The sequence below is a fragment of the Henriciella sp. genome (assembly GCF_029937755.1).
In the GTDB taxonomy this organism is placed as follows: domain Bacteria; phylum Pseudomonadota; class Alphaproteobacteria; order Caulobacterales; family Hyphomonadaceae; genus Henriciella.
On sequence record NZ_JAPYPG010000005.1, the window covers coordinates 169,497 to 227,167 of the forward strand.

45 protein-coding genes and 1 pseudogene (2 of these 46 cut by a window edge) are annotated in these 57,671 nt (G+C 61.2%); 18 read left to right on the forward strand and 28 right to left on the reverse strand.

Going from position 1 to position 57,671, the window contains the following annotated elements; translation table 11 throughout:
• Together dusA and Q1K29_RS12655 are read right to left on the reverse strand one after the other, a co-directional pair.
• Positions 1-387: the beginning of a tRNA dihydrouridine(20/20a) synthase DusA gene (dusA, locus tag Q1K29_RS12650; protein ID WP_300395365.1), read on the reverse strand. 621 nt of this gene lie to the left of the window's left edge; 387 of the gene's 1,008 nt are visible here — the first part of the coding sequence; it begins with the start codon at positions 385-387; its stop codon lies off the left edge, out of view.
• A 242-nt stretch (positions 388-629) separates the two neighbouring features.
• Positions 630-2,780: an alpha-glucuronidase family glycosyl hydrolase gene (locus Q1K29_RS12655; RefSeq protein WP_300395367.1), complete on the reverse strand. Its 2,151-nt coding sequence runs from the start codon at positions 2,778-2,780 to the stop codon at positions 630-632.
• A gap of 172 nt (positions 2,781-2,952) precedes the next feature.
• Here Q1K29_RS12655 and Q1K29_RS12660 point away from each other — a divergent pair, with 172 nt between their 5' ends.
• A complete protein-coding gene (locus Q1K29_RS12660) occupies positions 2,953-5,673 on the forward strand; it encodes a glycoside hydrolase family 3 C-terminal domain-containing protein (RefSeq protein ID WP_300395369.1) in 2,721 nt (906 codons plus the stop codon).
• Positions 5,674-5,725: 52 nt separating this feature from the next.
• Here Q1K29_RS12660 and Q1K29_RS12665 read toward each other — a convergent pair whose 3' ends face one another.
• The 6 genes from Q1K29_RS12665 to Q1K29_RS12690 all read right to left on the reverse strand — a co-directional run bounded on the left by Q1K29_RS12665 (position 5,726) and on the right by Q1K29_RS12690 (position 15,976).
• Complete coding sequence (locus Q1K29_RS12665) at positions 5,726-7,228, reverse strand: tryptophan halogenase family protein (RefSeq protein ID WP_300395371.1); 1,503 nt, start codon at positions 7,226-7,228, stop codon at positions 5,726-5,728.
• Positions 7,229-7,235: 7 nt separating this feature from the next.
• Positions 7,236-8,285, reverse strand: a complete 1,050-nt coding sequence (locus Q1K29_RS12670; protein ID WP_300395373.1) for a cupin-like domain-containing protein — start codon at positions 8,283-8,285, stop codon at positions 7,236-7,238.
• The gene (locus Q1K29_RS12675) at positions 8,282-9,022 is read right to left on the reverse strand and encodes a SapC family protein (protein ID WP_300395375.1); all 741 of its coding nucleotides are present in this window, start codon (positions 9,020-9,022) and stop codon (positions 8,282-8,284) included. Before Q1K29_RS12675 ends, Q1K29_RS12670 begins: the two co-directional genes overlap by 4 nt.
• A 177-nt stretch (positions 9,023-9,199) precedes the next feature.
• Positions 9,200-12,313: a TonB-dependent receptor gene (locus Q1K29_RS12680; RefSeq protein WP_300395376.1), complete on the reverse strand. Its 3,114-nt coding sequence runs from the start codon at positions 12,311-12,313 to the stop codon at positions 9,200-9,202.
• Positions 12,314-12,581: 268 nt separating this feature from the next.
• Positions 12,582-13,598 carry an SMP-30/gluconolactonase/LRE family protein gene (locus Q1K29_RS12685; RefSeq protein ID WP_300395377.1) on the reverse strand — a complete coding sequence of 339 codons (1,017 nt, stop codon included), beginning with the start codon at positions 13,596-13,598 and terminating at the stop codon, positions 12,582-12,584.
• Entirely contained in the window at positions 13,595-15,976 is a 2,382-nt protein-coding gene (locus tag Q1K29_RS12690; RefSeq protein ID WP_300395379.1) for a glycoside hydrolase family 3 N-terminal domain-containing protein, read from the reverse strand. The genes Q1K29_RS12685 and Q1K29_RS12690 overlap by 4 nt, the downstream gene beginning before the upstream one ends.
• A 246-nt stretch (positions 15,977-16,222) precedes the next feature.
• On the opposite strand from Q1K29_RS12690, the gene Q1K29_RS12695 reads away from it, so the two are divergent.
• The 4 genes from Q1K29_RS12695 (at position 16,223) to Q1K29_RS12710 (ending at position 22,144) form a co-directional block, all read left to right on the forward strand.
• Positions 16,223-17,590, forward strand: a complete 1,368-nt coding sequence (locus Q1K29_RS12695; protein ID WP_300395381.1) for a gluconate:H+ symporter — start codon at positions 16,223-16,225, stop codon at positions 17,588-17,590.
• Positions 17,591-17,653: 63 nt separating this feature from the next.
• On the forward strand, positions 17,654-18,814 hold the full coding sequence (locus Q1K29_RS12700; protein WP_300395383.1) for a fumarylacetoacetate hydrolase family protein: 1,161 nt from the start codon (positions 17,654-17,656) through the stop codon (positions 18,812-18,814).
• Positions 18,815-20,599 carry an IlvD/Edd family dehydratase gene (locus Q1K29_RS12705; protein ID WP_300395384.1) on the forward strand — a complete coding sequence of 595 codons (1,785 nt, stop codon included), beginning with the start codon at positions 18,815-18,817 and terminating at the stop codon, positions 20,597-20,599.
• 27 nt (positions 20,600-20,626) lie between these two features.
• Positions 20,627-22,144 (forward strand): aldehyde dehydrogenase (NADP(+)), encoded by a 1,518-nt coding sequence (locus Q1K29_RS12710; protein ID WP_300395386.1) that lies wholly within the window; start codon positions 20,627-20,629, stop codon positions 22,142-22,144.
• 67 nt (positions 22,145-22,211) lie between these two features.
• Here Q1K29_RS12710 and Q1K29_RS12715 read toward each other — a convergent pair whose 3' ends face one another.
• Genes Q1K29_RS12715 through xylB form a run of 4 tightly spaced genes read right to left on the reverse strand, consistent with a single transcriptional unit; the run spans position 22,212 to position 27,632 of the window.
• Complete coding sequence (locus tag Q1K29_RS12715; RefSeq protein ID WP_300395388.1) at positions 22,212-24,155, reverse strand: sialate O-acetylesterase; 1,944 nt, start codon at positions 24,153-24,155, stop codon at positions 22,212-22,214.
• A 15-nt stretch (positions 24,156-24,170) separates the two neighbouring features.
• Positions 24,171-24,821, reverse strand: coding sequence for a fructose-6-phosphate aldolase (gene fsa, locus Q1K29_RS12720; protein ID WP_300395389.1), 651 nt, complete (start codon positions 24,819-24,821; stop codon positions 24,171-24,173).
• Between the two features lie 10 nt (positions 24,822-24,831).
• On the reverse strand, positions 24,832-26,175 hold the full coding sequence (gene xylA, locus Q1K29_RS12725; RefSeq protein ID WP_366524205.1) for a xylose isomerase: 1,344 nt from the start codon (positions 26,173-26,175) through the stop codon (positions 24,832-24,834).
• A gap of 2 nt (positions 26,176-26,177) precedes the next feature.
• On the reverse strand, positions 26,178-27,632 hold the full coding sequence (gene xylB / locus Q1K29_RS12730; protein ID WP_300395391.1) for a xylulokinase: 1,455 nt from the start codon (positions 27,630-27,632) through the stop codon (positions 26,178-26,180).
• Between the two features lie 92 nt (positions 27,633-27,724).
• On the opposite strand from xylB, the gene Q1K29_RS12735 reads away from it, so the two are divergent.
• From Q1K29_RS12735 to Q1K29_RS12745, 3 genes are all read left to right on the forward strand, one after another.
• Complete coding sequence (locus Q1K29_RS12735; RefSeq protein ID WP_300395393.1) at positions 27,725-27,967, forward strand: hypothetical protein; 243 nt, start codon at positions 27,725-27,727, stop codon at positions 27,965-27,967.
• Between the two features lies 1 nt (position 27,968).
• Positions 27,969-28,925, forward strand: a complete 957-nt coding sequence (locus tag Q1K29_RS12740; protein WP_300395395.1) for a sugar kinase — start codon at positions 27,969-27,971, stop codon at positions 28,923-28,925.
• A gap of 99 nt (positions 28,926-29,024) precedes the next feature.
• Entirely contained in the window at positions 29,025-30,446 is a 1,422-nt protein-coding gene (locus tag Q1K29_RS12745) for a sugar porter family MFS transporter (protein ID WP_300395397.1), read from the forward strand.
• Positions 30,447-30,508: 62 nt separating this feature from the next.
• Here the strand turns inward: Q1K29_RS12745 and Q1K29_RS18500 are convergent.
• The 3 genes and pseudogenes from Q1K29_RS18500 to Q1K29_RS12755 all read right to left on the reverse strand — a co-directional run.
• Positions 30,509-30,610 (reverse strand): annotated as a pseudogene (locus tag Q1K29_RS18500) (hypothetical protein); the annotation flags it as partial.
• A 12-nt stretch (positions 30,611-30,622) separates the two neighbouring features.
• On the reverse strand, positions 30,623-31,654 hold the full coding sequence (locus tag Q1K29_RS12750) for a LacI family DNA-binding transcriptional regulator (protein WP_300395399.1): 1,032 nt from the start codon (positions 31,652-31,654) through the stop codon (positions 30,623-30,625).
• Positions 31,655-31,816: 162 nt separating this feature from the next.
• Positions 31,817-32,950, reverse strand: a complete 1,134-nt coding sequence (locus Q1K29_RS12755; RefSeq protein WP_300395401.1) for an endo-1,4-beta-xylanase — start codon at positions 32,948-32,950, stop codon at positions 31,817-31,819.
• Between the two features lie 138 nt (positions 32,951-33,088).
• Between Q1K29_RS12755 and Q1K29_RS12760 the strand changes: the two genes are divergently transcribed.
• From Q1K29_RS12760 to Q1K29_RS12775, 4 genes are all read left to right on the forward strand, one after another.
• Positions 33,089-34,804 carry a glycoside hydrolase family 43 protein gene (locus Q1K29_RS12760; protein WP_300395403.1) on the forward strand — a complete coding sequence of 572 codons (1,716 nt, stop codon included), beginning with the start codon at positions 33,089-33,091 and terminating at the stop codon, positions 34,802-34,804.
• A gap of 216 nt (positions 34,805-35,020) precedes the next feature.
• A complete protein-coding gene (locus Q1K29_RS12765) occupies positions 35,021-37,495 on the forward strand; it encodes a glycoside hydrolase family 3 protein (RefSeq protein WP_300395405.1) in 2,475 nt (824 codons plus the stop codon).
• Between the two features lie 7 nt (positions 37,496-37,502).
• Positions 37,503-38,420 (forward strand): aldose 1-epimerase, encoded by a 918-nt coding sequence (locus tag Q1K29_RS12770; RefSeq protein ID WP_300395406.1) that lies wholly within the window; start codon positions 37,503-37,505, stop codon positions 38,418-38,420.
• A 5-nt stretch (positions 38,421-38,425) separates the two neighbouring features.
• Positions 38,426-39,643: a Gfo/Idh/MocA family oxidoreductase gene (locus Q1K29_RS12775; protein ID WP_300395407.1), complete on the forward strand. Its 1,218-nt coding sequence runs from the start codon at positions 38,426-38,428 to the stop codon at positions 39,641-39,643.
• Positions 39,644-39,782: 139 nt separating this feature from the next.
• On the opposite strand, the gene ccoS is transcribed toward Q1K29_RS12775, so the two are convergent.
• Genes ccoS through ccoN form a run of 8 tightly spaced genes read right to left on the reverse strand, consistent with a single transcriptional unit; the run spans position 39,783 to position 47,630 of the window.
• The gene (ccoS, locus tag Q1K29_RS12780) at positions 39,783-39,953 is read right to left on the reverse strand and encodes a cbb3-type cytochrome oxidase assembly protein CcoS (protein ID WP_300395409.1); all 171 of its coding nucleotides are present in this window, start codon (positions 39,951-39,953) and stop codon (positions 39,783-39,785) included.
• Positions 39,950-42,175, reverse strand: a complete 2,226-nt coding sequence (locus Q1K29_RS12785; RefSeq protein WP_300395411.1) for a heavy metal translocating P-type ATPase — start codon at positions 42,173-42,175, stop codon at positions 39,950-39,952. Before Q1K29_RS12785 ends, ccoS begins: the two co-directional genes overlap by 4 nt.
• The gene (locus Q1K29_RS12790) at positions 42,172-42,678 is read right to left on the reverse strand and encodes a FixH family protein (protein ID WP_300395413.1); all 507 of its coding nucleotides are present in this window, start codon (positions 42,676-42,678) and stop codon (positions 42,172-42,174) included. Before Q1K29_RS12790 ends, Q1K29_RS12785 begins: the two co-directional genes overlap by 4 nt.
• Positions 42,679-42,680: 2 nt before the next feature.
• The gene (gene ccoG, locus Q1K29_RS12795) at positions 42,681-44,138 is read right to left on the reverse strand and encodes a cytochrome c oxidase accessory protein CcoG (protein ID WP_300395415.1); all 1,458 of its coding nucleotides are present in this window, start codon (positions 44,136-44,138) and stop codon (positions 42,681-42,683) included.
• A 12-nt stretch (positions 44,139-44,150) separates the two neighbouring features.
• Entirely contained in the window at positions 44,151-45,038 is an 888-nt protein-coding gene (gene ccoP / locus Q1K29_RS12800) for a cytochrome-c oxidase, cbb3-type subunit III (protein WP_300395416.1), read from the reverse strand.
• Complete coding sequence (locus Q1K29_RS12805) at positions 45,031-45,192, reverse strand: cbb3-type cytochrome c oxidase subunit 3 (protein ID WP_300395418.1); 162 nt, start codon at positions 45,190-45,192, stop codon at positions 45,031-45,033. Before Q1K29_RS12805 ends, ccoP begins: the two co-directional genes overlap by 8 nt.
• A gap of 9 nt (positions 45,193-45,201) precedes the next feature.
• On the reverse strand, positions 45,202-45,969 hold the full coding sequence (gene ccoO / locus Q1K29_RS12810; RefSeq protein WP_300395420.1) for a cytochrome-c oxidase, cbb3-type subunit II: 768 nt from the start codon (positions 45,967-45,969) through the stop codon (positions 45,202-45,204).
• An 11-nt stretch (positions 45,970-45,980) separates the two neighbouring features.
• Positions 45,981-47,630, reverse strand: a complete 1,650-nt coding sequence (gene ccoN, locus Q1K29_RS12815; RefSeq protein WP_350209131.1) for a cytochrome-c oxidase, cbb3-type subunit I — start codon at positions 47,628-47,630, stop codon at positions 45,981-45,983.
• A gap of 193 nt (positions 47,631-47,823) precedes the next feature.
• On the opposite strand from ccoN, the gene Q1K29_RS12820 reads away from it, so the two are divergent.
• From Q1K29_RS12820 to Q1K29_RS12835, 4 genes are all read left to right on the forward strand, one after another.
• Positions 47,824-48,084, forward strand: a complete 261-nt coding sequence (locus Q1K29_RS12820; protein ID WP_300395423.1) for a hypothetical protein — start codon at positions 47,824-47,826, stop codon at positions 48,082-48,084.
• A 114-nt stretch (positions 48,085-48,198) separates the two neighbouring features.
• On the forward strand, positions 48,199-49,326 hold the full coding sequence (locus Q1K29_RS12825; RefSeq protein WP_300395424.1) for a PAS domain-containing sensor histidine kinase: 1,128 nt from the start codon (positions 48,199-48,201) through the stop codon (positions 49,324-49,326).
• On the forward strand, positions 49,319-49,939 hold the full coding sequence (locus tag Q1K29_RS12830) for a response regulator (protein WP_300395426.1): 621 nt from the start codon (positions 49,319-49,321) through the stop codon (positions 49,937-49,939). The genes Q1K29_RS12825 and Q1K29_RS12830 overlap by 8 nt, the downstream gene beginning before the upstream one ends.
• A gap of 103 nt (positions 49,940-50,042) precedes the next feature.
• Positions 50,043-50,780 carry an SDR family oxidoreductase gene (locus tag Q1K29_RS12835; protein WP_300395428.1) on the forward strand — a complete coding sequence of 246 codons (738 nt, stop codon included), beginning with the start codon at positions 50,043-50,045 and terminating at the stop codon, positions 50,778-50,780.
• A 152-nt stretch (positions 50,781-50,932) separates the two neighbouring features.
• Here the strand turns inward: Q1K29_RS12835 and mmsB are convergent, their stop codons facing one another.
• Genes mmsB through Q1K29_RS12850 form a run of 3 tightly spaced genes read right to left on the reverse strand, consistent with a single transcriptional unit; the run spans position 50,933 to position 54,364 of the window.
• Complete coding sequence (gene mmsB / locus Q1K29_RS12840; RefSeq protein WP_300395430.1) at positions 50,933-51,823, reverse strand: 3-hydroxyisobutyrate dehydrogenase; 891 nt, start codon at positions 51,821-51,823, stop codon at positions 50,933-50,935.
• Entirely contained in the window at positions 51,823-52,857 is a 1,035-nt protein-coding gene (locus tag Q1K29_RS12845) for an enoyl-CoA hydratase/isomerase family protein (RefSeq protein WP_300395432.1), read from the reverse strand. The genes mmsB and Q1K29_RS12845 overlap by 1 nt, the downstream gene beginning before the upstream one ends.
• A gap of 10 nt (positions 52,858-52,867) precedes the next feature.
• Entirely contained in the window at positions 52,868-54,364 is a 1,497-nt protein-coding gene (locus Q1K29_RS12850; protein ID WP_300395433.1) for a CoA-acylating methylmalonate-semialdehyde dehydrogenase, read from the reverse strand.
• A gap of 111 nt (positions 54,365-54,475) precedes the next feature.
• On the opposite strand from Q1K29_RS12850, the gene Q1K29_RS12855 reads away from it, so the two are divergent.
• Positions 54,476-55,345 carry a LysR family transcriptional regulator gene (locus Q1K29_RS12855; RefSeq protein WP_300395434.1) on the forward strand — a complete coding sequence of 290 codons (870 nt, stop codon included), beginning with the start codon at positions 54,476-54,478 and terminating at the stop codon, positions 55,343-55,345.
• A gap of 4 nt (positions 55,346-55,349) precedes the next feature.
• On the opposite strand, the gene Q1K29_RS12860 is transcribed toward Q1K29_RS12855, so the two are convergent.
• Both Q1K29_RS12860 and Q1K29_RS12865 read right to left on the reverse strand, forming a co-directional pair.
• Positions 55,350-55,889 (reverse strand): VOC family protein, encoded by a 540-nt coding sequence (locus Q1K29_RS12860; protein ID WP_300395436.1) that lies wholly within the window; start codon positions 55,887-55,889, stop codon positions 55,350-55,352.
• A 2-nt stretch (positions 55,890-55,891) separates the two neighbouring features.
• Positions 55,892-56,542, reverse strand: a complete 651-nt coding sequence (locus Q1K29_RS12865; protein ID WP_300395437.1) for a carboxymuconolactone decarboxylase family protein — start codon at positions 56,540-56,542, stop codon at positions 55,892-55,894.
• Between the two features lie 243 nt (positions 56,543-56,785).
• On the opposite strand from Q1K29_RS12865, the gene Q1K29_RS12870 reads away from it, so the two are divergent.
• Positions 56,786-57,671, forward strand: partial view of a phosphoenolpyruvate carboxylase gene (locus Q1K29_RS12870; protein WP_300395439.1) — the start only. 1,952 nt of this gene lie beyond the right edge of the window; 886 of the gene's 2,838 nt are visible here — the first part of the coding sequence; the start codon lies at positions 56,786-56,788; its stop codon lies beyond the right edge, outside the window.

Consider the following 57,671-nt stretch of genomic DNA (forward strand, 5'->3'; position numbering starts at 1 on the left):
GGCCTTGCGCATGGCAGCGACACCGGCCGCCACAGTCGCTGGTTCCTGCATCAGGCAGGCTCCGAAGCGCCCGGACTGAACCCGGTCGGACGGGCAACCGCAATTGATGTTGACCTCGTCATAGCCAAACCCTTCCGCGATCCGGGCCGCCTCCACCAGCTTCTCCGGATCCGATCCGCCAAGCTGGAGGACGAGCGGATGTTCCGCCTCGCTGAAGCCGATCAACCGATCGCGGTCGCCATGGATGACGGCATCGGCGGTAACCATTTCGGTCCAGAGCAGCGCCTGCTTCGACAAGGAACGGTGGAACATCCGGCAATGCCGGTCGGTCCAGTCCATCATGGGCGCGACGGAAAATCTGTAATCGAGCAAGGTGTCCTTGACCATTCCGACCTGCAAGGTGCCAATTGGGGCTCGTCCAAGCACACATTGCCTCACCAGTAAATCAGCGAGGTGTTCGCTCGCTACTCCTCGGAACCGGCTTCAAGGAAGCCGTTTACGTCCAGCCAGCGGATGAAGGCATCGAGCCATTTGTTGCTGGTGCAGACCTATATCTGCCTTCAACGGATCGCTGAACAGCTGGTGAACCAGGATCGTCATCGGCATTCTGGTGCTGGCCTTCGATCATTCTAATCGCCCTGCCCCGGCGCATTGGGAAATTCGAGACTCTTGTAATAGTCGAGGTTATGCGTCGGCGGCGCGGCCCCTTCCGGCAGCGCCAGGCCGTTGACGCTCTGCCAATAGGCAATCGAGGCATCGCGCCACCAGCGGGCTTCCTGCTTCTGGATCTCCAGATAGTCCGCGACATGGGCGAAGCGGTCAGGGTCGATCTGACCTTCGAGGCCCTGCCACTGCTCGGCGAGGTCTTCGGCCTGCTGGACGCCGAGATCGTAGTGCCGGACCAACTCCTCCCAGAGCGAGCGCCCGGAGGTCATCTCATAGTCCCAGGGCAGCCGGTGGAACCAGAGTAGCAGTTCGTCCGGCGTCGTCGCCACATCGGCCCACTTTTCCCGCAACGGCTCTGCATACTGCGCGACAGCGTTGGACCCGGTCTCCGTCCGGTCGAAGCCGATCGCATCCTCCGTGGCGCGGTGATAGTAATACGGCGTCCAGTCAGCGCGGTCGAGATCATCGACCCAGAGCGCAGGGCCGTAATGATGGCCGGTACCCATCAGATGGGTGAGACCTAGCGGGGTCATGTAGTTCACCACCGCCTCGCGGGACTGCATCATCATCGCAACGATCGTGTCGAGCACATCAGGATCGGTGGTGAAGGTCAGCGCCGCCCAGTCGCGCGCAATGGCGTTCGCGGACGCATCTGGATCCCAGGCGAGTCGGCCAAAAGCGTACCAGTTCGCCTGGTCGAAATGAGAGCCGGTCCAGTTACGGTCCACGCCGACATTCGAGACACCCGCCATCGCTGTGAGCGCCTCATTGGTGAGCTCTCCATCGACGACTTTCGCAACCGTCGAGCCCGGCCCGGCCGCGTAAGTGTCGGCGGAGAGAACCTCCTTCCACAGCGTGCCGAGATAGGCGAGATGGGTGGAAAAGCCGAGATATTCCTTGGTGATCTGTAGCTCAAGCGCGAGTGGCGTCTCCTCCATGGCGCCGAACAGCGGATGGAACGGTTCGCGCGGCTGGAAGTCGAGCGGGCCGTTCTTGACCTGCACAATGACATTGTCGCGGAACTGCCCATCCAGCGGTTTGAACTCGGTATAGGCCTGTTTCACCCGGTCTTCCGGCTCCTCGGCGGAATAGACGAAGGCGCGCCACATCACGACACCGCCATGGGGGGCGAGCGCGTCGGCCAGCATGTTGGCCCCTTCAGCGTGGCTGCGGCCATAATCCTGCGGGCCGGGCTGGCCTTCGGAGTTCGCCTTGACCAAGAAGCCGCCGAAATCGGGGATCTCGGCATAGATCTCATCTGCCTTGGCTTGCCACCACTCGTGCACGTCTTCGTCCAGCGGATCGGCTGTGGCGAGCCCGCCGAGTTCCATTGGTGCTGAGAAGCGCGCCGTCAGATACACCTTGATGCCATAGGGCCGGAAGACATCGGCCAGCGCCGTAACCTTTTCGAGGTATTGCGGTGTCAGCACGGTCGCGTCCGCATTTACATTGGTCAGCGAGACGCCATTGATGCCGATTGAAGCATTGGCATGGGCATAGTCCTCGTAGCGCGGATCGACACGGCCCGGCAGCAGGTGCCAGTTCCAGATCGATTGGCCCGCATAGCCGCGCTCCACATGGCGGTCGAGATTGTCCCAATGATTGAGCAGGCGGAGTTTGACGGCGGGCGTTTGTTCGACTGAGAGACCGCGCACGTCCTCGCCGCGCGAAAGCCGCATCAGGAAATCGAACACACCGTACAGAAGACCAACATCGGACTCGCCGGCGATCAGAATGGCCTTGCCGCCGCCGCTCGAAACACCGCGGATGGCATAGCCATCCTCTCCAAGCCCGGTGACATCAGGCTGAAGGCTCTGCGGGAGACTGCTGAGACAATCGGCACTCGCGAGAATGAGCGATCCTTGCCCTGCTGTCCGGCTTTGCGGCAGCTTTTCACCAGCGAGGGAGGTGAAAGCGATATCCAGCTCATCCAGCGATTTGCGGATGGTTTCTGAGGGGGCCGTGCACCCGGTCACCACATCAGCCGGGAGATAGGGAATGCCCGCCTCTGGCGCGTCATAGCGCAGCCAGAGCTCGTAGCCGTCCTCCGCCATGGCCGGTGGCACAAGGATCGCTGCGGCGAGCGCAACGAGGATCAGCGCCTGTTTGCGCATCGCAAGTCTCCCATTGTTATTTTTTATCTCCCCAAGGCCCAGAATCGACGCCTTGCGGGTTGTGATCGTCCCGAATGTTAGCGTACAACATTTTCAACAACAAGCGGTGCTTGCCCTTCATAAACTTTGGAAGGCGAGACGCCCAGAACCATCCCCGGGAGGATCAATATCCATGACGAAGACCCCTGTTAAAGCCATCTGGCTCGCCTCTGCGTGCGCCATCGCCCTGCTTACAGGCTGCAACGGAAACGAGCCCGTGGCCGTCAGCGCTGGCGACAGTTCAGCGAACAGCACGCAGACGGCGGAGACGCCGGCCGACCTGCCCTATATGGACGCCTCCCTCTCGCCGGAAGAGCGCGCCACCGACCTCGTCTCGCGCATGACGCTCGAGGAGAAGGCTTCGCAGATGTATGATAAGGCCGCGGCCATCCCGCGCCTCGGCATCCATGAGTATAACTGGTGGAATGAGGCCTTGCACGGCGTTGCCCGCGCCGGACACGCGACGGTCTTCCCGCAGGCCATCGGGCTTGCCGCGACCTGGGACGAGGACCTGATGCTTGAGGTGGCGACAACCATCTCCGATGAAGGCCGTGCGAAGCATCATTATTACGCAGCTGAAGATGTCTACGCCATGTATGGCGGCCTCACCTTCTGGTCGCCGAACATCAACATCTTCCGCGACCCGCGCTGGGGGCGTGGACAGGAAACCTATGGCGAGGACCCGTTCCTGACGGGCCGCATGGCCGTCAATTTCGTCAACGGCATCCAGGGCGATGACGACAAATACCTGAAGGCCGTCGCCACAGTGAAACACTATGCGGTCCACTCAGGCCCGGAGCCTTCGCGCCACCGGGATGACTATATCGCGACCGACGCAGATCTTTGGGAGACCTATCTTCCCGCCTTCGAGATGGCGATGGATGAGGCAGACGTGGAATCTGTAATGTGCGCCTATAATGCCGTCTGGGGTGCGCCTGCCTGTGCCTCCGAACGCCTGATGGTCGACCTGCTGCGTGGCGATCTCGGCTTTGATGGCTATGTCGTCTCCGACTGCGGCGCGATCGGCGATTTCTATTACGACCAGGAAAAGGTCGATGCGGGCGAAGCGCCCTATGTCGCGCACGACTATGTCGACACGCGCGCCGAAGCGGCCGCCATGGCTGTGAAGATGGGAACCGACCTCAATTGCGGGGACGGCGAAGGCAACAAGATGGACGCGCTGCCGCAAGCTGTCGCGCAGGGACTGATCGATGAGGAGACGATCGATCAATCCGTCATCCGTCTTTACACCGCCCTCTTCCGGCTTGGCCTGTATGATGATCCGGACCTCGTTCCCTATGCCGACACGTCGATCGATATCGTCGCGAGCGACGACCATATTGCGCTGTCGGAAGAGACGGCCCGCAAGTCGCTGGTCCTCCTGAAGAATGACGGTATCCTGCCCCTCGCAGCCGACACGAAAGTCGCCGTCATCGGACCGAATGCCGACAATTGGTGGACCCTCGTCGCGAACTATTACGGTCGCCCGACCCAGCCGGTCACAGCGCTCGAAGGCATCAAGGCAAAAGTCGGCGAAGAGAATGTAACCTATGCGCTCGGCTCGACCATCGCGGGCGACATCTATTCCGATTACAAGCCGGTGCCAGCAAATGTCCTCTTCCATGAAGGGGAGAATGGCGACCTCGTCTCAGGCGTTGAGGCAGCCTATTATGAGGACAAATTCATTTCAGGCGATCCGCTGCTTGAGCAGGTCGAGGAGAATATCGATTTCTACTGGGAACGCACGCCGGGCACCAACGGCCTCAACGATGAGTTCGGCGCTGTCTGGGAAGGCGTAATCGTTCCTGAAGACGATGGGGTCTACCGCTTCCAGCCTTCTCGCTGGTCAAAGGTCGAAATCGATGACCGTGAAGTCGGCGAGACCGACGATGTCGAGATGAAAGCGGGCGAGCGCTATCCGTTCACCATGACGCTCAATTTCGATAGCGGCTGGCCGCGCGACCAGCTCGACAAGTACGCCTATCTGAACTGGACAGAGGTCTCCCGGGACCTCGAAGCCGAAGCCATGGCGGCAGTCGAGGACGCGGATGTCATCCTCTATTTCGGCGGCATCGACGCCAATCTCGAAGGCGAGGAAATGGGCGTCGAGCTTGACGGCTTCCTTGGCGGGGACCGCACGCATCTGAAGCTGCCTGCCCCGCAGGAAGCGCTCGTCAAAAAGCTTCACGAGACAGGCAAACCGGTCGTGATGGTCAACTTCTCCGGCAGCGCGATGGCCCTCTACTGGGAAGATGAAAACCTGCCCGCCATCGTGCAGGCCTTCTACCCCGGTGAAAAGGCCGGCGAAGCGATCGCGGACCTGCTCTGGGGCGAGTTCAGCCCATCCGGCCGGCTCCCGGTCACCTTTTACAAGTCGGTCGATGACCTGCCGGATTTCCTCGACTATTCAATGGAAAACCGGACCTACAAGTATTTCGGCGGCGAGCCGCTATACCCGTTCGGTCACGGGCTGAGCTACACAGACTTCAGCTATTCCGGACTCGATATCGCCGACGCCTACACTGCCGGTGAAGACCTTACCGTCTCTGTCGATGTGACTAATTCCGGTGACATGGCAGGCCGGGAAGTGGTCCAGTTTTACGTAACGCGGAACGACCGTCCGAACCGGTCTGTACCGAAAGTCGAGCTGGTCGGCTTCGATGTGGTCGATCTTCAGCCCGGCGAAACGGCGAGCGTCGAAGTGACTGTCCCGGCAAGCCAGATCGGCTATCATGACGAAAGCGGCAATCTCACCTTCCCCGAGACCGGAAGCTTTACCGTGTCGGCTGGCGGCGGCCAGCCGGGCTATGCCGAAGGCCTCTCGTTAGCAGAGGTCTCGGTCGCCGGCGACTAGCGCACAATGACCTAAGCAGGGAACGGCGGGCACCAACGTGTCCGCCGTTTTTCTATGTGGGCGTCACTGGACAGTATTGCCGGACAAAGTCGTCATGTGCGGGCAGGCGCGACACGGCATTCTCGATCTGAGCCCGCTGCGCGTCGAGCGCCCCCTTGAGCTTGTCATCGGGGAACATGTGTCCCACCGCATGCCACCCGGTCGGGGCAAGCCCCTGCCCCATCATGACCTGGACCCAGGAGTCGGTCAGGAACAGCTCGTCGCAATTGTGATAGGCATAGGCGCTGTCCCGGAACAACGCGATCCGCTCCGCGAGCGTATCCGGGATGTCCATCGCCTTCCGCCCCCGCCAGAAATCGGAATCCTCGCGCTCATTGAGCTTGTAGTGCAGGATCAGGAAATCGCGCACCTGTTCCAGTTCGCGATTCATCTTGCGGCTGAACAGATCTGAGAGTTCCTGCGTCACGCCGTGATAGGGGAAAAGCGCGACAAGGTCGGCGACGCCGCGCTGGATGAGATGGATACTGGTCGATTCCAGTGGCTCCAAAAAGCCGCCCGATAGGCCCAGCGCGACACAGTTCTTGTTCCAGGCACGCTTGCGGCGCCCTGTCCGGAAGCGGATGAGACGTGGATCAGTGCGCAGGGGCCCGTCTATGGCGTCGCGCAGCTTCTTCTCGGCTTCATCCGGATCGAGATGATTGCTATCGAAAACGATGCCATTGCCAACCCGGTGCTGAAGCGGAATCCGCCAGCGCCAACCGCCTTCATGGGCGATCGAGCGCGTATACGGGATGGCCGGCCCGGTCGCCTCGGACTGCGCAGCAACCGCGGCATTCATCGGAAGCCAGTCGCTCCAGTCGTCGAAACCGGTCTCCAGCGCCTGCTCGATCAGCAATCCGCGAAAGCCCGTGCAGTCGATGAAGAGATCGCCTTCAATGCGCTCACCCGATTGCAGCTTCAGCGCTTCGATGAAGCCGGTCTCACCCGATTGCTCGACATGCTCGATCAGCCCTTCGACGCGCCGGACGCCCTTCTGCTCGCTGAAGGTGCGCAGAAATCGCGCATAGGCCGTCGCATCGAGATGGTAGGCATAATTGAGCACCGACTTGTCTGGCGCGGTGTAAAACTTGTGGGCACGCGCGGCTTTCAATTCGAGGCAGTAATCGTCGAGCGAGCCACCATACCCACGGCTCTTCGCATGCAGCCAGAGATGATGGAACGGCGCCACCCAGGTATGGCGGCCCAGCGTTCCGAATGAGTGGATATAGCGATGGCCTGGCCGCAGCCAGCCCTCAAACTCGATACCAAGCTTGAAGGTTGCGCCGGTGGCCTTCATGAAATCTGCTTCGTTCAGGCCGAGATGCGCATGGAAAGTGCGCTGCGTCGGGATCGTCGCTTCGCCAACACCGACCGTGCCGATCGTATCGGACTCGACAAGCGTGATCTCAAGCGCGGGGCCGAGATGGTGCGACAGTCCCGCCGCCGCGACCCAGCCAGCCGTACCGCCTCCGGCAATCACAACGCGCTTCACCAGATTTGTTTGCGTGTCACTCATAAGGCTCTCAACGGTTCAGTTTGCGCAGCACTTCCGCGCGAAGACGGCGGGCCATCATCTCATCCATTTCACCCAGCGGACCGCGCGCAGCCGCTGGCAGATGCGCCCCGGCCTGGCCGGCGTCGCCGAAGACGTAATAGTCGAACATCTCGCGCCAGGCGGCCTTCTCGGAAGCAGGCCGGTCGCGCAAACTCAGCAGCCCGTGCAGCAAGGTGTTCATCGGCGAGTCCGCATAGGCCGGCACCGCATTCCACCAGTAATTCAGAAGGATATTGAACGGGTCCCTGGCTTCAACCTGGTGCCACCAGAGCGCGGGATACATCAGCATGTCACCCGGCTCGAGATCGGCAATCTGCGCGGCTTGCGCAGCCACCTCGAATTTTGGATGCGCGTCGAGATCGGGATTGTGGATGTCGACCATGCTGATGACCTGCCCGCCCGGCGTTGGCGCCAGGGGACCGGGATAGAGATTGTGAACCTGGTCCGGCGGAAACAGGATGAACCGCCGGCGCCCCACAAGGCACACCGCGATATTGTGCGACATGTCGTAATGCGCCCGGGCCGTGGTCTTGCCGCCGAACCAAAGCGAAACGACAGGCGGCGCTTTTGCGAAGGGCGCAAGGGGCGAGAGATCGATGCCGTTTTCGGCCTCAAAGCCGGGGAAGAACAGCTTCTGATCGGTAGACTGAACATAATATCCGGGCGGGTTCGGCTGCCCGAAGGTTTGTTTGACGGCGGAGAAAAATGCTTCGAGCGAAACCTGCGACCGCTGAAAGTTCATCGCGGTAACGGTCTCGTCGTAAAAGGGCTGGCCTTCGGCTTCCGGGGCAAGTGAGTAGAGGACCAGCGGCCGGTCACTGTAAAACTGGGCGAGATAGTCCATCGCGACGTGCGGCCCGTCGAGCCCGGCCTTCACGATCGGCCATTGCCGACCGACACCGCGGACAATGACAGGCCTGTCAGCCTCGATAATTCTCTCAAACGGTATCTTGCCCGAGCCGGAAACATCCAGGATTTCGGTGCGACTTGCGTTCTCGAGAAAGCTGGCCGTGCTCAACCTGAGCTCCCACTCGACTGCGCGGTGATCTTCCTTGCCTTCATCTGGATGAGGCGGCTGATATTGCTCAGCGAAGCGACCATCATGTAAGCCGCGTAGAGATATCCTGCCCGGTTCAGCTCATGCAGGGCCTGGGCATCAAGCTCGTTCAGCCGTTCGATACTGACAGCCGAAAACCCCGGTATGCTGAAGGTCATACCCTCACCGAATTCGCCTTCGATGTTGACCGGCTCGATGAGGTTGAATTTCTCAAGAGCAGCGAATAGCGGTTTGCGGACTTCGACCCCGGCATGCAGTCGCCGGAGGACGCCTGCCACGTGCTCGAGGTAGGGTGAATTGCCGCCATGCTTGAGAAACAGGGGCACGCCATTCTCATCGCCGACCGCAGGATGATCGAGGTCGATATTGATCATGGGCTCAGACTGGGCCTGATCCCCCTGGGAGCTCGTCCGGATCGTGAAAGGTCCGCGCGCCAGGATAGCCGGAATATATACCGAGACCCATCGGTCGCCATCGAGAAACAGGTTTTCCCCGCTGTCAAAGCCAAGCAGCGCGATGGCCTGATACGCGCCCGACTGATCCTTCTTCAGCAGGATTGGGAATTCACGCTGTAGCTCCAGAAATTCTGTCGGGACGACCACGGCCTGATTGACGCCATCCCCGAACGCTTCTCCGCGCGCGGTGCTGACCTTGAGGTCTGCGTGGTCGACATTGTTCAGAAGGACGTTATTCGTCACGCGTAGCTCCGTTCTTTGATGCCCATCAGATAGGCGGACACGCAAATTCACTCACAACCGCAAGCTCTCACACTCTGCGTAATTGGCGTGCAACTCAATAGCGGAAAGGCCGCCGGGGGAGGACACCGGCGGCCTTTCTTTTCACCGCCAACGGACACGATGCCGAAGGCGACTCCTCTAGAATCTGTAGCGCGCTGACAGAATGTAACGCGGCGACAGTTCGTAGGCGTAGTAGACCTGCTCAGGCACGCGGTGGTAGGTCCGCTGATCTTCGCCTGTCAGGTTGATGGCCTCGAAGGCCACGGCAATCTGATCCGTGATGTCGTAGCTGACATTCAGATCCCACTGGCCGTAATCCTCGACATACACACCCGAACGGTCGCCCGTCTGGTTTGTCGACGCAAGGAAGGTGTCCCGCCAGTTATAGGCAAGACGCGCCGAGAAACCGTATTTCTCGTATATGCCGGTGATGTTGTAGGTGTCCGACAGGCCGGTGAGGGCAAACTGTTCCTCACCCGGATCAGCCCCCGGATCCAGCTCCACATCGCCGTTGACCAGCGTGTAGCTGCCCGCGATGCCGAAGCCGGTATCGCCGAAGAAGTGCTGGCCGGCAAATTCGAAGCCGTCAATGTTGCCTTCGCGGTTGTTGATCGGCTGGCCGACCGCAAATGTCAGCAATGGATCATTGGCATCCGCCACGACATCGTACTCGCCGAGGATAAAGTCGACATAGCTCTGCGGCAGGGCGTTTGCAGCAGCCCCATCCGTGCCCAATTGCGCCTCGAATTCAGCCTGTGCGGCAGCAACATTGCCGCCATTGGCATCGATGAGGGCCACCAGGGTGAAGAGGTTGGCTTCCGACTCATCGACCCCAAGCTCGCTGATGATATCGAGGGCGTCGCCGGACCGCGATCCCGCCACACCCGAGGTCGGGTCGCGAAGATCGAACAGGCTGCGGTCAACGACACCATTACCGATGAAATTCTTCACCCGTTTATCGAAGTAGCCGGCCGACACATAGCTCGACTCGTCGAAGTACCACTCAAGCGAGATATCGAAGTTATCCGATTCCAGTGGCAGCAGGCCCGGGTTCTGGGATGAACCCGTAACCTGGCCGCCGAGTGCCGTCGGCCTGTTCGGCGCATCGGCTGTTGTCGATGCGAACAGGTTCGAGAACGCCACCCGGCCGATCGTCTTCGAGTACGAGGCCCGGGCAACGATGTCGTCGGTAATGTCCACCTGCAAGTCGAGGTTCGGAAGCAGATAGTCATAGCTTGCCGAGCCGCTGACAGCTTCACGATCGTCACCGTTGAAAACCAGGAAGTCATTGTCAGATTGCCAGATGATGTTCAACGGTACCGTCTGAAGCGTATCAGAACTGACCTCTGTTTCTTCGTACCGCAAGCCTGCATTCACACGGGCAGGACGGTTGAAGAATTCACTTTCCATCTCGAACTGCGCGTACAGTGACGTGATTTCCTCATTCACCGTGTCGCGTGAGCCGCCCGGGACGATGGCGTTCTCCGAATAAGCCTCCTGGAAGATCGGGAACAATTGGGTCGGGCTCGAACGGAAGGCGGTATCAGCCTTTCCGACCGGCAGATCGTCAAATTCGCATTCGAGGCAGTAGGTCGTGACGAGCCCTGGTGCGAATTGCTCGACATCTCCAGGATTGCCGATGCCCCAGGACCCTAGATCCTGCTGCGTCGTCGCCGTGGCGCGATCAAAGGTGCTGTCACGGTAATTGCCGCCCACGATAAGGCGGGAATTGTCGAGCTCCCATTCGAAACGCAGGTCGAGTTCATCAATGCTGTTCTTCGCGGACGCGGTGCTGGAGCGCTGTACCTGTGTCCCCAGATCGCCAGCGTCGAGAACACCATTGCCGTTTCCGCGCACGCTGTCATCGATGGTGTAGTCCTGGACCGGATACCCGGACCGGTAATCGACCGAGTGGCTCAGGATCACCGGTGCCCCGAAGGTCACGAAGGTTGCGCTGTGCCCCAGCGGATTGTTGCCGCGGGACTTGGAGATCGAGCTGTGAGCGTCAAAAATGATCGACATGTCGTCGTTCAGTTCCCAATCGGCATTGAAGCCCAGTGAGCTCAGCGTATCGCGTGTCGCACGATCGGTTTGCTCAAAGCCGATATCCTTTGAGCCGTTATTGTTCTCCTGCATGAACGCTGCAGAGGCAACCGGACCATTATTGTTGAAGATGATCTGATCGAACGGCGTGGCGAACCAGTTGGTCTGTTCGAAGCGGAGCTCTTCTGAGTCATTGCGGGCGAAGGTGTAGTCACCCGTCAGGGTGAGGTTGTCCATCGGCCGGAACTGCAGGACCAGCTGACCGTTGATGCGCTCCCGCGAGAGTTCGGACAGGTCATAGCGACTGTCCTGCGGAATGGCGTAAAGCTGACCTTCCTTCGGTGCGTTCGTGATCTCCGTGCTGCCATCGCCGCGCACATAGCTGCTGTCCTCGAATGCCCCATCAACTGCTGGATCGAAGACGAGCCAGTCGTTGATCTGCTGTGTCGGAGCGCCGGAATCCCGCTTTGCGTAGGAACCGAAGAGGCTGACACCGATACGGTTCTCTGCATCCGACCAGCTCGCAATACCGGAAAGCTCCGGGGTGACATCGTCGCCGCTGACGACGCTGTCATCCATCACGCCCTTGATCTGGCCGGATCCGACAAAGCCGGACTGTCCATTGTCCAGCGGGCGCTGTGTCACGATATTCACGGTGGCACCGATACCGCCAGTCGGCAGGGTGGCCTGACCCGTCTTGTAGACTTCCAGCGCGCTGACACCCTCGGATGCGAGATTCGAAAAGTCGAATGCCCGATCACCGCCGGCGCCAAAGTTGCCGCGCTGGCCAATCAGCCGCGTTTCCGCGGTTGGCATGGTACGCCCGTTCAGGGTGACCAGGTTGAAGTCCGGACCAAAGCCGCGAACGGTGATTTCCGAGCCTTCACCATTCGTCCGGTTGATCGACACACCCGTAATTCGCTGAAGCGATTCAGCCAGGTTGGTGTCGGGAAACTTGCCGATGTCTTCGGCGGAAATCGCGTCAACAACACCGTTGGCGTTGCGCTTGATCTCCATAGCCTCTTCAAGCGCTGAGCGGATGCCCGTAACAACGACAACTTCCTGACGAGATTCTTCCACCTGATCGGCATCCTGCGCAAATGCAGGCATGGCCGCTGAGATTGAAATGGCCGAAGCCCCGCCGAGGACACTCCTCAGGGCCAGCGACCTGGAGCGCTGGGCATAGCTCCGCTGTTGATGTGAACGCATTAGTACCTCCCTCTGGTCACCCGTTGGTCCGGGCAATTTTCGCGATGCGCTTTATGTTAGCGCTATCGTGTTTAACTCAGCATTGTTTTTGAACTCTGGCAATAGATACAATTGGATTTTTTTGATAGCGCTAACCTAAGTTGTTGTTGTCAATGAAAATTCCAGCGGTTCACGCAGGAGCGGATTCCCCAAATCGATATTGAGCGCGGCATTTTCGCCACACGTCTGACAACACCAGACCGCCGAACCAAATTCATCAGTTTACGGATTAAATGCCACGGGTCTTGGTTTGCAGCTCATACAGGGCATCAGATGATGTGATGAACAAGCGCGTGCCATCGCCACCGAACGCGCAATTCGCTGTCGCTTTCTCCATTCTGATCCGTCCGAGAACGCTCCCATCCGGCGAAAGTACGAATATCCCTCCGGGGCCGGTCAGGAAGATGCGGCCACCCGCATCGACCGCCATACCATCCGGCAGACCAGGGCTGTCATCAGCGGCAAAATCGGATGCGTCAAACAGGGTCGTGTCGGCGACGATTGCACCTCTGCTGTCCAGAACCAGTTCACGGAGGATTGGAGCGTCGGGGTTCGACTGGCTGACATAAAGCCGTTGGCCATCCGGCGAAAGCGCGACACCGTTTGGAAACGTCATGTCATCCAGGAGCAGTTCCACCGCGCCGCCCGGCCGCAACCTGTAGACACCATTGAACGGCAAAGCCTTCAGCGGCGACTCATTCATCCCTTCGAGCCCATAGGGCGGATCCGTAAAGTAGATCGTGCCGTCAGATGACTCGACAACATCGTTGGGGCTGTTGAACGGCTTGCCATCAAACTGCGCCGCCACAACCAAGCGCTCGCGGGTCTCGATGTTCAAACGCTCCACGCGCCGGGCGCCATGATTGCAGACAAGCAGCGATCCGTCGTTAGCATACCAAAGGCCATTCGAGCCCGGTTCCCTGAAGCCCTCTACGTCTTCTGCTCCGGAGGGCGAGAGGAAGAGTTCCTTGCCGCCCGCCTCGCTCCACATCCACGCCTTGTTCTGAGGGACATCCGAGAAATAAAGCCGCGACCGAACAGGATCCCACGCCGGACCTTCACTCCAAGTGAACCCCTCTGCCCGCTTTATCAGTCTCGCGCCCGGAGCAATGACCTCATGCAGGCGGTCATCGAAGACGTCCAGTATGTCGTTTGCTTCTTCACCAGAGCCGAGCTGGGCGGGGGCCTGGCAGGCCGCTGCAACACTCGCAAGGCCGATAAGAACTTGCCGTCTCTGCAACGTCATTGGACCGAAACCTCCGTTTCAATCGCAGCCGCGGGAACACGCGTCTGCGCGCCTCCGGTCACATCGACTGAAACCTCACCCGAAATATCCTCTGACGACGACCCGATCATGAAATCGAGACGGCCCGGCTCGATAAGCCAGCTGCCCTCACCGTCATAAGTAGCCGACTGCGCCGGCGAGAGGGTGAACGTGACCGTCACCGACTGTCCGGCCGGGATGCTGACCCGCTTGAAACCACGGAGTTCCTTTTTCGGCCGCGCGGTTCGTGAAACAGGGTCACGCATATAGAGTTGCACAACATCTTCCCCGTCGCGTTCACCCGTATTGGTGACCTCCACTGAGATGTCGAACGCTTCCATCGGCCCGACAGCGCTCTTGCTCAGCTGCGGCTCGCCGTAGGTGAATTTCGTATAGGTCAGCCCATGGCCGAAAGGGAATTGCGGCGTGATCGGCAGGTCCATGTAGCGATTGGAATCGACCGACAGATCGGCATTGGCGGGGCGTCCGCTTGGTGGCTCGGAATAAGTCAGAGGGAGCTGTCCAGTGGCCCGCGGAAAATCGACAGGCAGGCGGCCGGCAGGCATGCGCGCACCGTAAACGACATCTGCGACGGCAGGTCCGGCCTCAACGCCGAGCATCCATGTTAACAGGATAGCGTCAGCCTTTTCCACGACATCGGGAATGGCCATGGCCCGGCCAGTGACCAGAAGCACGACCGCATCGGGCCTGGCCGCCAGCACCGCATTTGCCAGCGCTTTCTGTCCGGCTGGCAGCTCGACCGATGAGCGGCTGCGTGCCTCGCCCGACAGGTCAAAATCCTCGCCGATGACGAGTATGACTTCACCAGCTCTTTCCGCTGCCTCAACCGCCGCCGCGATTGCCGCTTCCTCGACAGTCTGGATACCGCCTCCGGGTTCGTACCGCACATTGACCCCGTCCGGCGCGCCATCGGTCAGGCCATCGAGGATCGAGACGACATCATCCGCCTCGCCGCGTGCGCGCCAGGAGCCGAGTTGCGTCATCCGGTCTTCGGCCAGGGCACCAATGACCAGGATGTCGTCTTCCGGCTCGCTCAGCGGCAGCGTCTGATTGTCATTCTTTAAAAGAACCATGCTGCGAACGGCGATTTCGCGCGCGGCCGCCCTGTGCCCGGGGGTCAGAAGACTCTCCTTTTCGCGAGCCTTGTCATGATAGGCCAGCGGATTGTCGAAAAGGCCAAGGCGCTCCTTGACCGTCAGGATGTGGCCGACTGCCAGGTCCAGGTCTGCCTGCAGCGCCGGATCGTCCTCCAGCATTGCAGCCAGATCCTCCCCGAACACGCCGCTCGTCATGTCCATGTCGACGCCCGCCCGAAGTGCGAGTGCGCCTGATTCGCCGCGCGTTTCGGCGACACCATGGTTGAGAAGCTCGGCGATGGCATTCCAGTCGGACACCACAAGACCGTCAAACCCCCATTGATCGCGCAGGATGCCATCGACCAGCGCCTCGGTTCCGGTGACGGGTTCACCCCCGATATCGTTGAACGCCGTCATGTAGGAGCCAACGCCCGCTTCCTCTGCGGCATAGAATGGCGGCAGGTAGACCTCATGGAAGGTGCGCTCTGAAATATCGGCAGAGCCATAGTCGCGCCCGCCCAATGCTGCGCCGTAGGCACCAAAATGCTTGGCGGTCGCCAGCATTGTGTCGGCGTCGGCAAGCGAGGTCCCCTGATAGCCGCGCACCTGCGCAACGGCCATCTGGCTTGAAAGATAGGGGTCCGACCCGGCGCCCTCGACGATCCGGCCCCAGCGCGGATCGCGCGCAACGTCAATCATGGGACCGAACGTCCAGTGCAGGCCGGCCGATGTGGCCTCGACAGCAGAAATGCGTGCGGCCTCTTCCCATGCAGAAGGGTCGAACGAACTGGCAATCGCGATCGGAACGGGGAAGACGGTGCGGTATCCGTGCACGACATCCATCGCGAAAAGGAGCGGGATGCCGTGCTCGCTTTCCTCGACCGCTACACGCTGCAACTCGCCAAGCGGCTCAGCTCCAGCGACATGGAGATAGGATCCCACTTTGCCGGCGCGCACCCGGTCCAGCTCGGCATCGCTGAGCCGTGAATTCAGGGATTTGCTGCGCCCGCCAGCCGCCTGGACGAGTTGGCCGATCTTCTGGTCGACCGTCATGACATCGAGGAGCGCTTCGACCCGCGGACTGAATTCGGACGCTGGTTCAGCCTCGGAAGCAGACGGCGCCGGCTCGGGAATCTGAGCTGGGGCTGCGGCGACACAGGACGCCGCTGCGAACGCAACGACCGCAGCACCTGCAGCCCCACCGCGCTTTCCTCGTTGCGCCCGTAAATCCCCGATAATTCGTGCGAAAATCTGCACTATCACCTTGCCGTCCTCCCATTGTCTGGCCCGTTCGCCATATTCTTGTTAGCGTTCCCACTTCCAAAATTGCAAGGCGCTGTCAAACTGCTTTTGGAACTCGAAGACCAAGAAGCTGGAGCCACCAGCCAATTAAAAAAGACCGAGGGACCGGGGAGGATTCACCAATGAAACGCCGTCAAGCGATCCGTCGCGATCGCCAAGTTTTCCTGAAATCTGGCTTACAGACAGACGCCAGGGCTACGGGCTGTCATGGATAGTTCACTCATTGGCCTGCTGATCATCATCGGAGGCATCGCGGCGCTGCTGGCGATGATCATCCTCGCGCGTATTCCAGCTTTCATTGCGCTACTCATGACCTCGATTGGCGTTGCGCTGGCAGCCGGCATGCCGGCTGACGCAATTATGGGCTCAATCCGCGATGGCATGGGCGGGACGCTCGGCTTCGTTGCGGTGGTTGTCGGCCTCGGTGCGATGCTCGGCGCCATTCTCGAGCATTCCGGGGGCATTCAGTCACTTTCACGCGCAGCGCTTTCAACGGCCGGACCAAGAGGCGCTCAGTGGGCCTTGGCCGGTGTCGGCGTCGCCGTGTCGATTCCCGTCTTCTTTGATGTTGCGTTCATCATCCTTGCCCCAATGCTGTTCGGTCTGGCGCGACGCTCCGGCCGTCCGGTTCTCTGGTTCGCGATCCCGGCGCTTGCGGGCATGGGGATGGCACATACATTCCTGCCGCCGACGCCAGGGCCGATTGCTGTCGCCGACCTGATCGGCGCCAATCTAGGCTGGGTCTTCCTTACCGGTCTTGCAACGGGCGTCCCGGCCGTCTTGCTGGGCGGCATCCTGTTTGCCCCGATGGCATCGAGACTGGCAGGACCGGTGCTGGATGCTGGACCTGCCTCCTTGCCTGAAGCGCTCGGCGAGGCCGCTCCGGAAACGGATGGCGCGAAACAGCCATCAGCCCTCTCCGTCCTCCTGATCATTCTCGCTCCGCTTGCGCTGATTGTCCTCGGCGCCTTCGCAGAAATGATGCCTGTTCCAGAGGGGGGTCAGGTTGTCCTGACGTTCATCGGACATCCTTTTGCGGCCCTGCTGATCGCCTGCAGCATCGCCTATGTCGTGCTTGGCCTGAGCCATGATTTTAAACCGGAAGCCCTGAACAAGGTGATGGCAAAGTCGCTTGAGCCGGCAGGCGTAATCGTTCTCATCACGGGCGCGGGCGGCGCATTCAAGCAAGTTCTGGTCGATTCCCAACTAGGCACCCAGATCGCCGATCTCATGGTGTCCGCCAGTCTCGCACCCATCGTCATGGCCTTCGCTATTGCGGCCATACTGAGGGTCGCCCAAGGGTCTGCCACGGTCGCCATGATCACCAGCGGCACGCTCGTCTCAGCCATGATTGATACGTCGGCGGCATCGCCTGTCGGCCTCGCCCTGATCGTCTCCAGCATCGCATCCGGTGCAATCGTCTGCAGCCACGTCAACGACTCGGGCTTCTGGCTCGTCAGCCGCTATCTTGGCCTGACCGAGACACAGACGCTCAAAACCTGGACGGTGATGACAACCATCATTGGTCTGTCTGGTTTTGTCATCGCCTGCCTGATTGCGCTCGCCGTGACCTGACGGCCAACCATCTTTGCGACCTCGAACGTTTAATGTTAACGCTATCTTTCAGAAAGTAGCCCCATGGATCTGCCACTCCGTTCAGAACAGATTTTGCCAGATGACGCAGACGCCTTGCTGATTGGCCGGGTCTGGTCGCGTGAAGAGCGGGGGCCCTGCCCCGTGCTTATCAGCAGCGGCCGCGTGATCAACCTGATCTCCATCGCGCCGACTGTGTCTGCCCTCCTGGAATCAGCCCTGCCCGACCGGACCAATCTGTCCGCACTGCCGGATCTCGGACCACTCGACGCATTCCTGTTGCCGGACGATGATGAACGCTGCCGCGGCAGCTTGCTCGCGCCGTGCGACCTTCAGGCCATCAAGGCCGCCGGGGTGACCTTTGCGGCCAGCCTGCTCGAGCGCGTCGTGGAAGAACGCGCTGGCGGCGACCCGGCACGCGCAGTACAATTACGGGCTGAACTGTCAGCGACCATCGCGGGCGATTTCGCGTTAATCCGGCCAGGATCTGCAGAAGCAGACGCGCTGCGTACCCGCCTGAAGGCAGAAGGGCTTTGGTCGCAATACCTGGAAGTCGGCTTCGGCGAGTATGCGGAGATCTTCACAAAGGCCCAGCCCATGTCGGCGGTGGGCTGCGGCGCCGAGATCGGCGTCCTGTCGGCATCCGACTGGAACAATCCTGAGCCCGAAGTCGCCCTTATCGTCACCTCGCAGGGCAACATCATCGGTGCGACTCTTGCCAATGACGTGAACCTCCGGGACATGGAAGGCCGCTCGGCATTGCTGCTCGGCAAGGCGAAGGACAACAATGCGTCCTGCGCAATCGGGCCTTTCATTCGTCTGTTCGATGAGGATTTCAGCCTGGCGCACGTGGCGCACGCCGAGATCAGCCTGGACGTTCTCGGCACGGACGGATTCCATCTGCAGGGCACGAGCGACATGTCGAAGATTTCCAGAAAGCCGGAAGATATCGTCTCGCAGGCGATCGGCCCTCATCATCAATATCCGGATGGTCTGGCAGTCCTGCTCGGCACGATGTTCGCCCCGGTGGAGGACAGGCGCGCACCGGGTCAGGGCTTCACGCACGAAGCCGGCGATTGCGTAAAGATATCAACACGCTCTCTCGGCACCCTGATCAACTGGACGACCACGTCGGAAACGGCTGCGCCATGGACGTTCGGAATGGGCGCCCTGATGACCAACCTTGCAAGGCGGGGAGTACTCTAGATGACAGGATCGAAGAAACGCGACTTTCGGCTGCGCTCGCAGGACTGGTTCGACAATGTCGAGCATGCTGACATGGCCGCGATCTATCTGGAACGTTTCACCAATTATGGCCTGACCCTGGAGGAACTGCGCGAGGGCCGGCCGATCATTGGGATTGCGCAGTCCGGCTCCGACCTTGCGCCCTGCAACCGGATTCATGTCGACCTTGCACGCCGGGTGAAGGACGGCATCCGGGATGCAGGCGGCATCCCCATCGAATTCCCGATGCATCCGATCTTCGAGAACGGACGACGCCCTACCGCCGCCCTCGACCGCAATCTCGCCTATCTCGGCCTCGTCGAAATTCTGCACGGTTACCCGCTCGACGGCGTCGTGCTGACTACCGGCTGCGACAAGACTACACCCTCTGCGCTGATGGCCGCGGCCACTGCGAACCTGCCAGCCATCGTGCTGTCGGGCGGGCCGATGCTGGATGGCTGGTCCAATAGCGAACGTGTCGGCTCCGGCACGGTGCTGTGGCGCGTGCGCAAGGAATATGCGGCGGGCAAAATCACGCGCGAAACCCTCATCGAACGCGTCGCCGCCTCGACGCCGTCGCTCGGTCACTGCAATCCGATGGGCACGGCGTTGACCATGAACGTTCTTGCCGAGGCGCTCGGCATGTCGCTCACCGGTTCGTCTACCATCCCCGCTCCGTACAAGGAGCGTCCGCAATGTGCCTACCGGACAGGCAAGCGCGCGGTCACCATGGTGGAGGAACAGCTGAAACCGCTCGACGTGATGACGCGCGCCTCCTTCCTCAATGCCGTCCGCGTAAATGCCGCGATCGGCGGATCGCCCAACGCCTACCCGCACCTCATGGCGATCGCCCGCCATGCCGGAGTCGACCTGACGGCGGACGACTGGAACGCGCATGGCTATGAGATACCGCTGCTCGCCAATGTGCAGCCTGCGGGCGAGTATCTCGGCGAGCATTTCCACCGGGCGGGCGGCGTGCCGGCCATTATGAACGAACTCGCAGGCGCCGGGCATCTCGACCTCGATGCGATGACGGTGACCGGCTCGAAACTGGGCCAGAATCTCGAATCCGTTGGCCCCGCCGACCGCGAGGTAATCTATGCCTACGACACGCCGCTCCGGCGGAATGGCGGCTTCAAGGTGCTAACCGGAAACCTTTTCGACAGCGCCATCATGAAGACGAGCGCCATCTCCGACCATTTCCGCAACCGCTACCTGTCCGACCCGGACAGACCCAACACGTTTGAGACCCGCGCGGTCGTGTTCGATGGTTCGGAGGATTACCGCCGCCGCATCAACGACCCGGCGCTCAAGGTGGACGAGAATTGCATCCTTGTCGTGCGCGGGGCTGGCCCTGTGGCCTGGCCCGGCTCAGCCGAAGTCGTCAACATGCAGCCGCCGGATGCCCTGATCCGCGAGGGTGTCGACAGTCTGCCGACCATGGGAGACGGCCGCCAGTCTGGCACCTCGGGCAGCCCCTCCATCCTCAATGCCAGCCCCGAAGCCGCTGAAGGCGGCGGCCTCGCCTGGCTCAAGGATGGCGACATCATCCGGATCGACCTCGATACAGGTCGCTGCGACGCTCTTGTCAGCGAGGATGAGATCGCCCGCCGCAAGCAGGACCTTGTCTATGCGGTGCGGGACAGCGAGACGCCATGGCAGGCCATGTACCGGGCCTCCGTCACACAGCTTGGCGATGGCGCCGTCATCAAAGGCGCCGATACGTTCCGCGATGTTACCTCGCGACTGCCGCGCCACAACCACTGATTTGAAGCAATATCGAAGGATTATCCCATGAGCGATACATTGTCCGGACACCATCTCATTGCTGGTGAATGGCATGCCTCGGAGCGGCGCTTCAAATCCACCGGCCTTGATGGAGAGAGCTTTGACGTCTCCAGCGGCGGCGCAGCCGAAGTCGATCGTGCCGCCAAGGCCGCCGACGAGGCCTACCGGACCTATGGCTGGACCTCGCGCGAAGCACGGGCAGCGTTCCTGGACAGGATTGCAGACTCCATCGAGGCACGCGGCGAGGCGATCACCAAGGCGGGCACGGCCGAAACCGGCCTGCCAGAAGGCCGCCTCAATGGCGAACGCGGGCGCACCACGGGCCAGCTCCGCCTGTTCGCCGACCATATCAGGAAGGGCGACTATCTCGACCGGCGCCATGCCGAAGCGCTACCGGACCGCCAGCCCGCACCACGCCCGGACCTGCGGCTCATGCAGCGTCCTATGGGCCCTGTTGCCGTGTTTGGCGCATCAAATTTCCCGCTCGCCTTCTCGACAGCCGGCGGCGACACGGCCGCAGCGCTCGCCGCCGGTTGTCCCGTTATCGTCAAGGCGCACCCGGCCCATCCGCGCACGGGAGAACTCGTCGCGCGTGCCATCGCCGAGGCCATAGAGGCATGCGGGATGCCAGCCGGCACATTCGGCTTCATTCAGGGCGAAACCCATGAGCTCGGCCAGGCCATGGTCGATCATCCGCTGGTCAAGGCGGCTGCTTTTACCGGATCGCTCGGCGCAGGGCGGGCGCTTTATGATCGCTGCGCTGCAAGGCCAGAGCCGATCCCGTTCTATGGCGAATTCGGCTCGATCAACCCCGTCTTCATTCTTCCCGCCGCCCTGAAGGAAAGGGGCGCACAGATCGGCGAGGGCTGGGCCGGATCGCTGACGCTCGGTGCCGGGCAGTTCTGCACCAATCCGGGCGTTGCCTTCGTCCGCGAAGGTGAGGGTCTCGATGCCTTCATGGACGCCGCAAGCAAGGCCATCGCCGCGTCCTCGTCCCAGACAATGCTGACCGATTCCATCGCGGCCTCTTACCGGAAAGGCGCGTCTACATTCAGAAATAGCGATGGGGTGAAAGAGCTTGCCTGTTCAGACGCTGATGGCCGCCAGGGTGGGCCTGCAATATTCAGGACATCGCTCGACACATGGCTCACCAACCCCGCCTTGTCGGAAGAAGTGTTCGGCCCCGCCGGCCTTGTCGTCACGGTGCCCGACGCTGCCGCTTACAGCCACGCGGCCGAAGCGCTTGAAGGCCAGCTGACGGCCACGGTGCAGATGGACGCCAGCGATCGCGAGACGGCAAGCAACCTGCTTCCGGTGCTCGAACGCAAGGCCGGACGGATCCTGTTCAATGGCTTCCCAACCGGGGTCGAAGTCTCCGACGCCATGGTCCATTCGGGCCCTTATCCGGCGACGACCAATTTCGGTGCGACGTCTGTGGGTACGATGGCGATCCGGCGCTTCCTGCGGCCGGTCTGCTATCAGGACATGCCTGACGCCCTGCTCCACGGTGATCTGCGCTTCTAGCCTCACTGCCGTGAGCAAAGCTGCCCCGCGCCTCAGGCAAACCCTCGTGGCCGGGGCAGCCCTTCGGTTACCTGACGTCCAGCTTAAACGGTGTGACCGGGATCATGTCGTCTGCGTACAGATTGCAGATCGGCGCATCGCCCCAGCAGTGGCGGATGGTTGCTGGCTCAAAGCCTTCCGGCACCGTTGCAACCAGTGTGCGGCCATCGAGACGGGCATCAGCCCAGTTGCATCGTCCAGCCTCGTCGCAGACAGAAACACTGACCACCCGGTCGCCCGAAATCGAGGTGTAATCACCCTCAGGCAAGTCGATCCGGATGGATCCGCCATCTCTTTCGGCCGTCACCGGTGAGTAGCCTGTGGTGCTGGCGTCCGACGCCCCTGACAAGCCATCAAGCACATCGACAGCGCGCATCGCGACGGTGAGCTTGTCAGGCGGGTGGATATCCGTGCGGTGGCCGACATCCATCGTGGTCACCAGACCTGTCAGCGGATCAGCTAGCGCAACGCGGCGCTGGGCGTCCTGCACGCCTGCCCAGCCAGACTCCGAAGGCAGCTCAGGCATCGCGCCATAGCCCGGCAGCTGGACCACGACGACTGGAAGGTCTGCCCCGAAATTCGAGCGCCAGCCAGCAATCAGCTGGCCCAGCAGGCCTTCATAGGCATCCGCCCGCCCCGTATTGCTTTCGCCTTGATACCAGATAGCTGCGCTGACCGCCGTGCCATGCAGCGGCGCAATCATCGCGTTGCCAATCGTGGTGTAGCCGGTCACGGATTCCCAGGGTGGACGCGGGCCGCCATCATCGGGCTGCATCACCGCCTTGTAGGACCAGCCCGACCCGAGCGGCACAGGCTTGCCGGATTGCGGCTCAAGCCGCATCACCTCGCCAGGCCCCATCATGCCGCCCGGTCCGTAGTTGTTCAGCACGTTGATGAGGATCGTGTTTTGGCCCGCTTTCAGGACCCCGGGATCGACAGTGTAGACGCGCTGGTCCGTCCAGCTTGAGGTCGATCCGATGAATTCGCCATTGATCCAGACGGCATCTGAATCATCGAACAGGCCAAGCGAGATCGTCGCCGGCCCGGTCGCCTGTTCCTCTGTCAGTTCAAAGCGACGAGAAAACCAGAGTCGGCCGAGATGGTTCTCGATCTCGGCGTCACCATAGGCTTTCCAGTCGCCGAACTCTTCCGGCGCGCGCTTCCAGGTCGACAGGTCAAGCTCGGCTTTCCAGGGCGCGCTTTCATGCTCGTCCTTCCACCAGCTCTCCCAGACGGCGCCATAAGCCTTCATCGCCGCTACCGGCTCTTCTCGATAGAGGTCCAGGGTCGCAAGACTTTCGTCGAAGCCACCGGCTGCCTGAAGGCGTGCCTGCGGTAGCCAGGCCTCGATCTGCGAACCGCCCCATGACGAGTCGATCAGCCCGATGGGCACGCCTCGCTCCGTGCGCAGGCGCTCTCCGATGAAATAGCAGACAGCGGAAAAGTCCCGCACGTTTTCAGGGGATGCTGGCGCCCAGCTGGCCCCCGCCAGCAGTTGAGATTGCGGCGAGAGCGCTGTTTCTTGCGGCACGGTCAGAAGACGCAGGCCCTCGTCAGCACTTTCGGAAATCGCGGAATCCGGATTGAGCGCGCGATAGACCGGGTATTCCATATTCGACTGTCCCGAACACAGCAGGACATCGCCGACAAGGATATCTTCAGCTGTATACGTCGTGGTGCCGTCGCTCACGGAGAGGTCATATGGCCCGCCTGCCTTCAAAGGGGCAAAGCTTACCGACCAGCCCCCATCCGAACCGGCTTGCGTCTCAACGGTCTGGCCGGCGAGTGATGCGGTGATCACAGCGCCCGGACCGGCTTCGCCCGTAATCTCTACATTGGCGCCGCGCTGCACGACAGCATGGTCGGCATAAGCCCCGTCGACAACGAGCTGAGCCGTCGATGGACCGGCCCCCGCCGCCTGGCAGCCCCCCAGAAACGCGAGTGCGGCGAGTGTCCATGCGGCTTTTTTCATTATCACGCTCCCGGGTCAGACCTTGATACCGGCCTTCTCTGCGTCGGCGAGGAAGGCTTTGAGGCCCTTGTCGGTCAGGACATGACTGGCGAGCGAACGGATCACATCCGGTGGCGCCGTCACCACATCTGCGCCGATCAGCGCGCATTCCTTCACATGGTTGGCACTGCGGATCGAGGCGGCGAGCACCTCGGTCTCGAAACCGTAATTGTCATAGATGGTGCGGATGTCCTGAATAAGGTCCATGCCATCAATATTGATATCGTCCAGCCGGCCGATGAAAGGCGAGATATAGCTGGCCCCCGCCTTGGCGGCGAGCAGCGCCTGATTGGCCGAGAAGCAGAGCGTCACATTGGTGCGCGTGCCTTCCGACGTCAGCGTCCGGCAGGCCTTCAGCCCGTCGAGCGTGAGCGGCAGCTTCACAACGACATTCGGCGCCAGCCCGGCCAGCGCCCTGCCCTGCTCCAGCATGCCTGCCTCATCGGTCGCGACGACTTCAGCACTCACCGGACCATCAGTCACCTCGCAGATTTCCACGATGACTTCGCGGAAATCGCGGCCCGACTTTCCGATCAGGCTGGGATTGGTCGTGACGCCGTCCACGAGACCGGTTACATGCAGGTCGCGGATCGCGGCGACATCGGCAGTATCAACGAAAAACTTCACGCTTGGCCTCCTATTTCAGGCTACGATTGACGAGGTTTTCCAGATACTCCTGACGGCCTGATGTATGCTCGCCGTCGATGCCTGCGCTGGCGGCATGGTCGGCAATCGTTTCCAGCGAGGCATCCGGCGATAGCATGCGCTGGCCGAGCTCTCCCTTCCAGCCGGCATAGCGCTCATCCTTGAAGGCCTGGATCTCGCCGCGCTCGATGATGTCGGCCGCCGACAGAAGCGCCCGCGCAAGCGCGTCAACGCCGCCGACATGGGCGTAGACGAGATCGATTTCATCGGAGCTCTGGCGACGCACCTTGGCGTCAAAGTTGAAGCCGCCTGTGTCGAATCCGCTCGTAGGCAGCAGCTCGATCAGCGCCAGCGTGATGTCGCGGATGTCGAGGTTGAACTGGTCGGTGTCCCAGCCATTCTGATAGTTCCCGCAATTGATGTCGATCGAGCCCATCATGTCGAGCGACACGGCCGTCGCCACTTCATGCGAGAAGCTGTGCCCCGACAGGGTCGAGTGGTTCGGCTCGATATTGACGTGGACTTCACCCAGCAGGTCGAAGCGCTTCAGGAAACCGTAGATCGTCGCCACATCGAAATCGTACTGGTGGTACATCGGCTCATGCGGCTTCGGCTCGATCAGGATTTTCCCGTCGAAACCGATCTTGTGCTTGTGCTCCACGACCATGGTGAGGAAGCGGCCGAAATTCTCGAGTTCGCGGGTGAGGTCTGTGTTGAGCAGCGTGTCATAACCTTCACGGCCGCCCCAGAGTACATAGTTCGACCCGCCGAGTTTGTGGGTCGCCTCAAGGCAGTCGCGGATCTGGCGCACCGCGCAGGCGGCGACTTCCGGATCCGGATTGGTCAGGCCGCCAGCGGCATAGCGCGGATGGCCGAATAGCTTGGCAGTACCCCAGAGCAGACGCACGCCGGACTCTTCCTGATAGCCGGCAAGACGGTCCGCCTGGCGCTTGAAATTGATCGACAGCTCATCCGGTGTGTCGGATGCTTCGGTGATGTCCTCATCATGAAAACAATAGAAAGGCAGGCCGAGCACCTTGAAGAAGTCGAAGGCCGCTTCCATGCGGGCATCGGCTGCTGCGCGATCATTTCCGCTGCGCTGCCAGGGCCGGTCAAACGTGCCTGCCCCGAAGACGTCAAACCCGTCCCAGCAGAAGGTATGCCAGTAGCAGACCGCCATGCGCAGATGGTCTTCCATCCGCTTGCCAAGCACCATCTGGTCCTTGTCGTAGAATCGGTAGGCCAGCGGATTATCCGATTGCGGGCCTTCAAATTTCACCGGCGCCATGCCTTTAAAGCCGGATTGACTGACCATGCTAGCGTTCGTGTCCGCCATTCTCATTCTCCTGTAAATTCGGGTGACAACGCCTTGTAAAGACGTTTGAATTTTTCACGCTTCACGCTGAGACGGTCGACATCTGCATCGTGAGGCTCGATCACATTCGTCGCGCGCGGGGCGGCGAAGGCCTCATCGTAGTGCCCCTTGGTCTTCGCATAGCGCGCAAGACGCGCTGCACCGAGCGCCGGACCAGTGGCCGCACCGTCACGATAGACGAGTGGGCGCTCCAGAACGGCGGCAAGGATCCGGCCCCAGTGGGCAGACTGTGATCCGCCGCCAATTACCGAGATCGAGTGCACATCGATGCCGGACTGGAGAAGCGCATCGAAACCGTCCGCCATGCCAAAAGCGACGCCTTCGAGAACGGCCTCGGCGATCCGGCCTTTTGACGTGTCATGGTCAAGCCCGAACAGGACGCCGCTCGCATAAGGGTTGTTGTGTGGCGTGCGTTCGCCGGAAAGGTAGGGGAGGAAGACCTCCTTGCAGGCGAGTGCCGCGTCCTGTTCCGCCAAATTGATCATCTGTTCCGCGGACTCAGTGCCGGTCGCCCGGCAGGCCCAGTCGACACAGCTGGCAGCGCTCAGCATGACAGACATCAGGTGCCACCTGCCCGGCAGGGCATGGCAGAAAGCGTGGGCGGCAGACTCCGGGTTCGAGCGGAATTCGCTGCCCGCGACGAAGATCACACCAGATGTGCCAAGCGAGAGCAGCGCATCGCCTTCATCGACGATCCCTGCCCCGACCGCGCCGGCAGCATTGTCGCCGCCGCCTGCAACAACCGGTACACGGTCCATGCCCCAGGCCTCGGCCGCTTCCTGGCGCAGGATACCGGTCTCCTCCACACCTTCATAAAGGATTGGCATATGCTCGACCGTCAGGCCGCACGCTTCGAGCAGAGGCTCGTGCCATTTTCGATTGGCGACATCCATCCAGAGCGTGCCCGCGGAATCCGACATGTCGGAGGCAAGGTCGCCCGTCATGCGCAGGCGCACATAGTCTTTCGGCAGCAGGACTTTCGCGACCTTTGCATACGTTTCCGGCTCATGCCGGCGCACCCATTCAAGCTTCGGTGCCGTAAAACCCGGCATGACAAGATTGCCGCCTTTCTCGACGAAATCCGGCTCCCTCTGCTGAAGCGCGGCCGCCTCAGCGGAGCTGCGGCCATCATTCCAGAGAATGGCAGGCCGGAGCGGGTTCATGGACTTGTCGAGGAGCGTCGCGCCATGCATCTGGCCAGACAGCCCAATTGCCTTGACGCCATGCCTTTGTTTCACGTTGAGGCCAGCAACAGCCATGTTCGTGGCTGTCCACCAGTCGGACGGCTTCTGCTCCGACCAGAGCGGCTTCGGGCGAGAGATAGGAAGCTCGGCACTTGCCGTGTCCACGACGCAGCCGGCCTCATCCATCAGGAGAGCCTTTACGCTTGATGTTCCGATATCAATTCCCAGAAACACTTCTCTGGCTGCCTTCCCTCTCGACCTGCTATCTCGCAGGTTCCTGTCATTGCTGATAACGCTAACATCAACAATCTGGAAGGACAACTCTAATGGCTGCAGCTTTTTTTGACCGCTTCCCGCAAAGCGAGTTCCGTGGCGTCGGTCCGGTTAAAAGATTTGAGCCAAAAACGCCGGACACTCAGAGTGCTGCGATTGTTTCTTCAATTGCCTGGCTGCGCCCGCAGCCCTACTATCAATCGAAGCAGATTAAGCGGGAGGGAGCCGTCATGCAGGTCACGAATGCCAGCGCGATGGCCACCGTGACACCATCTCAGACGTCGACCCGGTCATAGTATGGGACTGAACGCCATTTCCGGACGTATCGTCGCAATTGGCGAAGTGATGCTGGAACTATCAGGCCCGGACAGTGAGGCTAAGCGTCTGGCCTGGGCAGGCGATACGGCAAACACGGCGGTCTATCTCGCCCGGATGGGAGTGCAGACCAGCTATCTGACCGCGCTCGGCCTGGATCCCTATTCCGATACAATAAAGTCTGGCCTCGAGGCGGAAGGGGTCGATACGCGATTCGTCCTGCGCCATCCTGACCGCCTACCCGGTCTTTATGCTATTTCTACAACGGCAACTGGGGAGCGAACGTTTCATTACTGGCGCAGCCAGTCTGCTGCTCGCGACTTCTTCAATCTGGATGGTGCCAGTCCCGCCCTGGCCAGTGCAGCATCAACGAGTTTGCTTTACCTGACAGGCATTACACTCTCGATCTTTTCTGCCGAAGAACGCGCCCGCCTCGTGAAACTTGCTGCCACCGTCAGAGCCAACGGCGGCCATGTCGCCTTTGATCCAAACTACCGAGCAAGAGGATGGAATAGCCCTTCAGAAGCCCGAACCGCGATCGACAGTCTCGCGCCGCATATTTCCATGGTCCTGCCAAGCCGGGAAGACGAGGATGAACTGTTCGGGGTCGCCACTACCGAGCAACATATTGAGCGCTGGCAGACTGCGGGGGTGGACGAAATCGTCCTGAAATGCGGAGCTGGAGGCGTTTTCGTCGTGGAGGATACCGGCCGCATGCAACACGTTCCTGTGGAAAAGCTTGCCCCTGTTATCGATACAACCGGTGCCGGCGACAGTTTCAACGCTGCTTATATTGCCGCTCGTCTCGCGGGAGCATCCCGAACCGGCGGTGCCGTAGCAGGCAATCGCCTCGCATCAATCGTTGTAGGTCATCGGGGCTCGCTCATTCCCCGCAATGTCATGCGCGAATTCGACAAATTCGTGCCAAGGTCCCTTTAAACTTGCTTCAGCGTGAGCTAGCGTCATTTATGATAGCCCTAACATTTGTGCGGGCGAGACAATAATAAGGTCTCCTCAGGAGGGGATTGGGAGGAAGAAATGAGTGATACGACAGCGGTCTCTGGCCGGTTCGAAGGCGATTTTGCGTTCGTCCTTCTCATCAGCTGCGTCGCCACGATTGGCGGCTTTCTTTTCGGATTTGATAGTGGCGTGATCAACGGCACGGTCGAAGGCCTTCAGGTGGCCTTTGACTCCGAAAGCGCTGGCACGGGCTTCAATGTGGCGTCCATGCTGCTCGGTTGTGCTGCTGGTGCTGCCCTTGCCGGCCGGCTTTCGGACCTGTTCGGCCGACGCACAATGATGATCGTTGCTGCATCCTGCTTCATCGTTTCGGCGTGGGGCTCGGGAATCGCCAGCAACTCGGCCGAGTTCGTCTTCTACCGCATTCTCGGGGGTCTTGCTGTTGGCGCGGCGAGCGTCATGTCGCCTGCCTATATTTCCGAAATCGCACCGGCCCGGTTCCGCGGCCGTCTCTCCTCTATCCAGCAGGTCGCGATCATTACCGGTCTCTTCGTCGCCTTCCTGTCGAACTACATGATTCAGCAGGCTGCTGGCTCTGCGCTCAATGAGTGGATGCTCGGTTATGAGGCCTGGCGCTGGATGTTCTGGGTCGAACTTCTGCCCGCGACCTTTTTCCTGGTCGCCTTGCTCTTCATCCCGGAAAGCCCGCGTTTCCTCGTTGTGCAAGGCAAGCAGGAGCAGGCCCAGGGTGTGCTCACCCGTATCAGCGGCGAACGGAAAGCCGAAGCGCAGGTCGGCGAAATCGAGCGTTCGCTTGCCGCTGACCACAAGCCGCGCATGTCTGATGTTGTCGCCAAGGGCACCCTTCTTCGCCCGATCGTCTGGATCGGCATCGGCCTTGCCACCTTCCAGCAGCTGGTCGGCATCAACGTAGTCTTCTATTACGGCGCTGTACTCTGGCAGGCAGTCGGCTTCTCCGAAGGCGACGCGCTCCTGATCAATGTGATCTCCGGTCTGGTTTCCATCATTGCCGTGATCGTCGCGCTCACCCTTATCGACCGGATCGGCCGTAAACCACTGCTTCTTGTCGGCTCCATCGGCATGGCGGTGACGCTTGGCATTCTCGTTGTCTGCTTCTCGCAGGCTGTGAGGGTCGACGGGTCCGTGTCCCTACCGGGGGCCTATGGCCTGATCGCCCTTCTTGCCGCGAATGGCTATGTCATGTTCTTCAACGGCTCCTGGGGGCCTGTCATGTGGGTCAGCCTCGGCGAGATGTTCCCGAACCAGATCCGCGGCTCAGGCCTTGCGGTGTCTGGCTTCTTCCAGTGGATCTCAAACTTCCTCATCACGCTGACCTTCCCGCTGATGCTGGCCTCCGCCGCCATCGGCCTCACCGGGGCTTACGGGTTCTATGCGGTCTTCGCATTCATCTCGATCTTCTTTGTGTGGAAGGCGGTCCGCGAAACCAAGGGCATGGAACTGGAGGAGATGACCAACTAAAAGCTCCCTCCCAAGCGAAAAAGAGCGGCGGGCTTTTCAGGGCCCGCCGCGCCGCCGGACCGCTACTCGACCCTCAGTGTGACGCTTTGCGTGTCGGTCGAGCTTGAGCCCGCCATGATTTCGAACTCACCGGGTTCGACGATCCGGTCCATATCCTTGTTCCAGAAGCGAAAGTCTCAGGCGGGAGGCCCAAGGCTTTCACGCTCGATAATGTGGATGCTGTCATTGACCATGCGTACAGGCTGGCCGTTCCAGCCCTCCGCGGTCACGTTGGAGATAATATCCACCGATGCTTGCGCCATCTCGGCGATCGGTTGGCGAACTGTCGTGAGACGTGGCCAGATCGCGGCCGCAATTGCTGTATCGTCGAACCCGACGACCGACAGCTCCTTTGGAATCTGGATCGCACGGCGTTGCGCGGCCGCGATTACACCGGCGGCCATGTCATCGTTGCTTGCGAAGATTGCGGTGGGCCGGTCCTGGATACCGAGCAAGGCATCCCCGCCATGCATGCCGCTCCTGAATGTGAAATCACCTTCCACAATGAGTGCTTTGTCGATCTCGATGCCGTTATCAACAAGCGCCTTTTCGTATCCCTCCTGGCGCATGCGGCTCCAGGGCAGCTCGTGTGGCCCGCGAATGAAGCCAATCCGAGTGTGACCCAGTTCGATTAGGTGGCCTGTCATCGTGTATGCAGCCGCCGCGTCGTCAAATACAACACTCGACTGCTTGAACCGACTGTCGGTGCTGCCAAGCAGGACAGTCGGAATGCCAATATCCTGAATCAACTCTAGAAGCTTGGAGTTCCCACTCAGAGGTGGAGCAAGAATGAGACCGTCCAGCTGGATGGAACTCAGTCGCTTGAGGATAATGGCCGTATCAAGACCATCTTCAATATCAGAGAGGTCTTCGATGACGAGATGATGCCCGAGATCGCGGCAGTGTTTCAGCGCGCTGACCACCAGGGCGCTAAGATAACTCGGACTGGGGTTGTAGTAAGCAAGACCGAGCAGTTTTGATCTGCCGCCAGCAAGCCCGCGCGCCATCAAATTCGGTCTGTAGTTCAGCGCTGTTATGGCGGCTTCGACTTTTTCGCGCGTCGATTCCTTTACAAGGTTTTGCTTGTTCAAAACCCTCGACACAGTCATCTGGGAGACGCCGGCCTTTTCGGCAACTTCCTTGATCGTAATCGGCTGACGCTTGTTCAATTTTCTTTCGTCCAGTCCATTTGAATGCATGCTGCGTCAGTATCGCCCCACATACTGCAATGGCAAGGAGCTTCACCGTTGGCGTGAACAAGTCGCGACTGTCACCCCTGTTTTGTCAGTGCCGGACAGGCCCTGCACGCAATCGGATCAGACGTGATGGTATCAGAGCGGCTGTCGATACTTGGCCGCACGGAACGCCGCAGCAATTGCACCGCGCATGGACTTGGCCTTGTAGTTTTCATCATAAATCGTCGGGCGTTTCAGGACCCCGTCGGTCCTTGGAAGAAAGCCCTGCAGCCAGTTCTGGTCATCCACCATCCCCCATATCAGGACTTCCTTGAGCTCTGGATAGGTCAGCATCAGGTCGAAATACTCGCGTGTATAGTCCGCGATCAGGCGGTCGCGATAGGCGATGTCGGGACGAAGATCGGTGTCGTTGACGTCGAATTCAGTGATGTAGAGCTCAAGCCCCATACCCACGATCTCGTCACAGAACGCGATCCAGTTCTTCTGCTTCTGGCGAGTAAACTCGTCCGGCATCTCGTAATTCGAATGGCTCTGAAGGCCGACGCCATCAATCGGCACGCCCCGCTTGAGCATGCCTTCAAGCAGGCGCAGCACCCCTGCCCGATGCAGCGTGCTGGTATCCTCCCAGCTCATGAAATCATTGTAGACCAGCTTGGCGTCCGGCGCATTTTCCTTGGCGACCGCGAAGCAGAAATCCATCAGCCGTTCACCCATCTTCTTCGATAGCGAGGTCTGCCGGAACTCGCCTGTCTCATCGCTGACGGCTTCGTTCACGACATCCCAGGAATAGATGAAGGGGTGATAGCGCGCGGCCATCTGCGCGATACGCGGCCCGACGAATCTTTCCGTTTCGGCAGCACTCGCGAATTCCAGCTCGTTGACCCAGTCCGGCGACCAGATGCTGCGATGCCAGAGCAGCGTATGGCCACGCATGGTGAGGCCGTTTTCTTTCGCGAAAGCCGCCAGCCGGTCGGCCGGTTCAAAATTCACGACATCTGGCTCAGGATAGATCGTGTACCACTTGTGTGCATTCTCAGCGACAATGGTCGCGCATTCGCGGCGGATAATTTCGAGGTACCGAGGATCATCGAGCTGATGCGCCGCCATCGCAGATCCAAAGCGGATCCCTTTTTCAGCGGCGAGTTCGTGCAGGCCTAGGCCTTTTGCAATCTCGGCGCCCTCTCCGGATGCGACGCATCCGCCGAGACCGGCCCAGGCAGAGGCGCCGGCGCCCAGTTTCATCCAGTCGCGCCGTGAAAGTCTGCTCATTTCGATTCTCCCTCGATCAGGTCTCCGGCCAGGTCTTGTCTTGGCTCTCTGAAATATTATGATAACGCTAACAACATATCGCGCCTGGGGTCTAGCCCAGGTCAAAACATGCATCGGCCTCAGGGAGGGGCTTTCTCAATGTCCAAACAACTGATTCTGTCAGCCATATCCCTGCTCGCGCTTTCGGCGTGTTCGACCGCGCCCGCAAACGAGGAAACCGCAGACGCGCCCACCACGCTCAAAGCCTCGTTCGATTGGTTCGAATATACAGGAAGCGACCCGGCCTTCGCCAACCCGCCCAGTCCTGACGGATACCTGAACCCGGTTCTCGCCGGCTTCTACCCAGACCCGAGCGTGACCCGAGGCCCGGACGGCTATTACCTTGTGCATTCGACGTTTTCCTATTTCCCAGGCATCCCGGTCTTCCACAGCAAGGACCTCGCCCACTGGGAGCAGATCGGCAATGTCATCGACCGGCCGGGCATGCTGGATTTCGATGGCCTCGGCCTGTCACGCGGCGTCTTCGCGCCAACGATCGAATATCATGAGGGCGTCTTCTACGTCGCCAACACCTGTGTCGATTGCGGCGGCAATTTCATCGTGACGGCGACTGACCCGGCAGGGCCGTGGTCCGACCCGGTCTGGCTGCCCGAGGTCGGCGGTATCGATCCATCGCTTTTCTTCGAAGAGGACGGCTCAGTCTGGATCATGAACAATGACGAGCCGCCGGGCGGCTCGACCTATCCCGGACACCGCGCCATCTGGTTCCGCCAGATCGACCCCGACACCTTCCAGTCCATCTCCGAACCGATCGTGCTGATCGATGGCGGCGTTCGCCCCGAGGACAAGCCGATCTGGATCGAAGGCCCGCACATCTATCATGTCGGTGACTGGTATTATCTGAGCGCGGCAGAAGGCGGCACGGCCGTGGACCATTCGCAGGTCGTGCTCCGCTCAAAAGAGCTGACCGGCCCTTACGAGCCATATGAGAACAACCCGATTCTGACCCAGCGCCATTTGCCCGCGGACCGGCCCGACCCGATCACCTCCGTTGGGCATGCAGACCTTGTCCAGGATGGCGATGGCAGGTGGTGGGCGACCTTCCTGGGCGTTCGTCCCTATGAAGGCAACCTCTACAATACGGGGCGCGAAACCTTCCTGATGCCCGTCGATTGGAAGGATGGCTGGCCCGTCATCCTCGAAGGCGAGGAAGAGGTGCACTACAACGTGGACACCCGCCCTGCCCGGCTCGGCACAATCGGCGAGCACGTGCCAATGTCCGGCAATTTTACTGTGCGAGAAGACTTTGATGGTGAGGCGCTTCCGTTCCATTGGATGACATTGCGCGTGCCCCAGTCGGACTGGTGGACGCTGGAAGACAGTGCCCTCGTGCTCGATGCCCGGCCTGTCGACCTCGGCTCCGGGATGCAGCCCTCCTATCTCGGCCGGCGCCAGCAGCACCAGAACGCTGTCGCCACGACCAAGGTCACCTTCAGCCCCGAAACCCCTGGCGATGAAGCCGGGCTCGCCGTGCTGCAAAGCGATGAATATTTCTATGCGCTCGGTCTGACCGTTTCGGATGCGGGCGAGCCTGAAATCGTCCTGCGCCAGCGCGCAGGCGCCGACCAGTCCCTCGAGGGAACAGTTGTTGCGACCGCGCCATCTTCCGGCGCTGCGGCTGAACTCAGGATCACGGCTCGCAAGAATGCGTACGATTTTGCTTTCCGCAATTCAGGCAGCGACCAATGGACTAACATTGCCGCGGGACTCGATGGCACGATTCTGTCGACGCAGGTCGCAGGCGGCTTTGTCGGTGCAACGTTCGGCCTCTATGCCGAGGTTGAACCACGCTGATCACACCGCGTCGAAGTTACCAGCGCGAAGCGGCGAAGACGGACTTCAGCAAGGCCTCTTCCTTGCGCAGGGGCTTTTTCGTTGCACTCGAAGTCGATTTCGTCTAGCGAAAATGTTAACGCCAACATTCTCCGGTTGCGTCCGAGCGCTTCGACTCAAAGCCGTCCTCCAGAGACGTGTGGAGAACGAGATTGGCGAACAGGGAGACATAAAATCATGCGCTATAAATCCTCATGGTACGCTCTCGCGGCGGCGGGACTTCTGCTTTCAGCTTGTTCGAGCACCGAACCCGTCGAAGGACCTTCGCCGGTTTCAACCGACGCGGCCGAACCCGCCACCGAACCATCTGTGTGGCCCGCCGTAGAGAGCAATCTCATCGATCCGTCCATCGAAGCGCGCATTGACGAGATCATGGCCAAGATGACGCTGGAACAGAAAGTCGGCCAGGTCATCCAGGCCGACAATGGCTCGGTGACGCCCGAAGAGGTCAGGCAATACCGGCTCGGCTCGGTGCTCAGCGGCGGCAACTCGGCGCCCAATGGCAAGCCCTACGCCAGCGTCGAGGAATGGGTGGCCGCCACGGATGCTTTCTACGCCGCATCTGTCGATCCCGAAGGTGTCGAGATCGCGATCCCGATCATCTGGGGCATCGATGCGGTCCACGGCCATAACAACGTTATCGGCGGCACCGTCTTCCCGCACAATATCGGCCTCGGCGCCATGCGAAATCCGGCGCTGATCGAGAGGATCGCGGAAGTGACCGCCACCGAGCTTCGCGTCACCGGCCATGACTGGACCTTCGCGCCAACCGTCGCCGTCCCGCGCGATGACCGCTGGGGCCGCACCTATGAAGGCTTTGCCGAGGATCCCGAGGTCGTCGCCTCCTATTCCGCCGCGATCGTTGAAGGCCTGCAGGGCGTTTTCGGCGCGGATGACTTCCTCGACGAGACACACGTCATCTCCACCGCCAAACACTATCTCGGCGATGGCGGCACCGAGGGTGGCACCGACCAGGGCGACACGAAGGTGTCGGAAGCAGACCTCGCGCGCATTCATGGCGCCGGCTACCCGCCCGCCATCGAAGCGGGCGCGCTCTCCATCATGGCGACCTTCTCAAGCTGGAATGGCACCAAGACGACGGGAGACAAACACCTGCTGACCGACGTCCTGAAGGGCCGGATGGGCTTTGACGGTTTCATTGTCAGCGACTGGAATGCGCACGGCCAGATCGATGGCTGCACCAATGAAGACTGCCCGGAAGCCCTGATCGCCGGCATAGACATGTACATGGCGCCAGACAGCTGGAAGGCCCTCTACGAGAACACGCTCGCCCAGGCGAGAAGTGGCGAGATCCCGATGGCGCGCCTCGACGATGCCGTCCGCCGGATTCTGCGCGCCAAGCTCCATTACGGCCTGTTCGATGAAGGGCGTCCATCAGAGCGCCCACTGGCCGGGCGCACGGACCTGCTCGGCTCTCCTGAGCACCGCGCTGTTGCCCGTCAGGCCGTGCGCGAATCTCTAGTCCTGCTCAAGAATGACGGCGTCCTGCCAATCGCCCCGACCGCGAACATTCTGGTCGCAGGCGACGGTGCTGACAGCATCTCCAAACAGTCCGGCGGCTGGACGCTGACCTGGCAAGGCGGCGGCCTCGACAATGATGAGTTCCCGAACGGCGCTTCCATCCTGGATGGTCTTGCCGAAGCCGCAAGCAACGTCACTCACAGCCCCGACGGCAGCTATGACGAGAAGCCCGACGTCGCCATCGTCGTCTTCGGCGAGGATCCCTATGCCGAGTTCCGCGGCGATGTTGCCCATCTCGCCTATGATGTCGACGGCTCGAAGGAAATCGACCTTCTCCGCAAGCTGCAGGCAGATGGCATTCCGACGGTCAGCGTCTTCCTGTCTGGCCGCCCGATGTGGGTGAACCCGGAACTCAATGCGTCTGATGCCTTCGTTGCCGCCTGGCTCCCCGGGAGCGAGGGAACAGGCGTTGCAGATGTTCTGGTCGCCGCCGCAGACGGCACGCCCCGCCATGATTTCACGGGCAAACTCTCCTATTCCTGGCCGAAGAGCCCCGACCAGGGCCCGCTCAATGTCGGCGATGAGACCTACGATCCCCTGTTCGCTTATGGCTATGGCCTCTCCTATGCCGAGCCAGGCGAGGTGGCCACGCTGGACGAAACCGTACCCGACACCCTGCAGGCGAGCGGCAACACCAACGTCTACTTCAGCGACGGCAGCTACAGCGCCAATATTCGCGTCTTCAAGTCTGGCGCCGTCAGCGAGAGCCGCGTCGACCATCGCGCGCAGGAAGACGCCGTCTCCTTCAGCTTCGGCGGAACCGGTGGATGGGTGTCCTTCTCAGACGGCGGGGCGAGCGACTATGTCCGTGAATCCAATGCTGACATCGAGCTGCTGCTGACATTGCGCTCGACGCTCACAGCGCCCGTTTCGATCGGCATGGCCTGTGAGGGCGATGACTGCCGCAGTACGCGGGAGCTGTCGGCCGACGACCTTGGCAATGGCGACTGGACGGATGTCCGCATCTCGCTGAGCTGTTTTAACGATATCGACCTCTCCTCCATCATTGCGCCCGTCTACATTGAGGCGAGGGGGCCGGGCGAAATCGCCATCTCCGAGGCAAGACTCGTCGAGGACGCAGACGCCGCAGAGACCTGTCCTGGTGATTGATCCAGGGATGCCCGGGACGACTGAACTAACGGACAAGGCGGCGCTTAGCCACCTGTCGGCTTATGGCTTTGAGATGGCCGTCCAGCCCGGCGTGGGCGGACGCATCGTCTCGCTCACATTCGGGGGGCGGGATGTGTTCCAGCCCGATGCGCGGCCAGAGGCCATGAGGGTCTTTGACGCCGGCTGCTTCCCCTTGGTGCCGTTCTCCAACCGGATACGAGGCGGCACGTTCGCATTTGCGGGCCGCTCTCACACGCTGAAGCGAAACTGGGACGGCGATGAGCACGTCATCCACGGCGAGGGCTGGACAAGCGCCTGGACGGTGACCCATCAGGACGACGCTTCGATCCGCATGTGGATGGCCGGCGCGGACTGGTGGCCCTGGGCCTATGAGTGCAGCCAGCTCATCAGGCTGACGCCGGGCCGGGTCAGCCTGTCACTCAATGTGACGAACCTCGACACCAGCGCCATGCCTGTCGGCCTCGGATTTCACCCCTATTTTCCAAGGAACGAGCGAACAGAACTGCAGTTTAACGCGGCCGGCATGATCAGGCCGATGAACCATGGTCCGCTGCAAATCGAACCGCTGACCGCGAGCACTGCCTTTTCGCATGCTACCGTCGTCAGCACGCGCAATCTGGACCATGGCTATGCCGGATGGGACGGCCTTGCGAGAATCCGCCAGCCGGATGGGGGTCTGGAAATAGCCGTCAGGGCAAATGCTTCACCTGCCGGTGCAGTGGTCTATATCCCATCAGACGGGCCCTTTTTCTGTTTCGAGCCCGTGTCCCAGATCAATGGCGCGTTCGAAATGGGCCAGACCGCCGAGACGGGGCTGCACGCACTGAAACCCGGCGAAACTCTCGATTTTTCCGTCGCGATCGACGTTGAGAGACGTCCAGACGCGCCAGACAGAAAGGACTGATCCGGATGACCCGCTTTGATCAAGACCGCAGACGTCTCCTCCAACTTGCCGGCGTGACGGCCGCGGTGCCGCTCTTTGGTTGCGCTGGCGCCCAGACATCCGGCGGATCCGGTGTTCGAGCCATCGGCCAGCCCATGCCGGGCAATGTTCGCCTGCCTGAGACCCCGCCGGAGAAAGGGACCGCCAACAGCGTCGGCATTGCGGTCATCGGCCTTGGCGGCTTCGCACTTCATCAGATGATGCCCAATTTCGTGAACGCCCGGCGCGCCCATATCGCAGCGGTCGTCTCCGGCAATGCCGACAAGGCGAACCGGGTCGGCGAAGCCTATGGCGTGGCACCGGATGCGCGCTACTCTTACGACAACTTCGAAGAGATCGCGTCCGATGACCGGGTCGACGCGGTCTATATCGTTCTGCCGAGCGGACTGCATGCCGAATGGGCCGAGAAAGCCTTTGCGGCCGGCAAGCACGTCCTTTGCGAGAAACCGATGGCGCTCAACAGCGGCGAGTGCGAACGCATGATCGCTGCTGCCGGTGCCGCCAATCGCAAGCTGATGATCGCCTATCGCTGCCACTTCGAGCCGTTCAACATGCGCGCGATGGAGCTGATGGACGAAGGCGCTGTCGGAGACATCAGGCTGATCCGCACAGACCAGCATTACAGGATGGGGCCAACCACGCCGGCGGAAAACTGGCGTGCCAATCGCGCCCTCGCCGGTGGCGGCCCGCTTGAGGATTACGGGCTCTACGGCCTTCAGTCTGCGCTTTATCTCTCGAATGAAATGCCAAGCACGATCAGCGCGCGGACCTTCCAGCCGGAAGGCGACCCGCGCTTTGCCGAGATCTTCGCTTCAGTACAGACCCAGATGCAGTTTCCGTCCGGCGCCGTTGCCCAACTGTCGACCTCCTATGATGCCGTCGGCTCGAACCGCGCCCTCGTCCGCGGCACACAGGGCTTGCTCGACATGGATCCGGCGACGAATTATGGCGGCCTGCGCATGACGCTGCGCCGCGGTGGGAGCTCGGAAGACCTCAATCCGGGCGATCCCTCGACACAGTTCGCCGCCCAGCTCGACCACTTCGCCGACGCCATCCGTGACGATATCGAGATCCGCACGCCGGGCGCCATGGGCCTGCGAGACATCCGCCTTATCGAAGCGATCTATCGATCCGCCGAGACAGGCCAGGCTGTATTTCTGAAGCCAGATGGCAGGATGAACTAGCGATTTGCATTGACTGAACACAATGCGCCCGAAGAATCTGCAACATTCATAACCGCTGCGGGGTTTTCAAGGTACCGGCAGAAGGTGGATGCATCATCCATTCTGAGTGCGGGCGTTCCGATCCCAAACGGCGGGAGGCTCAGCGTTCGTCCGGCTTGTCCGGTAGCGGTTTGTCTTCGTCGATCAGGATGCGGTAGCGCGCGCCTTCCGGATCGTCGAACTGGCCGGACTTTGTCGCCCAGATGAAGGCACCGAGCCCCAGCAGGCCGAGCAGCAGCGCAACGGGGATCAGATAGATGAGACCGGTCATGCAGCAGCCTCCTTCCTTCTCGACGGACGGATTGCGTTCAGCGTCACGATAAGCGAGGAGGCCGACATGGCAATGGCGGCGACAAGCGGGGTCGCAAAACCGGCGACCGCCACAGGCACCGCGATCATGTTGTAGAGCGCGGCAAGACTGAAATTCTGCAGCATGCGCAGACGTGCGCCACGTGCGGTGTCGAGAATGGAGAGGATCGCCTCAAGCCCTGCCCCGGTATAGACCGCATCACTGGCCGACTGGCTGACATCCATGGCCCCGCCCGGCGCGAGCGAGGCGTGCGCCAGCGCAAGCGATCCGGCGTCGTTGAGGCCGTCACCGATCATCAGCACCTTGCGGCCTTCGGCCCTCAACGCCTCAAGGCGGGCCGCCTTATCGGCAGGGCTCGCGGCGGCTTGCCAGTGTTCGATGCCGAGGCGGCTGGCGACGTCGGCCACTGCAGAAGCCCGGTCGCCTGACAGGATTTCGAGGTCCATGCCGCGTGCCTGCAGCTCAGCGGCCATCTCTTCCGAACCGGGACGCAGGGCATCCTCGAAGTCGAACCGATACACCTGGCCATCAGCCTCGCTGTACCAGATGTGCAGCTTGCCATCGTAGGTCACGTCATCAGCGCCGACCCAGTCAGCCGAGCCGAGCCGGACGGTCCGGCCGTCGATCTCTGCCTCAAGGCCGAGTCCGGGATGCTCGCGAACATGCTCGGCAACAGGGCCCGGTCCGGCGGCGGCAACAAGCGCGCGCGACAGCGGATGACGGGAAGCGCGGGCAAGCCGGGCCGCCTTCACCACAAGCTCCTGCGGCGCACTGCCGGGAACGAGTTCTGCATCGCCAAGGGTCAGCGTACCGGTCTTGTCGAAGACAACGTGATCGCAAGTCGCCAGCCGCTCCAGCGCATCCCCGGACTTGAGATAGACACCCTTGCGGAACAGCCGCCCGGCGGTCACGACCTGAACCACAGGCGCCGCCAGTGCCAGCGCACAGGGACAGGTGATGATCAGGGTGGAGACGGCGATGAGCAGTGCATCGCGCACGCCAATACCCGCCAGCATCCAGCCAATGAAGGTGAGCGCGGCCGTCGTATGGACGAGCGGCACGTAAAGAGAAACCGCCTTGTCGGCGATACGGCGATAGGTGGAGCGGCGCTGCTCGCCAGCCTCCAGCATGCGGGCGATATCCGCCAGCAGGGAGTCGCTTGCCGGTGAGATGGCACGTCCCCGGATCGACTGTCCGAGATTGACCGACCCGGCGAAGACACGCGCCCCCGGCGCAATCGCGCGCGGCAGGCTCTCGCCGCTGACAAGGCTTTCATCCACCTCGCCTGCCCCGTCGATGATATCCATGTCGACCGCAAGGCGTTCGCCCGGCGCGACAAGGATCAGGTCCCCGGCCGCAACGTCGCTGGCCCTGACAGACTTTGCCAGGCCGGTCGTGTCGAGACGCGTCACCGTGTGAGACTGGAGGGCGGCGAGATCATGCGCGGCAGCATGCGTGCGACGGCGCAGGCGCGCATCCAGAAACCGCCCGACCAACAGGAAGAAGAGCAGCATGACGGACGCGTCGAAATAGGCGTGCTCACCGCCGCGGATGGTTTCGGCAACGCTGACGCCGAGCGCCAGCAGGACAGCCAGAGAAATCGGCACGTCCATGTTGGCGTGGCCACGCTTCAACACATTCCAGGCGGACTTGAAGAAGACACGTCCGGAGAACAGTGCCGCCGGAATAGCGATCGCACCGGAAATGGCGTGCATGGCGCGCCGGGTCGTTTCGCCCATTTCGCCATGGCCAGCCCAGACCGACACCGAGAGCAGCATCACATTGGCAGCCGCGAAGGCGGCAACGCCCATGGCGATCAGAAGGTCGCGCTCTTCCTTCTTCGCGGCAGCGTCGCCCTTGTCCGGGTCGAAGGCGGAAACGCCATAGCCGAGATCGGAGACCGTGCCCGCAATGGTATTGGCATCGACCCCTCCCGACCATCGCACATCCAGCCGGCCATTCGACAGGTTCAGCCGCGCTGTGCTAACGCCAGGCAGCGCGCCAACGGCGCCTTCGATCTTCGACAGACAACCGGCACATTTCGCGCCACGCACGGACAGGCTGAGCGTTTTGGCTCCGCCCTTCTCGATAACGAAAGCGGAGACGTCCGTGCCGCCCCCGCTGCTGGCCGGAGCGAGCCCGCTCGGGCAGCCAGCCGCCTCGATGTCCGTCATCGCATTCATGGTACAGAGACCGATTTCACCGCATTGAAGACGTCATCACCATGGGCTGAGCGGGCCTCGATATCGACTTCCCACATCCCCTTGCTCAGCGGCGGCAGGTCAACCTCGTAGGCCCCTCGCAGGACAGGATCGAGCGAAAGGGTGATATCCTCCGCGGTCGTCGCCTGCCGGCGCAGCGTTGCCGTGACGGTAAGCGTCGAGAGCGGCTCGCCATCCTGGTCGCTCGCTTCGATGCGCAGACGCGACGCCCCCTCGACCAGGCCGGCCCGCAAAGTCCAGCCAAGAGCGGCCTGTTCGCGGCGCTGCTCGAGCGTGTCATTGTAGTTCAGACCCTGCAGGTAGGACTTCTCGACATCCTCACCCGGGAAGCTGGTAATCGCCGAATACAGGAAAACCCCGTTCACCGCGAACATCACGCCAAAGAAGCCGAGCATGATGAGCAGGACATGCCAGCCTTTGAGCTTTGCGTCCGGGCCTTGCTTGTATTCAGGGGCGGCCATCATCGTCAGTCTCCTGCAGCCATGAAGCTTGTGCGGTTGATGCTGACCTCCCCGGTCTTCGCATCGGTCAGGACGAGGTTAAAGTATTTCCGCCCATCGACGGCCTCTTCGGGGATAGTGACCAGCATCCGGTAGCGATCGACACCATTTGCGGCAACTGGCAGGACAAGGCTTCCGTCACTGTCAGATTCCAGCCCGACAATCTCGATCTCCATGTCGTCCATACCTGTTGCAGTCAGGGCCATGTTACGGGCATCGCCAGCCTTGTTGACGAGTTTCAGTGTATAGCCATTCCGGATATCACCATTGGAAAGTTGCACGAAAGGCGGCGACCGGTCCTTGAGGACGTTCACTTCGAAGGTACCGCGATTGAACAGACCGAAGGCCATGAGGCTGGCGATGCCGATGATCAGCAGCGAATAGAGCACGGTGCGCGGGCGTATCAGCCGGTACTTGGTCGGCTGGCCGACAGCGCGGGCGGCAACAGCAGTATCGGTGTCATAGGCGATGAGGCCAGTTGGCCGGCCAACCGTCTTCATTATCTGGTCGCATGCATCGATGCAGAGGGCACAGTGGATGCATTCCAGCTGTGGTCCGTCGCGGATGTCGATGCCCATCGGGCACACCTGGACGCATTGCTTGCAGTCGATGCAATCGCCCCGGCCTTCCCAGCTCTCACCCTTGCGGTGCGGCCCGCGCGGTTCTCCACGGTCATAACGATAGGTGACGTTGAGCGCGTCCTCATCGGTGAGCGCGGCCTGGATGCGCGGCCACGGGCAAAGATAGGTACAGACCTGTTCGCGCATCGTCCCGGCCAGCGCATAGGTCGTGAAGGTCAGGATACCCGCGAACCAATAGGCCGCCAGCGGTGCCTCACCGATAAAGAATGTCTGGGCGATCATCCTGGCATCGTGGAAGTAGAGGATGAAAGCCCCGCCGGTGAAGAAGGCAATGACCAGCCAGACAATGTGCTTGCCGATCTTGCGCCACGCCTTGTTGAAGCTCCAAGGCGCGCGGTCGAGCCGCATCCGCTTGGCGCGGTCGCCCTCGAAGGCGCGTTCGACCCAGATATAGAGGTCGGTCCACACCGTCTGCGGGCAGGCATAACCGCACCAGACCCGGCCAAAGAGCGACGTCACCAGGAACAGGCCCAGCGCGGCGAGGATCATCAGGCCGGCGAGGTAGTAAGCCTCCTGCGGCCAGATCTCGATGCCGAAGAAGAAAAACCGCTCACCGCCAAAATCAGCGAGCACGGCCTGGTCAGGCACACCCTCACCCCGGTCCCAGCGCAGCCACGGCACAAGATAGTAGATGCCGAGGAGCACGGCCATCGCGGCCCACTTGACCGTCCGGAACTTGCCGTGGGCAAGCTTCGGATAGATCTGCTTCCGCTTGGAATACAGATCCTGCGGCGGCGGGACCGGCGGTGGCGACTTGGACGAAATGAGGGTGACCTGGTTCATGGCGTTCGGGCCTTACTCCCCACCACCCAGCGAGTGCACATAGACGGCCAGGGACTTGATGGTCGCATCGTCGAGACGCTCACCCCAGGCTGGCATATGCGCATTCCGGGCATTGTAGATTGTGTTGTAGACCTCACGATATTCGCCTCCGAAGAGCCATTCCTGATCGGTCAGGTTCGGTGCGCCGACCTTGCGGTCGCCCGTCCCGTTCTCACCGTGGCAGACGGCACATTGTGCGGCAAAAATCTCCTGTCCACGCTCAACCGCCTCGTCATCGCCAACGTCACGGCCGGAGATATCGAAGACGTAGCTGGCGACATCATCGATCTGGGCGCGTGTGAGAAGACCATCGCGGCCAAAAGCCGGCATGATGGAAAAGCGGGTTTCCGGGTCTTCCTCATGGCGGATGCCGTGACGCAGCGTGTACTCGATGCCATCGAGCGTGCCCGACCAGAGCCAGATATCGTCTGCCAGGGTCGGATAGCCCTTGGCGCCACGCCCGCCTGCCCCGTGGCAGGTCGCGCAATTGTCACCGAAGGCACTTTCACCGGCTGCCATGGCGAACTGCTGCAGCGAGCGGTCGGTCTCGATTTCCTCGAGGCTGGCATCGAGAAGAGCGGTGCCGGCCACTGTGCGTTCAGACCGCAGCTGATCGACCTGCCGGGCCACATTCACCCGGTCGGATTCGCCAAGCACGCCGCGCGTGTTGGTGCCAAGCCCCGGCAGGGCGGGCAGCGCCGGCATGGCAATCATGTAGACGATCGAGAAGGCGATCGTGGCGTACCAGATATACAGCCACCAGCGCGGGAGCGGATTGTTCAGCTCCTTGATACCGTCCCATTCATGGCCGGTCGTCTCGACGCCTGTCGGCTGGTCGATATCCTTGGTGTGATCACTCATCTCCGGGCTCCCGGTCTTGAAGAGGTAGTTGGGCGGCCTCATCGAAGCGCTTCTGATTGCGCGGCCAGAGGGCGTAGGCGAGAACGGCAGCGAAGATGACGAAGAAGTAGATCAGGCCACCTGTCTGCGCGAAGCTGGACAGTTTTTCGTACATCAGGTCCTCCTAGCGCCGGTTCATCAGGTCTTCGGCTTCGTAGGTGGAGAAATCCACCAGCGTGCCGGTCATCTGAAGGTAAGCCACGAGCGCATCCATTTCGGTGATGCGGTCGGGGTCGAGGTCGAAATCGCGGATCTGGACCGTGCCGTCACGGCCGGCGGCTTCGGTGTAGCGGGCCACAAGCGCGTCCTGCTCATCGAAATAGATGTCCGGATCGACCTGTGCCCGGAGATCGATCTCGGCGTTCTCGATCATCTCTTCAGTGTAGGGCACGCCCACCATCTTCAGCGCCTTCAGGTCATGCTCGATATTCTCATAGTCGAGCGACTTCTCGGCCAGGAAGGCATAGGGCGGCATGACCGATTCCGGCACCAGGGCGCGCGGGTCGATCAGGTGGTCGACATGCCATTCGTCGGAATACTTGCCGCCAACGCGGGCAAGGTCCGGCCCGGTCCGCTTCGAGCCCCACTGGAAGGGGTGGTCGTACATGGACTCGGCGGCCAGCGAGTAGTGACCATACCGCTCCACCTCGTCACGCAGCGGACGCACCATCTGTGAGTGGCAGACATAGCAGCCCTCACGGATATAGATGTTGCGGCCAGCCACTTCGAGCGGGGTGTAGGGGCGCATGCCTTCCACCTTCTCGATGGTGTTCTCCATGTAGAACAGCGGAGCCATCTGGATGATCCCGCCGATCGACACCGTGATAAGGATGGCGATGGTGAGAATGAGCGAATGGCGTTCAAGAATGCCGTGATTATTCAGAAGTCCCATGTCTCAGGCCCCTATTCGGCAGGTTGGAGTGAGGCAGCCGCCGGCGGATTACTCACCGCGGGGGCATCAGCCGGCTGGTTGATCCGCTCATGACCAATGGCTGTGCGGACCAGGTTGTAGGCCATGATCAGCGCGCCGCTGAAGTAGAGCAGACCGCCCGACATGCGGATGATGTAGCTGATATGCTTGGCTTCGACGGTTTCCACGAAGGAGTATTCGAGGAAGCCGAACTCGTTATAGGCACGCCACATCAGGCCTTCGGTGATCCCGGCGAACCACATCGAGACCATGTAGAAGACGATCCCGATGGTCGCGAGCCAGAAGTGCCACTCGACCAGCGCGAGGGAGTACAGGCTTTTACGCTTCCAGAGCCATTGCGTCAGGCAGTAGAGCGCCCCGAAGGAGATAAAGCCAACCCAGCCGAGTGCGCCGGAGTGCACGTGGCCGATGCCCCATTCGGTGTAGTGGCTGAGCGAGTTCACCGCCCGCACGGACATCAGCGGACCTTCGAAGGTCGACATGCCGTAGAAGGCCAGCGAGACGACCATCATGCGGACCACCGGATCGGTGCGCAGCTTGTCCCAGGCGCCCGACAGGGTCATCACGCCGTTGATCATGCCGCCCCAGGAAGGCATCCACAGCATGATCGAGAAGGTCATGCCCAGCGTCTGCGCCCACTGCGGAAGGGCTGTGTAGTGCAGGTGGTGCGGACCGGCCCAGATATAGATGAAGATCAGCGACCAGAAGTGGACGATGGAGAGCCGGTATGAATAGACCGGACGCTCGACGCGCTTCGGGATGTAATAATACATGATCGCCAGGAAGCCGGTCGTCAGGAAGAAGCCGACGGCGTTGTGGCCATACCACCACTGGGTCAGCGCATCCTGAACCCCTGCAAACAGGGCGTAGCTCTTTGCCGAGCCTATAGCGACCGGCACAGCGAGATTGTTCACGATGTGCAGCATTGCAATCGTCACGATGAAGGACAGATAGAACCAGTTGGCCACATAGATGTGCGGCTCTTTGCGTTTCCACAACGTGCCGAGGAAAACCAGCAAATAGGCGACCCAGACGACTGTCAGCCATAGATCGGCATACCATTCCGGCTCAGCATATTCTCTCGATTGGGTGATGCCCATCAGGTAACCGGTGGCGGCGAGCACGATGAAGAGCTGATAGCCCCAGAAGACGAACCAGGGGAGCATACCGCCGAACAGACGCGCACGGGTCGTGCGCTGAACGACATGGAAGCTGGTCGCCAGAAGGACGTTACCGCCAAACGCAAAAATCACCGCCGATGTGTGCAGCGGGCGCAGGCGGCCGAAATTGGTGAAGCCCCATTGCTCGAAATAGAAAAGGTTCGGCCAGGTCAGCTGAAGCGCGATCACGATGCCGACAAGGAAGCCGGCAACACCCCAGAACATGGAGGTAAACACGCCGAATTTGACCAGCGTGTCTTCATACTTGGTTTCATCGAAGGGGTCGCGATCCCCCAGTTTCCCGGCCCACAGGCCGATCCCGACCAGCCATGCGGCGACGGCAAAGAAGAACAAGGTCGCATGGATGCCCATCAGGCGATCCATGGCGTTGCCGGCAATGAAGACGGCAAGTATGGCGAAGACCGCGAGCATGCCGGCGACAGATGCCGTGCTCGTGTCCATGCCACCCTTTCGAAGTGTCGTTGCGCTCAATTTCTGCTCCCCAGCTTAATTGCCCTCCGGCCAACAAACCTTCGGACGGGACTGTGATCAAGGGGGGGATTAAGACAGTTGCGAATTTACGGTTATACGGGCTCTTACGTATGGGCCAGCCTGTCGCAGCGTGGCTTATTCCGCCTCATCAGGAGGCATCGTCATGTACCGCAAACTCTTCTTCGTTCTGGGCTTTGCCATTGCTGCATTCGCATTACCGCAGGTGCTTGAGCATCATGCCCGCGCCGAACTCATGCAGCTGGCCTGGTGCTCTTCAAGCGGGAATGCAGCCCCTCAGTCGGGACTGTTTGCCTTCCACTGCATCGCCTGCCCGATTCTGGTTGCCGGTGTCAGCGCGATGCTGATCAGTCTGGTGATGCCGGTGCGCCGGTTCGGTCTGCGTGTGAAGGAAGCCCGCCTGTAATGAGACCGCTCTTCGCCCTCATCTGCAGCTTGACCTCCTGCCCCTGCATGGCGCATTGCCGTGCGGGTGAAGTTGGAGGTCTGCGCACTGAGCCGTCAGGAACTCATATACGATATGGCGGAGATGGACGTTGACGCGCTCCATCAGCACTTCCGGTCCATCCTTAACTCGGTACCGGATGCCATGGTCGTCATCAATGACGCCGGGATCATCACGGCGTTCAGCAAGGCGGCTGAGACGCTGTTTGGCTATGGTGCCAACGAGCTTCTGGGCCAGAATGTCAGCATCCTCATGGCGCCAGCCGACAAGGTGCAGCACGACAACTACATCAATCGCTACCTGCGCACGGGCGAGCGCCAAATCATCGGCATCGGCCGCACCGTCACCGCGCGCCGCAAGGATGGCTCACTCTTCCCGATCGACCTCAAGATCGGGGAAGCCAAGATCGGCGAACACTTTCTTTTCACGGCTTTCATGCGCGACCTGACTGAACAGCGGCGCAACGAATCGCGCATGAAGGCCCTGCAGGCCGAGCTCGTCCACTTTTCGAGGCTGAGTTCTGTCGGCACCATGGCCTCTGCGCTGGCGCATGAGCTGAACCAGCCGCTGACCGTCGTCACCAATTATCTCGAAGCCGCGCGTGACCTGCTCGATTCTCCGGATCCGGAGACGCTCGCCATGGTCCAGGAAGCGCTCGCCGAAGCTGCCAAGCAATCGGTGCGCGCCGGCCAGATCGTACGAAAGCTGCGCGACTATGTCTCCCGGGGCGAGATCGAGAAACGCCCCACCCCGCTCGTTCCCTTGCTCGGGGACGCCGTCGCCCTTCTGCAGGCGGAGATGGGCAAGCCAGCCAACCGTGTCGAGGTCAGTGTCGGCGAAACCATAACCGACATCATGGCCGACCCGATCCAGATCCAGCAGGTGGTGATAAACATCGCCCGCAATGCGCTGGAGGCCATGGACGGCCAAGCCGACCCGTGTGTCAGGATAACTGCCGCCCCGGCCAGCGGCGGCTATGTCATGATCGCCATTGAGGACAATGGGCCCGGCATCGACAAGGATGTCGCCGATCAGCTCTTCAAGCCGCTCGCCAGTTCCAAGACGACTGGCATGGGCCTCGGCCTGTCGATATGCAAGACTATTGTGGAAGCCCATGGCGGCACGATCGAAGCCATGCCCGGCGAGGATGGCGGAACCCGTTTCGTATTCACAGTAGAAGGCCCTGACGATAGCGATGAATGAAGCCGAGAAGCCCCTGATCCATCTCGTCGATGATGATGAGGCCGTACGACATTCCGCCAGCTTCATGCTGCGCCTCTCCGGCTTTCGCGTGCAGACGCACAAGGATGGCGTGAGCTTTCTCGATGAGCTGAAAACGCTTGAAGACGGCTGCATCCTGCTCGACGTCCAGATGCCGAAAATGAACGGCCTCCAGGTCCAGAAGGAACTGAATGTACGCGGCTGCGAAATGCCGGTCGTGGTCCTGACCGGCCATGGCGACGTGTCGGTCGCCGTCCAGGCCATGAAATCCGGCGCCATCAATTTCGTCGAGAAACCGTACGAAAAGCAGGTCCTGCTGAAGGCTCTCGAAGAAGCGTGTGAGGAAATGCGCAACCGCTCGCACGGTGCGCTTCAGAAGGCCGACGCTGAAAAGCGCCTCGCTCACCTGACACCGCGCGAAACGGAAGTGCTGGAAGGCCTCGTGGACGGGCTCACCAACAAGGCGATTGCCAATACGCTCGACATCTCCCCGCGCACGGTCGAGATTCACCGCGCCAATCTCATGGAGAAGCTCGGCGTCGACAATCTCTCCGGCGCCCTGCGTCTCGCCTTCGCCGCGGGCCACGGCCAGTAGACAATTCGCCAGCCTGTGACGCCCCTGCCCTTGCGGGACGGGCTGTCAGCACCACGCCAAACCGCTATCCAGTCTGAAACACAAAAGACCTGGAGGATCGGACATGGCTCAGGATACGGATTTCACGGGCAAGACCGTGCTCGTCGTTGGCGGCTCGAGCGGCATCGGCAACGGGATCGCGCATGCCTTCATGGAGCGCGGCGCGAAAGTCCATGTCTGGGGAACGCGGCCAAGCGCTGAAGACTATAGCGCCGAGGATGGCAGCGACCTCACAGGTCTCACCTACACGCAGGTCGATGTCGGCGATCCCGACCAGATCGAAGCGGCCAAACCCAGTTTCGACACGCTTGATGTGCTTGTCCTCTGCCAGGGGATCGTTGCCTACAAGCGTGCGGAGTTCGACCGACCCGGCTGGGACAAGGTGATGTCCGTCAATCTCGACAGCCTGATGCACTGCTCACGCAAATTCAAAACGATGCTTCAGGACACCAAGGGCTCGATCATCATCGTCAGTTCGATCTCCGGCCTGAAAGCGAACATCGGCAACCCGGCCTATGCCGCCTCGAAGGCCGGCGCGATCAACCTGACGAAGACCCTCGGCCAGGCCTGGGCGCGCGATGGCATCCACGTGAACGGGCTGGCCCCTGGCCTTGTCGACACCAAACTTACAAAGGTGACGACCGACAACCCGAAGCGGATGGAGGGCGCGCTTGCCGCCATCCCGGCGGGTCGTGCAGGAGAGCCCTCAGACATGGCCGGCGCGGCGATCTTCCTCGCCTCGCCGCTCGCCTCCTATGTCTGCGGGCACACGCTTATCGTCGATGGCGGCCTGTCGCTTTAGGGGCGCTCGTAGAAAACCGATCCACTTCCCTTACGCCGCTTTCCCAGCGCAAGCTGGGCCCCATGGCGGTTGAGAGCACACCTGCCAGCCGCCATGGACCCTGACTTTTGTCAGGGAGACGGGAAAAAGAGCGTTTCAGCCCAATTTCAGAGTTAGATCTCGCCCCGGATCCGTTTCATCACGCCGGAGAAGTCGAGTCCGGCATGGCCGTCCTCGTCCAGCTTCGCATAGATCTCCTCGGCGTGGTGCCCAAGTGGCGTCTCGGCGCCAGCACCTTCGGCTGATGCCAGTGCGAGCTTCAGGTCCTTCAGCATCATCGCGACTGCGAAGCCCGGCTTGTAGTCGCGGTTCGACGGCGCGGCAGGCACAGGCCCTGGCGCCGGGCAATAGCTTGTCATCGACCAGCACTGGCCGGAGGCGGTCGACGAAATGTCGAAGAAGGTCTGCGCATCTAGGCCCAGCTTTTCAGCCAGGTTGAACGCTTCGCAGGTGCCGATCATCGAAATGCCGAGCAGCATGTTGTTGGCGATCTTGGCGACCTGACCGTTGCCGGCCGCACCCGCATGGAAGACATTCTTCGCCATCTTCTCAAGCACCGGCTTCGCGCGCTCATAGCCCTCTTCCGGCCCGCCGACCATGAAGGTCAGCGTACCGCCTTCGGCTGCGGCCACGCCGCCCGAGACTGGGGCATCCATATAGGCAAAGCCAGCCTCGTCAGCTTTCTTCGCCGCCTCGCGGGCCTCTTCGACGGCAATGGTCGAGCAGTCGAGAAAGAGCGTCCCCGGCTTCGCGCTTGCCGCCACGCCATCATCACCGAAGTAGACCTGGTGGACGTGCTTGCCGGCGGGCAGCATGGTCACGACGACATCCACATCGGACACCGCATCCTTGATGGACCCCGCTTTCGTCGCGCCAGCGCTGACAGCCTGCTTCACCGCTTCCTCATTGAGGTCGAAAGCCGTTACCTCAAAGCCGCCCTTGGCGAGGTTGGCGCACATGCCGGAGCCCATATTCCCGAGCCCGATGAATGCGAGTTTGGTCATCACTTGTCTCCGATAAATGTGAGTTCGTCCTCGCCCAGCGACTCGAAGAAGGTGTCGAGGATGATCGGGCGAACCTCGTCGAGGCTCCCCGGTGTCCAGTCCGGCTTGTTATCCTTGTCGATCAGGACCGCGCGCACACCTTCATGGAAGCTCTTGGTGAGCACCAGCCGTGAGGCGATGCGGAATTCCATGCGCATGTTCTCGCGGAAATCCTTGCACTTGGCGCCCTCATGCAGCTGGCGATGGGCGATCTTGAGCGTCAGCGGGGACTTCTTCTTCAGGCCTGCTGCCTGTGCCTTCGCCCAGTCGCTACCGTCTTGCAGGCATTCCATGATGCTTTCGACACTGTCCTTGGCGAAGCAGGCATCGATTTCGGGAATATGATCGGTGAAGCTGGCGGAGGCCTCGGTCTTGAGGCCTTCCAGCGCCGAAACGCCGTGTTCGCAGAGCGTGTCGGCGAGGCCTTCCGGCTGCTCGGTAAAGTGCGTCGCCACACCGACTGCCAGAACGTCCTCCCCCTTGAGCCGCTCACCGGTCAGCGCCAGCCACATGCCAAGCTCACCCGGAAGGCGGGGCAGGAACCAGCCGCCGCCGACATCCGGGAACAGGCCGATCCCGCTTTCGGGCATGGCGAACAGCGTGTTCGGGGTCGCGACCCGGTAATCGCCATGCACCGAAATCCCGACGCCTCCGCCCATGGTCACCCCGTCGATAATTGCGACATAGGGCTTGGGATATTCCTCGATCAGCGTGTTGAGGCGGTATTCGGCAGCGAAGAATTCGCGCGCTTCCTTGCCATCCTTGGCGCCCGATTCCGCCAGCATGCGGACATCGCCGCCCGCGCAGAAGCCGCGTGTGCCCTCGGCATGATCGACGACGATCAGCTCGACACCGTCATCGTCGGCCCACTTGTCGAGCGCATCAATCATACGCTTGCACATGTCGAGATTCAGCGAGTGCAGTGCCTTCGGCCGGTTCAGCGTGATCCGCCCCGCCTTGCCTTGCTTGCGCGCGATGACTGAAGCTTCCTGCATGAACTGTCTCCTATTGCATGGTCGGGATGACAAAGGCCTGATCGCCAATGTCGCCTTCCGGCCAGCGTTGGGTAACAGTTTTAATCTTGGTCCAGAAGCGTATGCCTTCCGGGCCGTGCTGATTCGTGTCGCCAAAGGCCGAGCGTTTCCAGCCGCCAAAGGTGTGATAGCTGACCGGCACCGGGATCGGGACGTTGACGCCCACCATGCCGACATTCACCTGCGCGGCGAACTCGCGCGCGGCGCGGCCATTCGAGGTGAAGATCGCGACGCCATTGCCATACTGGTGCTTCGAGGGCAGCGCGGCGGCCTCCTCCAGCGTCTCGGCACGCACCACCTGCAGGACGGGCCCGAAGATCTCGTCGGTGTAGGACTTCATCCCCGCTTTGACATTGTCGAAGAGCGACGGGCCGACAAAGAAACCGTTCTCATGGCCCTGCAGGGAATGCCCGCGGCCATCGAGCTTGAGGTCTGCGCCCTCATCGACACCGAGCTGGATATACTCCTCGATCTTTGCCTTGTGGGCGGCGGAGACGACCGGGCCATAATGCGCATCCTTGTCGGTCGAGACCCCGACCTTCAGGTTCTGCGCCGCCTCAAGCATCCGCTCGACAAACTCGTCGCCCGTGTCCTTGCCGACCGTGACAGCGACCGGTAGCGCCATGCAGCGTTCGCCAGCCGAGCCATAGGCAGCCCCGACAATGTCCTTCACGGCCTGGTCCATATTGGCGTCCGGCATGATGATGCCATGGTTCTTCGCCCCGCCCATAGCCTGGACGCGTTTGCCGTGCGCCGTGCCGGTCGAATAGACGTACTGCGCGATATCGGACGAGCCGACAAAGCTCACAGCCTTGATGTCGGGATGTTTGAGAATGGCATCAACGGCGGTCTTGTCGCCATGGACGACATTCAGCACGCCTTCCGGCGCCCCGGCTTCCATGAAGAGCTCGGCCAGACGCACCGGCACGGACGGGTCCTTCTCCGACGGCTTCAGCACGAAGGTGTTGCCGCAGGCAATCGACACCGCGAACATCCAGCACGGGATCATGGCCGGGAAGTTGAACGGCGTGATGCCGGCGCACACACCCAGCGGCTGGCGCATCGAATAGACGTCGATGCCGGGGCCAGCGCCCTCGGTGTACTCGCCCTTCTGCAGGTGAGGGATACCGCAGGCGAACTCGACCACGTCGATGCCGCGCTGCACGTCGCCCTTCGAATCCGCGACCACCTTGCCGTGCTCTGAGGAAAGCAGTTCGGCCAGCTCGTCGATATTCTGCTCAAGCAGGTCCTTGAATTTGAACAGGATGCGGGCGCGCCGCTGCGGATTGGTGGCTGCCCATTCCGGCAGCGCGGCCTTCGCGGCTTCCACGGCCTTGTCGACTTCAGCATCGCTTGCGAGATCGACCTTCGCCTGCACGTCGCCGGTGTTGGGATTATAGATGTCGCCAAAACGGCCGGACTGGCCCTCGACGCTCTTGCCCGAAATATAGTGGTGCACGCTGCGCATGGCTTGCCTCTCCTGGATGTCTGATTGAGCCTGACACTAGGGGCTGGACCAATGCGGGTCCACAATAAGGTTTGCAGCTGACACCTGCGTTTTTGCAGGCTAACAACAGGCATGAACTGGGACGACCTCAAGATTTTCCTCGATGTGACGCGCCAATCCAAGCTGGATGAAGCCGCAGCCCACCTGCATCTCGATGCGACCACAGTCAGTCGGCGCATCAAGCGGCTGGAGCAGGAGCTTGGACTCACCCTGTTCGAACGCACACGGCGCGGGCACATCCTCACACCATCCGGCGAGCGCCTGGCCGCACGCGTCGAGGCGATGGAGTCGCTCTCGCTCGATATCCAGTCGGAAAGCGCATCGGAACAGAGCGCGGCCGGGCGTATCCGGCTCGGCGTCACAGAAGGCCTTGGCTCTGCCGTCATCGCCCCGGCGCTCGGCAGCTTCAAGCGCCAGCACCCGAAGATCGATGTCGATCTGATCGCGCTGTCCGGCTTTGTCAGTGTACCGAAGCGCCAGGCCGACATGTCCATCCTGCTGACGCGACCATCGGCGGGCCGGCTGAAGGTCAAGAAGCTCGCCGACTATTCGCTGAAACTCTATGGCGCCACGGGCTATATCGACCGGCATCCGCCGATCACCTCACGCTCTGACCTGCAGCGCCACACGCTGATCGGCTATGTCGACGACCTCATCTACTCCTCACAGCTGCGCTATTTTGACGAACTCCTGCCGGGCCTCACGCCGCAGCTGTGCAGTCCCAGCATCGTGGCGCAGGTCGAGATGGTCTCAGCCGGCGCCGGGCTTGGCATCCTGCCGGTCTTCATGGCCGAGCGCCTGCCCCATCTGAAGCCGCTCCTGCCTGCCGACATCCATGTGACAAGGTCCTTCTGGCTATCGCTGCATGAGGATGTTGCCGGCCTCACACGCAACCGGCTGATGGCCGATTTCCTCGGCCAGCTCCTGCACGACCTGCACTGAAGCCTCAGGCCTCGGCGCCCGTCTTTTCGGCCTTGTGGACCTGCATGTGCGCAGGGGGCTTGGAGAAATTCGGCTCCTTTGCCTCAAGCGCGGCAAGCGCTTCCTTGCGGTCTTCCTCATTGAAGCTGCCAGTGGTCAGGCAGAATTCGACGAGATTGTCGTTCGGGTCCTTGGTGTAGATCGACTTGCACCAGTTGTGGTCGATCTCCATCACGTCGAGCCCGGCATCCAGCCACTGTTCCTTGCGGCGCTCGAAATCAGCCTCATCTGCAACATCGAAGGAGATGTGGTTGATGTGCTCCGGCACACCCGCAGCCTTGGAGAGGTTGGTCTCGAAGTTTTCCGTTCCAGGCATGTCGTGCATTTCCCAGAAGGCGATGAACTTGTTGTCGTCTTCCATGCGGTAGAAAAAGTGCTTCGCCCAGCCGCCGCCCGGCGACGGACCGACCTCGACCTTCACCAGGTCGAACCCCAGAACACCCTCGTAAAAGGCGTGAATCTTGTTCATGTCGCGCGCGGCGAGCGCCAGGTGGTGGTAGCCCATGCTCAGTCCTCCCTCTTCTTCTTGTCGTCGACCATGCTCATGACGTCATCGCTTGAGCCATCCGGTGCAGCGACTTCCACGACCCGTTCGTCGACATCGTCATATTCGAGCCGCAGCGCCCGGCTCATCGTCGCATGCATATCATAAGTCGCGGTGACATAGGTCAGCTCGAGGATTTCCTCGTCAGACAGGTGTGCCTTCAGCGCCTCGAATATACCATCCGGTACACGCCCGCCCTGCAGGACCAGGCAATCGGTATAGGCGAGCACCGCACGCTCAATCGGTGACCAGCAGTCGGCAACAGGCCAGTGAGGGATCGCCTCGATCTGCTCCTCCGAAAGGCCAACATCGCGGCAAGCCTTGCAGTGCTGGGAGAAAACGAATTGCGAGCCCCGCGCCCAGCCGGCCCGGATCTGGCCGAGTTCACGCAGCTTCGGATCGATCTTGCGGTTCTTCGATCGATAGAACTGGAACCCCTCGGTCGTGTGCTTGAAGGCGTCCGGGACCAGAGCGAAAACGGTCCACCAGTTGCCGGGCGTGCCCGTTGCCGTCCCCGGCTGCTCGACCGGGTCGCGGTCACCAAACAGCATCTCATAAAGCTTCAGCGCAAAGGGATCGGCATCCTTGCGCGGCACCTGCCTCAGTCTCGGCATCGCATCCTCCCATGGTCTGATGGCCTCTACCGGGCCTTGCCGCTACATAAAGCCACGGATCGTGCCCTTGCGCCACGCTGACACCGCGTCAATGATAACGCTAACTGACTGGCTGTTTGGCGTGGCCGAACTTTCCGGCAAGCTGGGGGAGCGGTTGCTTGACACCAGCGTTGTGCTCACAACACAGATTTTGAGGAAGGTGGTGATTGTCACGTCACCGCATAAGGAGAGAATGGAGAGAGGATGGCAGACGCGCAGCCCCGAAGGACATCCCCCCTGCCGCTCGACCGGGACGCCATACTCGACCGTCTGCGCTTTCATGCCTCCGAGATCGAAAACGACCCTCTGACCAATTCCGTCTTTGCGCTGGCGCTCGAACTCTTCCAGGACCTCGACAGTGAACAGACCTCACTCACGGATCTGACAAGCCTCATCGACACGTTCCACTTCGACCTGCTGTGCGACCGGGCCACACGGTTTAGGGAGCAGCACGTAGCTGTGGTTAATGGATCTCCCTGGAGCGGGGTGAGAGCCACGCTGGAAAGAGCCGCCGAAGAAGGCTTCGACGCCTTCAGCCACAGCATCGGCACGGCTCGCGGTGGTATCGTTTTCACTGCACACCCGACCTTCGCCCTCTCGCAATCCCTCCGCAAAGCCTTTGCTGAGTATGTGTCCGGAGATGACGAGACGAGCAGGGAAACGCTGCGAGCCGAGGCCAACAAGCCGAACCGCGACTGGCCTGACCAGATCACCCTGCTCAGCGAGCACGAAGAAGCTCAGGAGGCCATTGCCAATGCGCGTGATGCCGCACGCACCTATGGCGAGCTGATCGTCGGGATCGCGCAGAACGCCTTCCCGGATGACTGGCGTGACTTCCGCCCGGTCCTCCCGACCATCGCCAGCTGGGTCGGCTATGATCTCGACGGGCGCACCGACATCCACTGGTCGCAATCCATTGCGCTGCGCCTGCGCGAGAAGGAAGCCCAGCTCGGCTATTACTCAGAGCGGCTGGCCGGTCTCGATGCGAACGGCAAACTGGACGCGCTGCAGGACAGGCTGGAAAAGGCAAGGATCCATACCGGCGAGGCCGCCGCCCTGTTCGAGGGCGACCTGTTTGACCCCGATACGC

Coding starts and splice junctions, on each gene's coding strand:
- Q1K29_RS12665 (WP_300395371.1), bottom strand. CDS start 7,228: ATGAGTGACACGCAAACAAATCTGGTGAAGCGCGTTGTGATTGCCGGA.
- Q1K29_RS12865 (WP_300395437.1), bottom strand. CDS start 56,542: ATGCCGAGACTGAGGCAGGTGCCGCGCAAGGATGCCGATCCCTTTGCG.
- Q1K29_RS12705 (WP_300395384.1), top strand. CDS start 18,815: ATGACAGGATCGAAGAAACGCGACTTTCGGCTGCGCTCGCAGGACTGG.
- xylA (WP_366524205.1), bottom strand. CDS start 26,175: ATGGCGGACACGAACGCTAGCATGGTCAGTCAATCCGGCTTTAAAGGC.
- Q1K29_RS12825 (WP_300395424.1), top strand. CDS start 48,199: ATGGCGGAGATGGACGTTGACGCGCTCCATCAGCACTTCCGGTCCATC.
- ccoP (WP_300395416.1), bottom strand. CDS start 45,038: ATGAGTGATCACACCAAGGATATCGACCAGCCGACAGGCGTCGAGACG.
- Q1K29_RS12680 (WP_300395376.1), bottom strand. CDS start 12,313: ATGCGTTCACATCAACAGCGGAGCTATGCCCAGCGCTCCAGGTCGCTG.
- Q1K29_RS12695 (WP_300395381.1), top strand. CDS start 16,223: ATGGATAGTTCACTCATTGGCCTGCTGATCATCATCGGAGGCATCGCG.
- ccoN (WP_350209131.1), bottom strand. CDS start 47,630: ATGGACACGAGCACGGCATCTGTCGCCGGCATGCTCGCGGTCTTCGCC.
- Q1K29_RS12775 (WP_300395407.1), top strand. CDS start 38,426: ATGACCCGCTTTGATCAAGACCGCAGACGTCTCCTCCAACTTGCCGGC.
- Q1K29_RS12745 (WP_300395397.1), top strand. CDS start 29,025: ATGAGTGATACGACAGCGGTCTCTGGCCGGTTCGAAGGCGATTTTGCG.
- Q1K29_RS12660 (WP_300395369.1), top strand. CDS start 2,953: ATGACGAAGACCCCTGTTAAAGCCATCTGGCTCGCCTCTGCGTGCGCC.
- Q1K29_RS12830 (WP_300395426.1), top strand. CDS start 49,319: ATGAATGAAGCCGAGAAGCCCCTGATCCATCTCGTCGATGATGATGAG.
- ccoS (WP_300395409.1), bottom strand. CDS start 39,953: ATGACCGGTCTCATCTATCTGATCCCCGTTGCGCTGCTGCTCGGCCTG.
- Q1K29_RS12735 (WP_300395393.1), top strand. CDS start 27,725: ATGGCTGCAGCTTTTTTTGACCGCTTCCCGCAAAGCGAGTTCCGTGGC.
- Q1K29_RS12835 (WP_300395428.1), top strand. CDS start 50,043: ATGGCTCAGGATACGGATTTCACGGGCAAGACCGTGCTCGTCGTTGGC.
- Q1K29_RS12685 (WP_300395377.1), bottom strand. CDS start 13,598: ATGACGTTGCAGAGACGGCAAGTTCTTATCGGCCTTGCGAGTGTTGCA.
- Q1K29_RS12710 (WP_300395386.1), top strand. CDS start 20,627: ATGAGCGATACATTGTCCGGACACCATCTCATTGCTGGTGAATGGCAT.
- Q1K29_RS12845 (WP_300395432.1), bottom strand. CDS start 52,857: ATGCAGGAAGCTTCAGTCATCGCGCGCAAGCAAGGCAAGGCGGGGCGG.
- mmsB (WP_300395430.1), bottom strand. CDS start 51,823: ATGACCAAACTCGCATTCATCGGGCTCGGGAATATGGGCTCCGGCATG.
- Q1K29_RS12755 (WP_300395401.1), bottom strand. CDS start 32,950: ATGAGCAGACTTTCACGGCGCGACTGGATGAAACTGGGCGCCGGCGCC.
- ccoO (WP_300395420.1), bottom strand. CDS start 45,969: ATGGGACTTCTGAATAATCACGGCATTCTTGAACGCCATTCGCTCATT.
- Q1K29_RS12805 (WP_300395418.1), bottom strand. CDS start 45,192: ATGTACGAAAAACTGTCCAGCTTCGCGCAGACAGGTGGCCTGATCTAC.
- Q1K29_RS12715 (WP_300395388.1), bottom strand. CDS start 24,155: ATGAAAAAAGCCGCATGGACACTCGCCGCACTCGCGTTTCTGGGGGGC.
- Q1K29_RS12765 (WP_300395405.1), top strand. CDS start 35,021: ATGCGCTATAAATCCTCATGGTACGCTCTCGCGGCGGCGGGACTTCTG.
- Q1K29_RS12785 (WP_300395411.1), bottom strand. CDS start 42,175: ATGAATGCGATGACGGACATCGAGGCGGCTGGCTGCCCGAGCGGGCTC.
- Q1K29_RS12790 (WP_300395413.1), bottom strand. CDS start 42,678: ATGATGGCCGCCCCTGAATACAAGCAAGGCCCGGACGCAAAGCTCAAA.
- Q1K29_RS12860 (WP_300395436.1), bottom strand. CDS start 55,889: ATGGGCTACCACCACCTGGCGCTCGCCGCGCGCGACATGAACAAGATT.
- ccoG (WP_300395415.1), bottom strand. CDS start 44,138: ATGAACCAGGTCACCCTCATTTCGTCCAAGTCGCCACCGCCGGTCCCG.
- Q1K29_RS12700 (WP_300395383.1), top strand. CDS start 17,654: ATGGATCTGCCACTCCGTTCAGAACAGATTTTGCCAGATGACGCAGAC.
- Q1K29_RS12850 (WP_300395433.1), bottom strand. CDS start 54,364: ATGCGCAGCGTGCACCACTATATTTCGGGCAAGAGCGTCGAGGGCCAG.
- Q1K29_RS12820 (WP_300395423.1), top strand. CDS start 47,824: ATGTACCGCAAACTCTTCTTCGTTCTGGGCTTTGCCATTGCTGCATTC.
- Q1K29_RS12655 (WP_300395367.1), bottom strand. CDS start 2,780: ATGCGCAAACAGGCGCTGATCCTCGTTGCGCTCGCCGCAGCGATCCTT.
- Q1K29_RS12770 (WP_300395406.1), top strand. CDS start 37,503: ATGCCCGGGACGACTGAACTAACGGACAAGGCGGCGCTTAGCCACCTG.
- Q1K29_RS12855 (WP_300395434.1), top strand. CDS start 54,476: ATGAACTGGGACGACCTCAAGATTTTCCTCGATGTGACGCGCCAATCC.
- Q1K29_RS12740 (WP_300395395.1), top strand. CDS start 27,969: ATGGGACTGAACGCCATTTCCGGACGTATCGTCGCAATTGGCGAAGTG.
- Q1K29_RS12760 (WP_300395403.1), top strand. CDS start 33,089: ATGTCCAAACAACTGATTCTGTCAGCCATATCCCTGCTCGCGCTTTCG.